The sequence below is a fragment of the Streptomyces tailanensis genome (assembly GCF_008386495.1).
GTDB lineage: Bacteria > Actinomycetota > Actinomycetes > Streptomycetales > Streptomycetaceae > Streptomyces > Streptomyces tailanensis.
Genome location: NZ_VTHJ01000039.1, coordinates 1 through 55,278, shown reverse-complemented (window position 1 = coordinate 55,278; position 55,278 = coordinate 1). Strand labels below are relative to the sequence as shown.

The 55,278-nt window shown below is 70.2% G+C and carries 56 protein-coding genes and 1 pseudogene; 17 read left to right on the top strand and 40 right to left on the bottom strand.

Annotation, left to right across the window (positions count from 1 at the left end; translation table 11 throughout):
* The first annotated feature begins 382 nt into the window (after positions 1–382).
* Genes F3T56_RS28175 through F3T56_RS28165 form a run of 3 tightly spaced genes read left to right on the top strand, consistent with a single transcriptional unit; the run spans position 383 to position 3,730 of the window.
* Entirely contained in the window at positions 383–652 is a 270-nt protein-coding gene (locus F3T56_RS28175) for a hypothetical protein (protein WP_149828173.1), read from the top strand.
* Complete coding sequence (locus F3T56_RS28170; protein WP_149828172.1) at positions 645–1,268, top strand: DUF6879 family protein; 624 nt, start codon at positions 645–647, stop codon at positions 1,266–1,268. Before F3T56_RS28175 ends, F3T56_RS28170 begins: the two co-directional genes overlap by 8 nt.
* A gap of 50 nt (positions 1,269–1,318) precedes the next feature.
* Positions 1,319–3,730, top strand: a complete 2,412-nt coding sequence (locus F3T56_RS28165) for an ATP-binding protein (RefSeq protein WP_342786990.1) — start codon at positions 1,319–1,321, stop codon at positions 3,728–3,730.
* 13 nt (positions 3,731–3,743) lie between these two features.
* Here the strand turns inward: F3T56_RS28165 and F3T56_RS28160 are convergent, their stop codons facing one another.
* The 17 genes from F3T56_RS28160 to F3T56_RS28080 all read right to left on the bottom strand — a co-directional run bounded on the left by F3T56_RS28160 (position 3,744) and on the right by F3T56_RS28080 (position 20,328).
* Positions 3,744–4,010 (bottom strand): hypothetical protein, encoded by a 267-nt coding sequence (locus F3T56_RS28160; protein ID WP_149828171.1) that lies wholly within the window; start codon positions 4,008–4,010, stop codon positions 3,744–3,746.
* On the bottom strand, positions 4,007–4,366 hold the full coding sequence (locus tag F3T56_RS28155; RefSeq protein WP_149828170.1) for a DUF6247 family protein: 360 nt from the start codon (positions 4,364–4,366) through the stop codon (positions 4,007–4,009). The genes F3T56_RS28160 and F3T56_RS28155 overlap by 4 nt, the downstream gene beginning before the upstream one ends.
* 196 nt (positions 4,367–4,562) lie before the next feature.
* Entirely contained in the window at positions 4,563–5,372 is an 810-nt protein-coding gene (locus F3T56_RS28150) for a YgjP family zinc-dependent metalloprotease (protein ID WP_246203942.1), read from the bottom strand.
* A 4-nt stretch (positions 5,373–5,376) separates the two neighbouring features.
* Positions 5,377–9,120: a type I restriction endonuclease subunit R gene (locus F3T56_RS28145; protein ID WP_149828169.1), complete on the bottom strand. Its 3,744-nt coding sequence runs from the start codon at positions 9,118–9,120 to the stop codon at positions 5,377–5,379.
* 183 nt (positions 9,121–9,303) lie between these two features.
* Complete coding sequence (locus F3T56_RS28140; RefSeq protein WP_149828168.1) at positions 9,304–9,612, bottom strand: helix-turn-helix domain-containing protein; 309 nt, start codon at positions 9,610–9,612, stop codon at positions 9,304–9,306.
* An 82-nt stretch (positions 9,613–9,694) separates the two neighbouring features.
* Positions 9,695–9,961: a hypothetical protein gene (locus F3T56_RS28135; protein WP_149828167.1), complete on the bottom strand. Its 267-nt coding sequence runs from the start codon at positions 9,959–9,961 to the stop codon at positions 9,695–9,697.
* A complete protein-coding gene (locus F3T56_RS28130) occupies positions 9,954–10,268 on the bottom strand; it encodes a DUF6247 family protein (protein ID WP_149828166.1) in 315 nt (104 codons plus the stop codon). Before F3T56_RS28130 ends, F3T56_RS28135 begins: the two co-directional genes overlap by 8 nt.
* A gap of 185 nt (positions 10,269–10,453) precedes the next feature.
* Positions 10,454–10,807 carry a hypothetical protein gene (locus tag F3T56_RS28125; RefSeq protein ID WP_149828165.1) on the bottom strand — a complete coding sequence of 118 codons (354 nt, stop codon included), beginning with the start codon at positions 10,805–10,807 and terminating at the stop codon, positions 10,454–10,456.
* Between the two features lie 144 nt (positions 10,808–10,951).
* Positions 10,952–11,227, bottom strand: coding sequence for a hypothetical protein (locus F3T56_RS28120; RefSeq protein ID WP_149828164.1), 276 nt, complete (start codon positions 11,225–11,227; stop codon positions 10,952–10,954).
* Positions 11,227–11,610 carry a hypothetical protein gene (locus F3T56_RS28115; protein ID WP_149828163.1) on the bottom strand — a complete coding sequence of 128 codons (384 nt, stop codon included), beginning with the start codon at positions 11,608–11,610 and terminating at the stop codon, positions 11,227–11,229. Before F3T56_RS28115 ends, F3T56_RS28120 begins: the two co-directional genes overlap by 1 nt.
* A 195-nt stretch (positions 11,611–11,805) precedes the next feature.
* Positions 11,806–11,994 (bottom strand): DUF397 domain-containing protein, encoded by a 189-nt coding sequence (locus F3T56_RS28110; RefSeq protein WP_149828162.1) that lies wholly within the window; start codon positions 11,992–11,994, stop codon positions 11,806–11,808.
* Positions 11,995–12,007: 13 nt separating this feature from the next.
* Positions 12,008–12,859 (bottom strand): helix-turn-helix domain-containing protein, encoded by an 852-nt coding sequence (locus F3T56_RS28105; protein ID WP_149828161.1) that lies wholly within the window; start codon positions 12,857–12,859, stop codon positions 12,008–12,010.
* A 34-nt stretch (positions 12,860–12,893) separates the two neighbouring features.
* Complete coding sequence (locus F3T56_RS28100; RefSeq protein ID WP_149828160.1) at positions 12,894–14,120, bottom strand: restriction endonuclease subunit S; 1,227 nt, start codon at positions 14,118–14,120, stop codon at positions 12,894–12,896.
* Entirely contained in the window at positions 14,110–16,839 is a 2,730-nt protein-coding gene (locus F3T56_RS28095) for a type I restriction-modification system subunit M (RefSeq protein WP_149828159.1), read from the bottom strand. The genes F3T56_RS28100 and F3T56_RS28095 overlap by 11 nt, the downstream gene beginning before the upstream one ends.
* Before the next feature lie 80 nt (positions 16,840–16,919).
* Entirely contained in the window at positions 16,920–17,663 is a 744-nt protein-coding gene (locus F3T56_RS28090) for an RloB family protein (RefSeq protein WP_149828158.1), read from the bottom strand.
* Positions 17,663–18,931, bottom strand: coding sequence for an AAA family ATPase (locus tag F3T56_RS28085; protein ID WP_149828157.1), 1,269 nt, complete (start codon positions 18,929–18,931; stop codon positions 17,663–17,665). Before F3T56_RS28085 ends, F3T56_RS28090 begins: the two co-directional genes overlap by 1 nt.
* 113 nt (positions 18,932–19,044) lie before the next feature.
* Positions 19,045–20,328 (bottom strand): adenylosuccinate synthase, encoded by a 1,284-nt coding sequence (locus F3T56_RS28080; protein ID WP_149828156.1) that lies wholly within the window; start codon positions 20,326–20,328, stop codon positions 19,045–19,047.
* Between the two features lie 238 nt (positions 20,329–20,566).
* Between F3T56_RS28080 and F3T56_RS28075 the strand changes: the two genes are divergently transcribed.
* Together F3T56_RS28075 and F3T56_RS28070 are read left to right on the top strand one after the other, a co-directional pair.
* Positions 20,567–21,541: a diacylglycerol kinase family protein gene (locus F3T56_RS28075; RefSeq protein WP_149828155.1), complete on the top strand. Its 975-nt coding sequence runs from the start codon at positions 20,567–20,569 to the stop codon at positions 21,539–21,541.
* Between the two features lie 501 nt (positions 21,542–22,042).
* Complete coding sequence (locus F3T56_RS28070) at positions 22,043–23,557, top strand: APC family permease (protein WP_149828154.1); 1,515 nt, start codon at positions 22,043–22,045, stop codon at positions 23,555–23,557.
* Between the two features lie 9 nt (positions 23,558–23,566).
* Here the strand turns inward: F3T56_RS28070 and hemC are convergent, their stop codons facing one another.
* The gene (gene hemC, locus F3T56_RS28065; protein WP_149828153.1) at positions 23,567–24,502 is read right to left on the bottom strand and encodes a hydroxymethylbilane synthase; all 936 of its coding nucleotides are present in this window, start codon (positions 24,500–24,502) and stop codon (positions 23,567–23,569) included.
* Positions 24,503–24,838: 336 nt separating this feature from the next.
* Between hemC and F3T56_RS28060 the strand changes: the two genes are divergently transcribed.
* The 4 genes and pseudogenes from F3T56_RS28060 to F3T56_RS28045 all read left to right on the top strand — a co-directional run bounded on the left by F3T56_RS28060 (position 24,839) and on the right by F3T56_RS28045 (position 27,530).
* Positions 24,839–25,405, top strand: coding sequence for a hypothetical protein (locus tag F3T56_RS28060; RefSeq protein ID WP_246203940.1), 567 nt, complete (start codon positions 24,839–24,841; stop codon positions 25,403–25,405).
* A 311-nt stretch (positions 25,406–25,716) separates the two neighbouring features.
* Positions 25,717–26,346 (top strand): TIGR04222 domain-containing membrane protein, encoded by a 630-nt coding sequence (locus tag F3T56_RS28055; protein WP_149828152.1) that lies wholly within the window; start codon positions 25,717–25,719, stop codon positions 26,344–26,346.
* A gap of 58 nt (positions 26,347–26,404) precedes the next feature.
* Positions 26,405–26,991, top strand: a pseudogene (locus F3T56_RS28050) (YciI family protein).
* Between the two features lie 68 nt (positions 26,992–27,059).
* A complete protein-coding gene (locus F3T56_RS28045) occupies positions 27,060–27,530 on the top strand; it encodes a DNA-binding protein (protein ID WP_149828151.1) in 471 nt (156 codons plus the stop codon).
* On the opposite strand, the gene F3T56_RS28040 is transcribed toward F3T56_RS28045, so the two are convergent.
* Positions 27,476–28,207 carry a hypothetical protein gene (locus F3T56_RS28040; protein WP_149828150.1) on the bottom strand — a complete coding sequence of 244 codons (732 nt, stop codon included), beginning with the start codon at positions 28,205–28,207 and terminating at the stop codon, positions 27,476–27,478. The two genes, F3T56_RS28045 and F3T56_RS28040, sit on opposite strands and share 55 nt — an antisense overlap.
* 160 nt (positions 28,208–28,367) lie before the next feature.
* On the opposite strand from F3T56_RS28040, the gene F3T56_RS28035 reads away from it, so the two are divergent.
* Entirely contained in the window at positions 28,368–29,156 is a 789-nt protein-coding gene (locus F3T56_RS28035) for an ArsR/SmtB family transcription factor (protein WP_149828211.1), read from the top strand.
* A gap of 44 nt (positions 29,157–29,200) precedes the next feature.
* Positions 29,201–29,707, top strand: a complete 507-nt coding sequence (locus F3T56_RS28030) for a hypothetical protein (protein WP_149828149.1) — start codon at positions 29,201–29,203, stop codon at positions 29,705–29,707.
* Positions 29,708–29,721: 14 nt separating this feature from the next.
* On the opposite strand, the gene F3T56_RS28025 is transcribed toward F3T56_RS28030, so the two are convergent.
* Complete coding sequence (locus F3T56_RS28025; RefSeq protein ID WP_149828212.1) at positions 29,722–30,369, bottom strand: LysE family translocator; 648 nt, start codon at positions 30,367–30,369, stop codon at positions 29,722–29,724.
* Between the two features lie 160 nt (positions 30,370–30,529).
* Complete coding sequence (locus F3T56_RS28020; protein ID WP_149828148.1) at positions 30,530–31,057, bottom strand: GbsR/MarR family transcriptional regulator; 528 nt, start codon at positions 31,055–31,057, stop codon at positions 30,530–30,532.
* 127 nt (positions 31,058–31,184) lie between these two features.
* Here F3T56_RS28020 and F3T56_RS28015 point away from each other — a divergent pair, with 127 nt between their 5' ends.
* The 3 genes from F3T56_RS28015 to F3T56_RS28005 all read left to right on the top strand — a co-directional run bounded on the left by F3T56_RS28015 (position 31,185) and on the right by F3T56_RS28005 (position 34,371).
* On the top strand, positions 31,185–32,126 hold the full coding sequence (locus F3T56_RS28015; RefSeq protein WP_149828147.1) for an ABC transporter ATP-binding protein: 942 nt from the start codon (positions 31,185–31,187) through the stop codon (positions 32,124–32,126).
* Complete coding sequence (locus F3T56_RS28010; RefSeq protein ID WP_149828146.1) at positions 32,123–33,751, top strand: ABC transporter permease; 1,629 nt, start codon at positions 32,123–32,125, stop codon at positions 33,749–33,751. The genes F3T56_RS28015 and F3T56_RS28010 overlap by 4 nt, the downstream gene beginning before the upstream one ends.
* A 269-nt stretch (positions 33,752–34,020) precedes the next feature.
* A complete protein-coding gene (locus tag F3T56_RS28005) occupies positions 34,021–34,371 on the top strand; it encodes a hypothetical protein (protein ID WP_246203939.1) in 351 nt (116 codons plus the stop codon).
* A 21-nt stretch (positions 34,372–34,392) separates the two neighbouring features.
* On the opposite strand, the gene F3T56_RS28000 is transcribed toward F3T56_RS28005, so the two are convergent.
* From F3T56_RS28000 to F3T56_RS27940, 13 genes are all read right to left on the bottom strand, one after another.
* Complete coding sequence (locus tag F3T56_RS28000) at positions 34,393–34,812, bottom strand: Uma2 family endonuclease (RefSeq protein ID WP_246203937.1); 420 nt, start codon at positions 34,810–34,812, stop codon at positions 34,393–34,395.
* Positions 34,813–34,899: 87 nt separating this feature from the next.
* Entirely contained in the window at positions 34,900–36,132 is a 1,233-nt protein-coding gene (locus tag F3T56_RS27995; RefSeq protein WP_149828145.1) for a cytochrome P450, read from the bottom strand.
* A 61-nt stretch (positions 36,133–36,193) separates the two neighbouring features.
* Positions 36,194–36,859 carry a response regulator gene (locus F3T56_RS27990; protein WP_149828144.1) on the bottom strand — a complete coding sequence of 222 codons (666 nt, stop codon included), beginning with the start codon at positions 36,857–36,859 and terminating at the stop codon, positions 36,194–36,196.
* The gene (locus F3T56_RS27985) at positions 36,856–38,205 is read right to left on the bottom strand and encodes a sensor histidine kinase (RefSeq protein ID WP_172639172.1); all 1,350 of its coding nucleotides are present in this window, start codon (positions 38,203–38,205) and stop codon (positions 36,856–36,858) included. Before F3T56_RS27985 ends, F3T56_RS27990 begins: the two co-directional genes overlap by 4 nt.
* A 121-nt stretch (positions 38,206–38,326) precedes the next feature.
* Complete coding sequence (locus F3T56_RS27980) at positions 38,327–39,001, bottom strand: response regulator (protein ID WP_149828208.1); 675 nt, start codon at positions 38,999–39,001, stop codon at positions 38,327–38,329.
* Positions 39,002–39,003: 2 nt separating this feature from the next.
* Positions 39,004–40,494 (bottom strand): sensor histidine kinase, encoded by a 1,491-nt coding sequence (locus F3T56_RS27975; protein WP_246203935.1) that lies wholly within the window; start codon positions 40,492–40,494, stop codon positions 39,004–39,006.
* Positions 40,495–40,504: 10 nt separating this feature from the next.
* Positions 40,505–41,887, bottom strand: a complete 1,383-nt coding sequence (locus F3T56_RS27970) for an acyltransferase family protein (protein WP_246203933.1) — start codon at positions 41,885–41,887, stop codon at positions 40,505–40,507.
* Positions 41,880–42,932: an alpha/beta hydrolase gene (locus tag F3T56_RS27965; RefSeq protein ID WP_149828142.1), complete on the bottom strand. Its 1,053-nt coding sequence runs from the start codon at positions 42,930–42,932 to the stop codon at positions 41,880–41,882. Before F3T56_RS27965 ends, F3T56_RS27970 begins: the two co-directional genes overlap by 8 nt.
* A 159-nt stretch (positions 42,933–43,091) precedes the next feature.
* Positions 43,092–43,991 carry an alpha/beta hydrolase family protein gene (locus tag F3T56_RS27960; protein ID WP_149828141.1) on the bottom strand — a complete coding sequence of 300 codons (900 nt, stop codon included), beginning with the start codon at positions 43,989–43,991 and terminating at the stop codon, positions 43,092–43,094.
* A gap of 385 nt (positions 43,992–44,376) precedes the next feature.
* Entirely contained in the window at positions 44,377–45,600 is a 1,224-nt protein-coding gene (gene kynU, locus F3T56_RS27955; protein ID WP_149828140.1) for a kynureninase, read from the bottom strand.
* On the bottom strand, positions 45,593–46,438 hold the full coding sequence (locus F3T56_RS27950; protein ID WP_149828139.1) for a tryptophan 2,3-dioxygenase family protein: 846 nt from the start codon (positions 46,436–46,438) through the stop codon (positions 45,593–45,595). Before F3T56_RS27950 ends, kynU begins: the two co-directional genes overlap by 8 nt.
* A gap of 174 nt (positions 46,439–46,612) precedes the next feature.
* Complete coding sequence (locus F3T56_RS27945) at positions 46,613–47,026, bottom strand: DUF3151 domain-containing protein (protein WP_149828138.1); 414 nt, start codon at positions 47,024–47,026, stop codon at positions 46,613–46,615.
* A gap of 55 nt (positions 47,027–47,081) precedes the next feature.
* Positions 47,082–47,378, bottom strand: coding sequence for a GntR family transcriptional regulator (locus F3T56_RS27940; protein WP_172639171.1), 297 nt, complete (start codon positions 47,376–47,378; stop codon positions 47,082–47,084).
* 176 nt (positions 47,379–47,554) lie between these two features.
* Here F3T56_RS27940 and F3T56_RS27935 point away from each other — a divergent pair, with 176 nt between their 5' ends.
* Complete coding sequence (locus F3T56_RS27935) at positions 47,555–47,782, top strand: hypothetical protein (RefSeq protein WP_149828137.1); 228 nt, start codon at positions 47,555–47,557, stop codon at positions 47,780–47,782.
* Complete coding sequence (locus F3T56_RS27930; RefSeq protein WP_246203932.1) at positions 47,779–48,081, top strand: hypothetical protein; 303 nt, start codon at positions 47,779–47,781, stop codon at positions 48,079–48,081. The genes F3T56_RS27935 and F3T56_RS27930 overlap by 4 nt, the downstream gene beginning before the upstream one ends.
* A 7-nt stretch (positions 48,082–48,088) precedes the next feature.
* Here the strand turns inward: F3T56_RS27930 and F3T56_RS27925 are convergent, their stop codons facing one another.
* The 4 genes from F3T56_RS27925 to F3T56_RS27910 all read right to left on the bottom strand — a co-directional run bounded on the left by F3T56_RS27925 (position 48,089) and on the right by F3T56_RS27910 (position 52,193).
* The gene (locus tag F3T56_RS27925) at positions 48,089–49,567 is read right to left on the bottom strand and encodes an MFS transporter (protein ID WP_149828136.1); all 1,479 of its coding nucleotides are present in this window, start codon (positions 49,565–49,567) and stop codon (positions 48,089–48,091) included.
* A gap of 62 nt (positions 49,568–49,629) precedes the next feature.
* Positions 49,630–50,652: a class II fructose-bisphosphate aldolase gene (gene fbaA / locus F3T56_RS27920; protein WP_149828135.1), complete on the bottom strand. Its 1,023-nt coding sequence runs from the start codon at positions 50,650–50,652 to the stop codon at positions 49,630–49,632.
* Positions 50,653–50,811: 159 nt separating this feature from the next.
* Positions 50,812–51,366: an orotate phosphoribosyltransferase gene (gene pyrE / locus F3T56_RS27915; RefSeq protein WP_149828134.1), complete on the bottom strand. Its 555-nt coding sequence runs from the start codon at positions 51,364–51,366 to the stop codon at positions 50,812–50,814.
* A gap of 32 nt (positions 51,367–51,398) precedes the next feature.
* Positions 51,399–52,193 carry an aldose epimerase family protein gene (locus F3T56_RS27910; RefSeq protein ID WP_149828133.1) on the bottom strand — a complete coding sequence of 265 codons (795 nt, stop codon included), beginning with the start codon at positions 52,191–52,193 and terminating at the stop codon, positions 51,399–51,401.
* Positions 52,194–52,313: 120 nt separating this feature from the next.
* Between F3T56_RS27910 and F3T56_RS27905 the strand changes: the two genes are divergently transcribed.
* Positions 52,314–52,550 (top strand): hypothetical protein, encoded by a 237-nt coding sequence (locus tag F3T56_RS27905; RefSeq protein ID WP_149828132.1) that lies wholly within the window; start codon positions 52,314–52,316, stop codon positions 52,548–52,550.
* A gap of 36 nt (positions 52,551–52,586) precedes the next feature.
* Here F3T56_RS27905 and F3T56_RS27900 read toward each other — a convergent pair whose 3' ends face one another.
* Together F3T56_RS27900 and F3T56_RS27895 are read right to left on the bottom strand one after the other, a co-directional pair.
* Entirely contained in the window at positions 52,587–53,417 is an 831-nt protein-coding gene (locus F3T56_RS27900; protein ID WP_149828131.1) for an SRPBCC family protein, read from the bottom strand.
* Positions 53,418–53,500: 83 nt separating this feature from the next.
* Positions 53,501–55,108 (bottom strand): polyamine aminopropyltransferase, encoded by a 1,608-nt coding sequence (locus F3T56_RS27895; protein WP_149828130.1) that lies wholly within the window; start codon positions 55,106–55,108, stop codon positions 53,501–53,503.
* Positions 55,109–55,278 lie beyond the last annotated feature (170 nt).

The window sequence follows — 55,278 nt, the reverse complement described above, 5'->3', positions numbered from 1 at the left end:
ACGCCCCCTCCGGCATCGGGGGCGGCCGTCGTCTTCTCCGCCGAAGCCGAGCTGCTCACGTCCCCCGCCCAACTCGACCCGTCCCGGTCGGATCCCGGCTGCGAAGCCCCCTCCGGCGCCCTCACCCTCGGCATCGTCAAGTAGCCACCGCACGCCCTTGCCCCTGCCCCCTGCCCCTCGGCAGTGAGACCTGCCCCGCCGGCGTGTGCCGTCGGCTGAATTCCAGGTCGAGCGAGGCCCCAGCCGCTTGAGCCGGGGCGCTCACGGCACCATTGCGGCCGGAACGAGCCCCGGGGTGGCCCAATGCCCGGTTGTTCTGCGTATCGAGACGGATACAATCTGTAGTAGCTGAACGTGCAACCAAATGGACTGGGGGCGGAAGATGACTCGCGCATGGGAGGCCGATCCCTCCGCGTTATTCGAGCGGCGGCTGGGCAAGTCGGCCAAGGAGCTGGGCAACTCGGACGGCCGGGACGACTGCCCTGACATCTGGCAGCTCGACAACGGCGACATCGCGGTCATCGGCAGGGACCTCACGGTCGCCTACGGCTCCCGCCTTCCCGACGGCGTGACTCTCGCGCCGGACGAGCGGCTGGTGGTCATCCCCGGAAGCATGCTCAGCGCGGCGAAGGCGGACATCCCCGATGCTTGACCTCCTTCCCCCGGTTCTCGTACCGGAGTACGGCGAACGGCTCACCCGCGACGCCTACAAGCGTGACTTCCAAGAACGTGACGCGGCGATCCGGGACGCGGACTCCTGGAAGCTGGAGCGACTTCAGCACTTCGAAGAGGAGGGCAGTCCCAGCCGTGACGCCCTACGCCGAGGGGAGTGGGCGACAGCGCTGCGGCTGCTCGAGAACCGGCGCGACGCCCTGCTCGCCACCGCCCGGGAGGACACCCGCAAGGGGCATCGCTTTCACCGTGTGCGGGTGGTCGAGAAGCCGTTGTCGCCGTACCTGCAGTGGGAGTTGCATTCCCATCGCCAGCGCGCCGAGTACGGAGAGCGGATTCGCGTGGTCGGCGCCGAGCAGGTGGCTTCGGTGGAGCGCACATGCCGACTGCCGGAAATCGTCGTCCTCGGCGGCGCCACCCTCTTCCAGGTCCTCTACACCGAGGCCGGCGCCACACTCGGCGCGCTCCGCTACACCGATCACGACCTGGTCGGCAGTTGGGAGAACTACATCAGGAGGCTCTACGAGGCAGGGGACGACGTGAGGTCCTACTTCGAGCGGGAGGTGGCGCACCTGCCGCCGCCCAGGACCCTGTAACCACCACAGCCCCGGAGCAGCCGCGGAGGAGGACGGAGCAAGCGATCACCGTGTCCAGCGCCGACGACGACAAGCGCCCAGGCAGCACGCACTCCGAAGTGTCGGGGACGTCCTCCCGCGACGTCGTACAGGCCAGGGACATCGCGGGAGGGATCCACTTCCACGAACAGGCGACGCGGGACGGCGGCTCCGCGGCCCCCACGCCACGGCAACTCCCCGCCGACGTACGCGGTTTCGTCAACCGGACCGAGGAACTCGACCAGCTGAACGCGGTACTGACCGGCGAGAGCGACGATCCTCTCGTCGTCTCGGTGTACGTGATCGCCGGCACCGCCGGCGCCGGCAAGACCTCGCTCGCGCTGCGCTGGGCCCACCAGGTCCGCGACCGCTTTCCCGACGGCCAGCTCTACGTCAATCTGCGTGGTTACGATCCTGGGCGACCGGTCACCGCCCAGGAAGCCCTGCACCGGTTCCTGCCCTCGCTGGGGGTCCGCGCCCAGTCCGTACCGCAGGACCTCGACGCGGCCGCCGCGCTCTACCGCTCGCTGCTGGCCGACCGCCGGATCCTGGTCGTCCTCGACAACGCGGCCACGGTGGCCCAGGTCCGTCCGCTGCTGCCCGGCGGCGCGAGCTCGCTGGTCGTGGTCACCAGCCGCAGCCGATTGTCCGGCCTCGCCGTCCGGGACGGAGCACGGCGGCTCACCCTGGGAACACTGCCGGAGCGCGAGGCCATCGCGCTGCTGCGGGCCGTGACCGCCGACTACCGGCCGCAGGACGACGAGCGGCAACTCGCCGAACTGGCCCAGCTCTGCGCACGGCTGCCCCTGGCCCTGCGCATAGCCGCCGAACGGGCCGCCAGCCACCCCCACATGCGGCTGCACGACCTGACGGCCGATCTGCGGGACGAATCCGTCCTGTGGGACGCCTTGAGTACGGGCGACGACGACGAAGCCGAGGCGGTCCGCACCGTCTTCGCCTGGTCCTACCGCGCGCTGCCCGACCAGGCGGCCTGGCTCTTCCGTCTGCTGGGCCTCCATCCCGGCCCCGAGTTCAGCCTGGCCGCCGCCGCGGCCCTCGCCGGAGTCACGACGATCCGGGCCCGCCAGCTGCTGGACTCGCTGGTCGGGGCCCACTTGCTGGAACAGACCGCCCCGGACCGCTACCAGTTCCACGATCTGCTCCGCGCCTACTCCGTCGACCAGGCCCAGCACGAGGAGCCCGAGGAGGGCCGGAGAGCCGCGCTGCGCCGCGTCCTGGAGTGGTATCTCCACACGGCCGACGCGGTCCAGAGCTGGATCAGCCCTGACGAGGACCGCCTGAGCCTCGCATCGCCTCCGAACGGAGTGCGCCCCCTGTCCTTCGCCGATTACGACGCCGCGGTGGACTGGGCCGAGCGTGAACACACCAACCTGCTGCAGGCGGTCCGTACAGCGGCCGCCGCCGAGGACGACCGGCTCGCCTGGCAGCTGTGCGCCGCTCTCTGGCACGCGCAGTTCCCCTCCGCCGCGGGCGCCGACTGGCTGGGCGTGGGCCGTGTCGGACTGGACGCGGCGGGCCGGTCCGGCGACCGTGCCGCGCGGGCCCTCCTGTTCACGGACCTCGGCATGGCCCACTCACGGGTCAACGAGCTGGCCGAGAGTCTCGAATGCCACCGGAACGCGCTGGAGATCTGGAACGAACTGGGCGACCGCCTCAACACGGCGCACTCGCTCAATCTGATCGGCCTGAACCACCTCCACCGCAGGCGACTCGACACCGCCGCCCGCCACTTCGAGCAGGCCATCACCCTGTTCGAGGAACAGGGCTCGGCCCTCTGGACCGCCACCGCGCTGTCCAACCTCGCGACCACCCACTACAGAGCCGGACGCCTTCCACAGGCCACGACAGCCATCGAGCAGGCGCTGGCAGCACACCGCGCCCTGGACAACAAGCGTGGCGAGGGCAACATCCTGCGCCTGCTGAGCGGACTACAGCGTGAACAAGGCGATACGGAAGAGGCCCTGGCCTCGGCCCAGACGGCAGTCGAGATCGCCCTCGGCCTCCGCAACCTCCGCCTGGAGGCCTACTGGCTGCTCGCCCTCGGCGACGCACAGCAGGCCGACGGCCGGTTCGCCGACGCCCTGACCTCCTACCAGCGCTCCGCCACGCTCGAACTCCACCTCGGCGACCGCAGCAAACAGGCCCTCGCGTGGCACCGTACGGGCGAGGTCTACCGCCGGCTCGACCGTCACGCGGAGGCAGCCGACTTCCACCGTCAGGCCACCACCACCCACCACGAACTCGGCGACACCTGGCACGAGGCCCTGGCCCTCGACGGCCTGGGCTCAGCCGTACACGGCGAGGACCCTCAGGCGGCCCGCAGTCACTGGGCAGAGGCACTGCGACTGCTGGCCGACTTCGAGGACCCACGCGCGGCGAGCACGCGCGCCGGCCTCGAACGCCGACTGGCGGAGGCCGGCTGAGTCGGCCGGGAGGTCAGACATGCGGGTCAGGATCGGGTGTGATCTGCCAGATGGAGACGAGTTCCGAGCGCGGCGTGATCATGTAGACGAAGAAGCCGCCGTTCAGGAACGCGTGCTTCGCCCCCTCGTCGGCTTCCTGGTACCCAGGCCCGTGCAGATACAGGGCTTCGGCGGCTCTGACGAGTTCGTCGGCCCTCTTCTCGACCTCGGCAAGGAACGTGGGTGGCGCACCGGCCGCCACCGTCTCCTCGTCCGGGACGTACTCCCACTCCCAGCTCACGCGCCGCGCACCGCCTCAGCCGCATCGCGGTAGATGCCGCTCGCGGTAGTGAGATGGTCGCGTGCTTCGCCCGGAGTGGTCGCGATCTGGGCGAGGTACTCGGCGCGGCGGTACGCCTTCGCGGTTTCGGGATGTCGCTCGATCTCGATCAGGGCGGCCCAATGTGCGAGGTAGGCATGGACGGGCTTCACGGAGTCATGCTCCAGTGCCGCGGCGAGGGCCTGGTCCTTGGCCTGGTCATAGGCGGGGAGGAGGTGAGGGGCGACGATGGCGCAAGCCGCACGCAAGGCCGCCGGAGTGCGCTCTGGGCGCGGAATCACGGGGGCGTCGCCGGGTTCGGCGTGCTGAGCGCTCACGTTGCCATCTCCTTGTGTCCGGTGGCTCGGATGACCTCGGTGGTGAGAGGTCGGCAAGGCGTAAGTGGACTGTAACGCGCTCAGGCCTCTGTCCTCTGCCCAAGCCGACGACGGTGACCAGGCGGGCGCCGGGGACCGCGGCGGCGGCCTCGCCGTGGGCCGGGGGAACACCGGGTCCTCGGCGCCGTGGACCCGGTCAGCGGTCGAGGTCCCCCATCCACACACGCCGTCCCAGTTCGTCCAGTTCGGCCTTCAGTCGACGGCATTCCGGAAGCGCCCGTCCCAGCAGTCGCCAGTAGTCGGTCCCGTGTCCGGACACTCGCGCATGTGCGAGTTCATGGGCGACGACATAGTCGACGAGATGGATAGGCAACTGAAACGTAGCCCAGTGTAGGGAAATCACCCCGTGGCCGGCCGCCCCAGAGCGAAAGCTTCCCCACCGATGGCCCAGGTCACGTACACGTACCGATGCTTCGGGTACGTCCATCCGCGCCGCCCACGGCTGGAGCCGTCCCCGCATCCAGCGCTCCCCGGCCCGGCAGTACCAGTCCGCCAGTGCCTTCCGTGCGAGCGTCTGATCGGCGGCGACAGCTCGGTCCAGGCGCAGCCGTCCTGCCACGAGTCTCACCGGTGCCGCCTGCGGCGCCGGTTCTTCGCCCTGCCTGTTGTCGACAACCAGGAGCCGGTAATCCCGCCCGAGGTAGCGGTGGATCTCGCCGTTTCGAAGAGAACGTGCGGGATGCAGTTGGCGGCGCTCGTCGCTGAGGCGGGTCTTGGCGGCGATCCAGACCTCACTGCCTCGTACGAACTCCTCTGCCCGCCCGACCGCGCATCCTTCGAAGGCGTGCAGAGTGAGGGACCTGTCCCGCTCGACCGTCAGGCCCAGGCGGCGCCGCCGCGGGCTGATCCGCACTCTCAGCTCACGTCCATCCACGACCAGCGTCCCGTCGTCGGTGAGTTCAGGCTCATCGAGACGGGCCATGGAACGGACGGGCTGTGCGCGCATGGGCCTATTCTCTCCGCGTCTCGGCCCGGAACTCCTCCAGGTGCTCCACCGCGTACCCGGCGAGGGCCGAGGAGAGCCGCTTGACCTCTTCCCGTCCCAGGCCCGAGCGCCGCAGTTCGGGCGCCCGGAGCCGTTCGTAGAGCACCGACTCCAGGAATGTCACATGGCGCTCCTGGCCACCGAAGGACGCCAGCCGCACCGTGCCGGTGATCTCGCCGTACGTCACATCGACCAGATGACGCAACCTCTCCGGAGGCGTGTGCTCCAGGCTCTCGCTCTCCGCCAGCTTCTCGCCGATCAGCATGTACAACCGCTGCCGCATCGGCGACAGATCGGCGACGGCAGGATCGGCCTGCTCGGCGCGCCGGGCTCTGTCGACAAGCGGCCCGAGCTCCCGGGAGATGTCCTCCCAGTTCCCGGCGAACTCCTCCAGCACCCGCTCCAGCTCGACGGAGAGCTGCCGGTACACCGGACGCTCCTCGACGGCCAGCCGTTCTTCCAGGTGGTAACGCAGGGCCTGTACCTGCTCGGCAGCGGCCTCGCGCACGGGGAGGGTGCCGACCACTTCGTCGAAGTCCGGAGCGAGGATGGAGACGGGTGGGATCCGCTGCTCGACCTCCTGCGCCTCAAGGTGGTCGGCGATCAGCGCGCGCACCTTGCGCCCGTATCCACGCATCACGAAGTCGCCACCAGTGTCGTCGCGGTAGTGGCGGCGCACACGCATCTGGAGCACGCTCCACGCCCGTACGTCATGCAAGTGGTCCAGCGCCTTCTCGTGCGGCAGCACCCGGTCCACGGCTCCCAGGAACTCGCCCAGACTGGTGTCGAAAGCGGCGCGTACCGTCGGGTCCGCGAGGGCGAGCACGGCGCTGCCGAGCCCGGCTCGGGTCGTGAGCCCGTCCGGGTCGATGCCCGCCCCCGCGAGGAACGCTCGCACCTCGTCGGCCGTCCGCTTCATCTCCGGAATCTCGTCCGCCATGCTGCGCAGCGAGTCCAGCGCGGGCGGGTTGCCCCGGTACGCGGCCAGGGTCACGCCGAGGTTGTTCAGGACTCCGTAGTAGTCCACGACCAGCCCCTCCCGTTTGCGGCGGGCAGGACGGTTGACGCGGGCGATCGCCTGGAGCAGTTCCGCGTCGCGGATGGGCCGGTCCAGATACAGCACCTGCTCGATGGGCGCGTCGAAGCCGGTCAGCAGCATCGACTTCACGATGAGGAAGGCGATGGGCGGCTGCTCGGTCTCCTCCCCGCGCCCCTCGCCACCGCGCGCACCGCCGCCGAAGACCAGATCGCTCCATGGGTTCATGCCGCCCACGGAACCGGCCGGGACCGGGTCGGGCTCGGTCGGCGGCTGGGTCGCCCAGGGGTTGTCGGGCGGCAGCTGCGGGAACGGCCGGAGGAAGCGCGCGATGTGCTCACCCTGCTTGTCGCTGTCGGTCCACTCGCGCCACACCCCCTCCTTCTGCTCGGCCCCCGCGGAGATCACCGGTACGAAGTCGATGCGCCGCAGCAGCTCCTGGAACTGCCAGGCGCGCAGCAGGAGCGATTCCTCAGCGGTGTACGTCTCAGGTGCCCTGCCCCGCAGGGCCTCGCGCCCACCGCTGCCGTCGAACTCCGCGACGCGCCGCAGCAGATCGGCTCGCGCATCGCGCAGAGCATCGCGGTACATGACCGCTGCCCGTCGGCTCACCGCGGCGACCTGGGCCTTGAACCCGCCGGTGAGCGGCCCGGTGACGTAGTGCTCCAGCATGTCGATCGCCTTGCGCCGGATCAGCGGCGCCGACGCGGCCACGGCCCGCGCGGAGGGAGCGCCGTACTTCTTGCGCACCCACTCCTGCTGGTCCTCGTCCAGCGGCTCGATCAGGTCCTCGAAACACTCGTCCATCCGCTCCTTGTCGCGCACCTCGGCGGTGGTGGCGCGGCCTTCGTAGCGGACGGGCACGACGACCTTGTCGCGTTCGGCCTCGGTCATTCGGTACGTGTCGAGGAACTCGGGGTTCCCGCCGGGCTCGGTACTCGGCTCCATGCCGAAGATGCGCCCGGTGTCCTTGAGCCGGCCCTGCATCAGCGGGGTGCCGGTGAAGCCGATCCGGGCCGCGTTGGGCAGGGCCTTGCGCAGGCAGGCGTGGAGGACGGAGGTGTGCGAGCGGTGCGCCTCGTCGACGAGCACCAGGACCCGGTCCGAGTCGCTGCACTCGGGGAAAATCCGCTCGGCGCGGCTCAGCGTGCGTTCGTCCGGCGCGGGGTCGGCCACCTCCTCGGCACTCTCGCCCGCCTCGACCCGCCGCCGCGCCTGCTCGAAGTCCTCGGCCAATGCGCGGTCCTGGCCGTCGGCTGTGTCGTCCCCCTCCCCCGTGCCGGGCACCAGATCGCCGAGGAACTTCTGGATCGTCGCAAAGATCACCGCCCGCCCGCCGGAGCGGCCCGCCCGCTGGAGCAGACTCTCCAGGTCCGTACGTGAGGTGGCCTGCCGGATCTCGGAATCGCTGAGCTTCACAGCCCGCTGCAACTGCCGCTGAAGGTCGGTCCGGTCCGTGACCGCGACCAGGGTGATCCCGTTCAGCTCGGGGTCCCGGCTCATGTGCAGCCGCCGGGCCAGGAACTGCATGGTGAAGCTCTTGCCCGCGCCCTGCGTGTGCCAGATGACGCCGCCCCGCTCGTCCCGCTCCCCGCCGGTGACGCGGCGACTCGGGCGGGTGCGCAGCCGCGCCACGATCTTCTCGGTGGCACGGTACTGCTGGTGGCGGCAGACCACCTTGGCCGTCTTCGGCTCGGTGGCACGGGCACGACGCCCCGTGTCGTCGCCGCTCTCCCCGTCGACGGGCTTCTCGAAGACGTAGTGCCGGACGATGTTGAGCAGGTTGCCGGGCCTGAGGACGATCGCGGTCAGCTTCTGCTGAAGGGTGGGCGCCTCCTCGGGACCGAGCAGCCCCCAGCCGCGCAGCTCACGGCGCAGCTCCTCCACACCGTCGTCGCCCGGCCGCGCCGGGTCGCCGTAGTCTGGGCTGACGCTGCGCCACAGCGCGTAGTGCTGTTCGGCCGAGGAGTACGTGCCGAGCGCGGCATGCGTTCCGTCGGCGGCGACCAGCAGCTGCGCCGGGGCGAACAGATGCGGTATGCCGCGCGGAGCGCCGGCGCCGTGCCGCGTGTCGTCGTCCAACGGCCTCCCGGTGTAGGCGCGCAGGTCACGGATGGCCTTGCCGAGCGGGTCACGTATGTCCGGCGACTTGCACTCAACGACGACCAACGGAACGCCGTTCACGAAGAGGACAAGGTCCAGCACGGACGGCCGCCCGTCCGCGTCACACACCCGCAACTGGTCGACGACGAGGTAGTCGTTGCGGGCCAGGATCTCCTCGCGTCTCCCCTCCAGCGCCTCACGCGACCAGTCGAAGAACGGCGTCTTCACGTCCCGCTCGTCCGGCCCCGGCTGCAGGACACCGTGCAGCAGGAGGGTGGTGGCGTCCCGGTTGGCCCCCGGCAGGGACTGGGCGGACACATGGCGGGCGACGGCGCGCAGTTGGGAGACGGCAGGATCAGTGTGCGCGTCGCTCGTCATCCAGGCCGAGGTACGCCGCAGGGCGGCCCGCAGGCGCCGCTCCAACAGCACCTCCCGATAATCACCGCGCTCCCCCGACTCCATCAGCCGGGCGCCCTCGATGTGCTGCCACCCCATCGCCTTGAGATGCTCCAGCAGCGGCCGCTCCGCCTCGCCCTGCTCGCCGGTCTCCCTGACTACTCCGGCAGCCATGCGCCTGAGCCCTCCCCTGCGTCACGGTGAACGTGTGAGGGTCCATTGTGGTCCACGACGGAGGGCGCGCGGGCGGTTCGCGCGCCCCTGGGCGGACGGGAACCGCTGTCGCACCTCTGGGCCTCCTGACGGAACTGCTCAGCGACGCGTTCGACGGGTCGGTTACGTGATGCCGAGGTGCGGTTACGCGGCGCGGCTCTCGAAGCGGAACTCCGGCGTCGCGCGAGGATCGATCAGCGCGCCGGAGTGCAGTGCCTCGGCCAGGCTCTCGATCAGTTCGAGGGTCGGGTCGACGCCGCTCTCCTCGATGCGCTCGATCTCCTCCACGGTCAGCCCGGCCCGTTCAGCGAGTTCCGCACTGCTCAGCCCCAGCGCCGAGCGCCGTTCGTAGACCGAGAGAGCGAAGTCCATACGCCGCCCGGCGGCCCTGCACGCGGGATCCTCCCGGTGCTCGGGGCGGACGCTCCAGCCGGTGTGGTAGCCCCTGCTCATGATGCCTCCTCGCCCCTACTCCGATCACCGGCCTTGATCCGCTACGCCACGAGGGCGGCCGCCGCCGAAGGAGGCGTGCCGGTCATTCGGCGTCGAGGCACTGGGCGCGGAGAATGAGGACGGTGTCGTCCCGGTAGTCCTCCTGATACCAGAGCATGACGTTCGCCTCGGCATAAGTACGGACGCCCGAGGCGGACTCCTGAATGTCGAAGGGATGACCGATGCGACGCACTCCGACGGCTTCCGCGATCCTCCGGGCGATGTCCTCCACCACGGCCCGCTGCTTGTCCGTGAGTCCCCCGACGACCTCTTCGGCGTTGGGGCAGTACTCCCACGTCCAGTCACTCACCGGCGTTCTCCTGCGCTGTGGCCAGGATGCGGCTGATTTCGGCAGCGGCGGCGCGGCGTTCGGCTCGGTCGTCGGAGGTGGCGACGATCCGCTCACACTCGGCCAGACGGGCCGCCACAGAGGGGAGGCGATGGACGGCGACCCACCCAAACCAGTGTTCGAGGAAGGCGCGGCACGGAGTCAGGGTGAACGTGTCGCGGGCCTCCTGCGTGGCTTCGTCCCAGTGCTTGTCGAACTGCGGGAGGGCGTTGGCGGGATCGAGGCGGGTCACGGCGACGCGGAGGGCTGCCGGAGTCTTGTCAGGCATGGGAATCAGCGGATCGCCGCCATGCGGCGCTACAGGTTGGGCAGTCACGTGCGGGTCTCCTGGAAGGGGAGTAGGTTCCTCTGGTTCGACGGTATCGGGAGCGGGCCCGGCCCGCGCCCACATCGCCTTTGTGAGCCGAGCCAAGACAGATCTATGCGTTGTGTTGTAGTCCCGCTTTCAGTCGATCACAGCCCGGCCTCGGCCTCGGCATCCGCGTGGATCTTCCTGATCTCGGCGACGGCGGCCGTGGGGTCGGCCTCCCCGGCGCTCACCACATCTTCCAGATGGCCCAAGCGGGCAGCACGTGAGGGATACCTCTGGATCGCTACCATCACACCCCAGGCATGGACGAACGTACGGAGCGGCACGAACGACTGGAGTTGCTGGGCTCTGGTGGTCGCATCGACAAGATCGCTTATGAACGTCGGTGTCCGGCTCGGCGTCAGGCTTTCGACGGCGGTGCGCAGCGCTCCAGGGGTGAGCGCGGGCATCGGGATGAGCGGCTCGTCGGCCTGCGGATCTTCGGGCGGGGCGGTCACGGTGCGCTCCCGGTCGGTGGACGTTCGCTGTGTTCTCGACGGTGCCCGCAGACGCCGACCATACGAAGGGGACGAGTCGACTACGGCCCGTGGGGGCGACACGGTGATGTGCGTGCGTGCCGCCCCCACGCGGAGAATTTGTCCCTACGGCCAGTGGACTCCCGGGCTGCCCACGGAGGGCTTGCGGCAGTCGGGCAGCTTGGACACCGGCGTGATCACCGAGGCCGTCGCGTCGTCGAGCGCGTAGCAGAGTTGGGCGTGCAGGACCTCCGCCTCGGCGGGCGTAAGGCGCAGAGCGAGGTCGGTCTCGAATCCGCCGTCCCTGGTCAGCCAGAGGTCGATCGTGAGTGCGCCGTCCTCTCCTCGTCGTACGGGCTTGCTGGGCACGCGGTTGATCTGCATCCGGGGTGTGCTGCTCATCAGGCCGCCACCCCCATCGTGGGCGCCGCGACCGGTCGGCCGATGCGGTGGCCGTGGATCACCCATGGCCCGACATCGATCCCGTCGAGCGCGAGCACCAACGCTCGCCGCCGCATGCGCTGTTCGTGCGCGACGAGGTAGGGGCGGATGCGGGGCGCGGGGCGGGGCGTGGGCGGGGCGGTCCTCCTACGGAACCGCAGGAGGTACGGCGGCAGTGCGGGAATCTCGGCACCGGCGACGAGAACCCGGTAACCGGGCGGTCGCCGGACCACGTCCGGCAAGGGTCCGGGGACGGGGACGATCACACGCAAGAGGCACGCGAGGACAAGGACGGCCGCATGCACGAGTGTTCGTGCGAGACCGGGCCGGATACGGTGGGACATGCTGACGCTCCTACGAGGCGTTGGCCATGCCCCGGGGTGGTCGCACACCGCCGGGGCGCTTTGCGTGACGGCGCACCACTCTCACTCAGTGCCGCTTCGCCGCTACACACAGTACGACTCACAGGATGCGCGAGACAACATGTTGTCTCACCTCGCGGAGATTGGCATATGCCACCAACAGCCACTTGAGGGCGCCTACGTGAAGTCGTCGAACTCCCCCGCCCTGACCCCTTCGAGGAAAGCGCGCAGCTTCCGGTGTGTGGTGCGGACGATCACGTCAGGATCGTCACCCTCTCGGAGAAGAACGAAGCCGTCGTCCTCCGCAACCTCGACGCAGGCCCCGGTATCCGCCGAGAAGGACGACTTACGCCAGCGAAGTTCCACCGGTCCCCAACCCTCAAATCTCTCTGGCCGCCTGCCGAATGAAGTCGAGCGACACCTCCGGTTCCAGCGCACGCTCACGCATACGGTCAAGAACCGCGCGGTAGTTCACAAGGTAGGTCTCGGCATGGAGGAAGGTGACACCGGTCGGTACGTCGATCTGGACCGTGTCCAGTTGCGGCACCGGCCCGCACGCGTAGAGCGTCGAACTGCCGGCGTTGGCGAAGCCACCGGCACTGAACGGCACGACCCGGGTTGTGATGTCGGGCCGCTCAGCCTGCTTCAGCAGATGGTCAATCTGCCTGCGCAGAACCTTCCGATCGCCGAACCTCATGCGCAACGCCGTCTCATGGATCAGGAACTCGCATGAGGGCGGTTGGGGCCGGTCGAGCAGCGCCGCGCGCCTGAGCCGGAACTCGACGTGCCGCTCCAGATCCACCGGGTCCATGGTCGGCACCGCCTCAGCGAAGATGCCTCGCATGTAGTCGGGGAGCTGGAGAATGCCAGGCATATGCATGATCTGAGCCGACCGTAGCCGGGCCGCGTAGTGCTCCATCTCCGCGATATCCAGCAGGCCAGTGGGAAGCGACTCCCGATACTCGTCCCACCAGTACGGCCCACGCTCCCTGGCCATGTCGGCCAGGGCGTCGACGTACTGCGCATCAGGGCAACGGTAGTTGGCGGCCCAGACCCTCACCCGGTCACTGCTAACCCCAGAGCGGGCGGATTCGGTATTACTCACCGTCGTCCGGTCCGTGCGGTGCAGCGTGGCTGCCTCGTTGATCGTCATACCGATGTGCTCGCGCATCCTGCGCAACTCGGCGCCGAGACGGCGCTGGCGCTCGGTGGACGGCTTTCTGACGGGCACCAAGGGCCTCCCGGTAGTTCGCGCCGACACCCTTCTACGCGGCTGCGGGGGTGAGTTTTCCACTGAGCAACTTGGCAGCCAGGCCCTGCTTCATCGTGCGAATCTTCTCAAGGTTGTCGATCTCCGCAGCGATTTGCTGATCGCATGTGTCCAGGGCGGAAACCAGCTTGGCCTGATCCGACAAGTCGACCGGCAGGTCGATTTCCAACTCGCGGAGCCGTGATGGGTTCACGTTAACCTGCTGAACTGCGACTGTCGCAATCGAACGCACTCGTTGTCGGATCACAGGATGCTGGAGCCATTCCACCAGGTAGCGCGGGTCGAGTCGCCTGGTATCGGGGTTCAGGCGAACCAAATAGGAGGCGAAAGTGGCCTTTTCGAGCTCCCCTCCCCAAATGCCAGCGCGACCGACGTGCTCGATGCTATTGGTCCTGTTGAACAACACGTCGCCTGCTCGCAGGAGATGCCGAGAGTCCACCTCTTGCGGCGAGTAGCGCAACTCCCTGAGATCAGGTCGACCATCACGCAGATTATTCATACGCAGCGTAGGGGTACCGCTGGCGTCACTATTCAGAGCGACAGAGATCCCGTAGTCGGCCGATGGAACGACTTCCTTCAGCGGAACGCGCTCCCAGCCCCGTGGAGTAGCGTCGCCCTCGATTGCCGCCATGCCGTTCAGTACGAGACCACGCCGGACTGAGCGCAGCTTGGCTACCGCCACCTTCGAGGCCCGCTCCGATTCGGTGGCTCCCTCCAAGACTTCAACGATTCGATGCTGTCCCTCCAGCGGAATGAGCGGAAAAGGCATCTTTGCGAACCGACTTCCCCCTAGATGGGAGATGCTGGTCTTTTCTGCAACGCTGGCAAACCGCCCCAAGCGGCGCCACTGCACGAAAATTTCCTGCGCATAATCAGGCAAAACGCCACTATGCGGCCTGAAGCGAATGAGCGTGTTCTGAAAGCAAAATGACTCGCTGTCGCCCGTATAGATTGCGCTCCTCCCAACATTGAACAGGCTTTCCTGCCCCTCGTTAAGGAGAATGTCCCCGGGGTGAAGTTCGTAGATGCGCTTCTCGACGTCGGTGAATCCCATGGTCTTCACATCGCCGTAGTCGATATGCCCTTCAAACACGTTGGCGACCCGGAGATAAGGCATCTGCCCCGCAGCATCCTTACTGGCCGGCGAAAGCTGTTTCCCCATCCGCACCTCGCCGACCTCGCCCACAGGCACCCACCGGACGTCATCCAGTTCAGCCGACATAGCCCAGCTCCTTCAGGAAGCCGTTCAGCCGCTCGGCCGCAGCTTCGCGCCGAGCCTCGATGTCTCGCAGCGACACCAGATACTTGCGCTCCCAGCCCACGTACGTGTCGATCAACTCACGCCGTCTGCGTACGACATGACCCTCCAGCTTCGACGCCAGGTCGTCGCAAAGGATGCCGAGGACGACACCTCGCGCGCCCTCCTCGTCCAGGGCGTCGCGGGCCCCGTGCAGGCCCGGCGTCGGGCGGTCGGGCTCGGCGGGGAGGGTCATGTCGAGGGTCGTCTGGCCGGCCGCGTCGTCGGAGGCTGCGGCGGACTCAGCGGCCTTGGACGACTTGGCGGTCTTCGCCGCAGCCCCCGCGCCCAGGCCGTCCAGCGGGTAGAACTCCTCCTCCAGCGCCTTCACCGCCTTGCCCGCCGCCGTGCGGTCCCGCTTCGCCTTCTTCAAGTCGGCCTCGCTGAGCAGCGCTTCCGCCACCGCCGGGTCGAGGGTGGGAGTGCCCTCGGCGGAGTCCGAGGACTCGCCGTCCTCCGAGACACCCGCCGCCGCAGCCGCCCGCGCCGCCTCCGCCTCCTCGGCGGCCTTCACCTTCGCGTCCAGCCGTGCCTTCTCCGCGTCCGCTTCCGCCAGGTCCTTCAGGAACTTGGGCGCGATGCGGGCGACGACCTTGTGGCCGTACGCCTGCCGCCGCTCGGCGGCAGTCCGCTTGCGCGCGCCGCCCGTCCACGGGTTCGGCTCCGGCTCCAGCAGGGTCTCGACCGTGTCGACCCAGCCCTCGACGACGCCCTTGAAGCCGTTCTCCGCCAGCGCCTTGAGTTCATTGCGGGCCTCCTGCCACCACCCGGCGACCGCGCCCGCGAGGGCGTACCGGTCCAGCAGGCCGACGCTCAGCAACTGTTCACGGAAGGAGTCGATCAACTCGGCCCGTAGTCGGGCGAGTTGAGCGCGCTTCTCGGACTCCGTGCGGTCGTCGCCCTCGTACGGCGCCAGCTTGGCGATGTTCTCCGTCTCCGTGGCCCACCACTTGTCGAAGGTCTCCCGGAGTTCCCGTTCCCGGTCCTCCGTCAGTGCGGACAGCCGGTCGGCGTCGGGGCGCCGGTCCTTCGGCAGGAAGTCGACATACGGGGATGAGTCACCGTCGCCATCCGCCGGGCGCTCGGCGAACAGGTCCGTGAGCTTGACCTCGTACGCCGCCAGCACCGCCGCCTTCTCCGGCGCCTCGATCTCCGCCCTCGGCACACCACCCACTAGGTGGGCCCGCACATCCTGCGGCTCGGGCGGCGGGGTGTTGTCGACGTAGCGGCGGATGTTGAGGTTGTACTTGTTCTTCCGGATCTCGCCCCGCTCCACCCACCGCGCGAAGCGCGGCACGTCCGTGCCGACCGGCGCGTGGAAGGTGGAGACGATCTTCTCCACGTGCTCGGGCAGGAGGACGTTCTGCGCGCGCTCGGCGTGGAACTCGCGGTCCGCGTTGATGAAGAGGACCTGGTCGTCCCTGCCGTCCCGCTTCCGGCCGCGCGAGCGCAGCACCAGCACGCAGGCGGGGATGCCGGTGCCGTAGAAGACGTTGGAGGGCAGGCCGATCACGGCCTCCAGCAGGTCGTCCTCGATGAGCTTCGCCCGGATCTTCTCCTCCGTGCCGCCGCGGAACAGCACGCCGTGCGGCATGACGGTGAAGACCGAGCCGCCTCGCCCCTTCACCATGTGCAGCATGTGCTGGAGGAACATCAGGTCGGCCTTGCCCTTCTCGGACGTCTGGCCGTGCGGCATACGGTCGTCGATGTCGTCGATGTCCGCGGCCCGGTAGTCCATGGAGAAGGGCGGGTTGCTGAGCACCACGTCGAACGACCGGTCCAGGTGGAGCGGCTGCGTCAGGGTGTCACCGGTCTTCAGGTCGAAGTCGTGGGCGCCGTGGAACAGCATGTTCATGGTGGCCATGACCCAGGAGCCGTTGTTGGCGTCCTGCCCGGCGAGGGCCAGGTCCTCGGTGTTGCCGCCGTGCTCCTCGATGTACTCCTTGGCGTGGATGAGCATGCCGCCCGAGCCGACGCACGGGTCGTACACGCTGTGGCCTGGGCGGGGCCGGGCCAGTTCGACCATCATCCGCACCACCGCGCGCGGGGTGTAGAACTCGCCGCCCTTGGTGCCCGCCGAGTCGGCGAAGTCCTTCAGCAGGTACTCGTACGCGGCACCGATGACATCGGGGAACTCGAAGTCGTCGCCGCGCAACCGGAGGGCGCCGAAGTGGCCGATGAGCGCCGACAGCCGCTTGTCGGCCAGCTTGGCCGCCGCCGCCCCGGTGCCGCCGCCCCCGCCGATGCGGTTGAAGTTGATGTGGTTGAACAGGCCGCGCAGCCGCTCGTTGCCCTTCTGGCCCTCCATCGCGTCGAGCGCGGGCTGGAGGTACCGCGTGGCCACGTCGTCCACGGCTTCGGCCAGCCGCTCCCAACGGGCCTCCGGCGGGACGTACATGATCCGCCGGGCCGTGTAGTTGGCCGGTTCGGCGGCCTCCTCCTTCGCTTCCTCGTGCGAGGCCCCGGCAGCCATCTCCTTTTCGATGATCTCCTCGTGGGCGGCCTCGAACTCGTCGTTGGCGCGCTTGAGGAACAGCAGGACGAGAAGGAAGTCGCGGTACTCGGCGGCGTCCATCGTGCCGCGCAGGATGTCCGCCGCCGCGAAGAGGTGGCGCTCCAGTTGGTCGAGCGTGAGCTTGGCCACGTACGGGCTCCCAAAGGTATGAGCAGGCGGGCGGGCAGAGCGGCGTACCGCTCCGCCGCGGAGTAGTACGACCCCTCAGCCTAGTAGCCGCCGAGGAGCAGTCCTTCCTCCACGAAGCGCCAGACGTCGGTGTAGGGGTCCCAGTCGTTCGGGTTCGGCGAATCGCACCGCTTGTTGATCGCCTGTGCGTACCTCTTGGCGTCGCGGTAGCGGCTGCCGTCCTCGCTCAGCACCTGTTCCTCGCGCACGTGCTTGGACTGTGTCTCGCTGACGCTGCGCACACTGCGCCCGTACGTCGCCGCGAAACCGGGACGCGACCGCAGGCGGCCGTTGGCGTCGCCGCAGACGCCGCCGAAGCTGCTGGTGTAGTTCGTGTAATGGAGCAACCGCCACAGTTCGAAGCAGGGGTGCGAGTACGCGACCTTGACCCCCTCCTTCTCCGCCAGGCGTCGGGCCTCCGGGATGGACAGGTGGTCGTCGCGGTCGAAGAGCACCCAGACCTGCGGCCAGTTCCAGTCCCTGTCCTGTTTCAGCCCGGCCTCCTTCGCCTCCCGCTCCACCTTGCGCAGGGTGCGGACGGCCTCCTGGACCAGACGTAAGGGTTTGCGCAGCTTGCTCTCGGCGTTGGGGTTGCCGATGTGGTGCTGGACGGTCTCCCCTGCCTTGGCCGGGGTGCCGTTCTTCATGATGATGTCGATGTACTCGGGCTCGGTGACCTCGCCCTCGGTGAAGACGTAGACCTGGCGGGGTCTGCCGGTGCGGCCCTTCGTACCCCCTCCGCCCTTCCTCCGGTTGATGCCGTCCCCGCCCCTTGTCCTCGCCATCAGTCCTCTTCCGCCTCCATCCGCGCCAACTCGTCCGCCCGAAGGAGCCGCCGTCCGATCTGCCCCTCCGACACCTTCGGCACCGCTCCGAACGAACCCGCGAGGTAGGAGGTCATCAGGTCCTCGTCCTCCGTCGGCTCCCAGTCGGCAACCGACGACAGAGCGGTGGCGCCACGCTCGTCCTTCTCCGTGAGCCAGATCTGGCCCGGTTGCAGCAGCCGACCGCCGCCCGGCGCACGCAGCAGGGAAGGATCATGGCCGGTGAAGACGAGCTGCGCGCCCTTGGGGTTCACCCGGGACGACTGGAAGAGACGTACGACCTCGGCCGCGAAGCGCGGATGCAGGCTGGAGTCGAGTTCGTCGACGAGGAGCACCGCGCCGGTGTCGAGGGCCAGCAGCAAGGGGCCGATCAGGGCGAACCACGAGCGGGTGCCCCAGGACTCCGCCTCCCAGTCCATGAGCGTCTTCCCGCCGCCTCCCGCGTGCTCCAACCGGACCAGCGGCCGACCGGACGAGGTCTGTTCGACCTCCACCCCGGCGATACCGAGATCGGCCACGCGCAGCAGTTCCTCCGCCCGTCTGCGGAAGTCCTCGCTGTGCAGCAGACGCTGGGCGGTGTAGGCCTCACGCTGCGGGCGCTCCGTCTCAGGGGTGACGTCCCAGAGGTTCTCCCTGAACCAGTCGAAGACAGGCGCGAGCTGTTCGTGGCCGGCGTTTCCCGCGCGGGTGAGCAGCAGGGAGTCCACGGTCATGGTGCGGGCCAGCCGCGCGCGGTCGTGGAGCCGGTCACCGGGGAAGTCGAAGGGGTTCTCGCGGGTCGCGTCCCGCTCGTACCAGACCTGACGGCGGCCCTTGGGATAGGCGTAGAGCCACTCCGCCTCGACCCTGCGCGAGCCCAGTTCGAAGCCGTAGGTCCAGCGGACGCCGTCTTCGAGGAGGATGTCCGCCTCGTAGAGGGAGGTTTCCGACGCGGCTTTCGGGTCGAGGGCGAACTCGTCGCGCGGAATGCCGTCGTAGGAGGTCCAGTCGGCGTACGAGCGCAACACCGCACGGCGCATGTTCTTCAGGGCCGCGACGACATTGGACTTGCCGGACGCGTTGGCGCCGAAGACACCGAGCACGGTATGGACGGGGAGCCTGCGGCCATCGGAGAACACCGTCTCGCGGGCGGCGGCACGCTCCGCCTCGGCTTCCTCAGGGGCAACGAACGACAGTTCCTGCTCGTCGCGCAGGGATCTGACATTCGCCACCCTGAATCTCAGCAGCATCCCGTCTCCTTCATGGCGCACAGACTAGTCAGACCATCTGGCCGCCGTAGCGGATACGCGACGGCGGCCGACTCCATCACCGGGTCGACCGCCTCGCGGAGGGGACCGGCGGACTAGATGAACGAGTTGATCTCGATCGTCTCGTCACGGCCCGGGCCGACGCCGATCGCGGAGATCGGGGCGCCGGACATGTCCTCCAGGGCCTTGACGTAGGACTGGGCGTTCTTCGGGAGGTCGGAGAAGGACTTCGCCTTGGTGATGTCCTCGGACCAGCCGGGGAGGGTTTCGTAGACGGGCTTCGCGTGGTGGAAGTCCGACTGGGAGTACGGGAGCTCCTCGACGCGCTTGCCGTCGATCTCGTAGGCGACGCACACCGGGATCTGCTCCCAGCCGGTGAGGACGTCGAGCTTGGTGAGGAAGAAGTCCGTCAGGCCGTTGACCCGGGTCGCGTAGCGGGCGATGACCGCGTCGAACCAGCCGCAGCGGCGGTCGCGGCCCGTCGTCACGCCCCGCTCGCCGCCGATGCGGCGCAGGGCCTGGCCGTCCTCGTCGAAGAGCTCCGTGGGGAACGGGCCGGCGCCGACGCGGGTCGTGTAGGCCTTGAGGATGCCGATGACGCGGCTGATCTTCGTGGGGCCGACGCCCGCGCCCGTGCAGGCGCCGCCCGCGGTCGGGTTCGAGGAGGTCACGAAGGGGTACGTGCCGTGGTCGATGTCCAGCAGGGTGCCCTGGCCGCCCTCGAAGAGGACGACCTTGTTCTCCTCCAGGGCCTGGTTGAGGACGAGGACCGTGTCGGTGACGTACGGGGCGAGCTTGTCCGCGTAGCCCAGCAGCTCCTCGACGACCTGGTCGACCGCGATGGCGCGGCGGTTGTAGAGCTTGGTGAGGAGCTGGTTCTTGACGTCGAGGGCCGCCTCGACCTTCTGCGTCAGGATCGACTCGTCGTACAGGTCCTGGACGCGGATGCCGACGCGGTTGATCTTGTCGGCATAGGTCGGGCCGATGCCGCGGCCCGTCGTGCCGATCTTCCGCTTGCCGAGGAAGCGCTCGGTGACCTTGTCCACCGTCACGTTGTACGGCGTGATGATGTGAGCGTTGCCGCTGATCAGGAGCTTGGACGTGTCGACGCCGCGCTCGTTCAGACCGCTCAGCTCGGAGAGCAGGACCGACGGGTCGACGACGACTCCGTTGCCGATGACCGGAGTGCACTCCGGAGTGAGGATCCCGGAAGGGAGAAGGTGCAGGGCGTACTTCTGGTCGCCCACGACCACCGTGTGGCCGGCGTTGTTACCGCCCTGGTAACGCACCACGTAGTCGACGGATCCGCCTAGCAGGTCCGTCGCCTTTCCCTTGCCTTCGTCACCCCACTGAGCACCGAGCAGCACAAGTGCGGGCACGCGCGTACACCCCTTCCGGGCGGGGCATGTCCATGGTCGGGGGCGCATGCGGTGGCTCATACTCGCCGCGTGCACCGCAACCGTCGTCGACCGTAGTTGACCATCATTGGTCGTCGTTGGTCGTCGTCGGTCGCTGACCGTCGGACCCGGATGCCCCGGAATAGACGAAGCCCCTGGCGCAATAGCGCAAGGGGCTCTTGCACAAAGATGCTACCCGAGGAAGCGAGGCAGGACCGAGGTGGCGACTCCCGACCAGCTCCTCGTGGTCATCGACCCCCTTGCCCGTCGCACGGACGGTGAGGCGGTGCGGATCGCGAAAGACGTGCTCAGCGCGGGTGCGGCGCACACGAAAGTGTGCCTTCCCGAGGGGCCCGAGGAATTCGCGCGAGCGCTCTCGCGACGGGGTTCGCGGCGGCCCGTGGTCGTCGGCGACGACCACGCGCTGCTGCGGACCGTGGCCCTTCTGCACCGGCAGCGGGAGCTGGCCGCGTGCGCGCTCTCGCTGGTCCCGGTGGGCTCGGCGCTGGGGCTCGCCCGGTCGCTCGGCGTACCGACCGACGCGGTGGCCGCGGCCCGCGCCGCCCTCGACGGGGTCGAGCGACGGCTCGATCTGCTCGTGGACGACAGCGACGGGGTGGTGCTGGGGCGGCTGCGGATCCCGGCGGTGCCGGGGGGCCCGGGGAGCCCGGAAGCGGAGGATGAGGACGGGGAGGGCGACGGAGAAGGAGGGGGAGCCGGGGACGGTGGAAGGGCCGGGCACGGCAGGGCGGCCGATGGCTCCGCCGCCCATCACTCGTGGCTGCGCACCTGGCCGCAGTCCCTGGTCCGCACGCTGTCCACCCTTCCCTCGCGGCCTTCGCGAGCTTCTCGTCCTTCGCGGTCTTCGCGTCCGTCCCGCATACGGGTCGCCTCCCCCGCCGGGGTCGGGCCCTCGCGGCTGCGGGTGGAGGTGGACGGGACGATGCTCGTCGACCTCGACCAGCCCGTGGAGGCCGTGTCCATCTCCCCCGACGCGGACGGCGGCGCCGAGGTCGAGGTCCGGCCGGCGTCGGTGGGCGCCGAGGCCGCGGCGTTGCACGCGGTCGGGCAGCGCGTGACCGTGTCCGGGGCGGACTTCCGCTACCGGGCGGACTGGCTGGTCGCGGGGCCGGTACGGACGCGGACGTGGACGGTACGGGAGGGGGCGTGGGGGTTGACGTTGCCGCCCGGGTGAGGGCGGGGTTTTCTCGCCCCCGCCGCCCCTGCCCGTTCCCATCCCCCAGGGGCTGCGCCCCTTCGACCCCCGCGAAAGAGCTTCGGTTCAGTCGGTGTGTTGGCGGGTGCGGGTGGGTGGGGGCTCGTCGCGCCCACGCGGCGGAGCCGCACATCGACACAGCCCCGCGCCCCTGAAAAAGCGGGGGCTGCGCCCCCGGCATTTTCATCGGCCCGCAGGGCCGTTCTTTCAGGGGCGCGGGGAACTGCGCGAGCAACCCAACACAACCCGCACCCGCCATACAAACCGCACCCCCCGAGCTCTCACGCGAAGCGGGGTCGAAGGGGCGGCAGCCCCTGGGGACGGGACGGGTAGGGGCGGCGGGGGCGAGAAACTTCTAAAGGTCTGGTTGACAAACATTTAACGCCCCGAGACTCTTGGCCGACTCATTCGGGCTAGAGAGTTCCGGTCCAGCGGCAGTGCGGCGCGCGGCGATCACGGCAACCAGGAAGGGGCCACCCGATGGCAGTTCAGGAGGGCGTAGCCCCGAAGGCGAGGACGGACGACGGCCAAGGAGCCGTCCACCGGCTCAAGCCCAACGCGATCGGGCTGCTCGGTGTGGTCTTCATGGCCGTCGCCACGGCCGCCCCGATCACCGCGATGACCGGCAACGTGCCCTTCATGGTCTCGTCCGGCAACGGCATCGGCGCCCCCGCGAGCTACCTCGTCGCAATGGTCGTACTGGCAATCTTTTCCGTCGGCTTCACCTCGATGGCGAAGCACATCACCTCGACCGGCGCCTTCTACGGCTTCATCTCCTACGGCCTCGGCCGCACCGTCGGCCTCGCCTCCGGACTGCTCGCGACCTTCGCGTACGTCGTCTTCGAACCGGCCCTCATCGGCATCTTCTCCGTCTTCGCGACGACGACCCTGGAGGACCAGACAGGCGTCGCCGTCCCGTGGTGGGCTTTCGCGATCCTGATGCTGGCCGTCAACACCATGGGGACCTGGTTCGGGGTGTCGGTGGCGGAGAAGCTGCTGGTCGTCCTGCTGGCCACGGAGGTGACGATCCTGGCCGCGATGGCGATCTCGGTCGCCCTGCACGGCGGCGGCCCGCACGGCTTCACCTTCGGCCCGGTCAACCCCGTGAACGCCTTCCAGGGCACGTCCGCCGGTCTCGGCCTCTTCTTCGCCTTCTGGTCGTGGGTCGGCTTCGAGTCGACGGCCATGTACGGCGAGGAGTCCCGCGACCCGAAGAAGATCATCCCCAAGGCGACGATGATCTCGGTCCTCGGCGTCGGCATCTTCTACGTCTTCGTCTCCTGGATGGCCATCATCGGCAACGGCGAGCAGGAGGCGGTCGCCGCGGCCTCCTCCGCGAACCCGCTCGCGATGTTCTTCAACCCCACCGAGCAGTACGTCGGCCACTGGGCGGTCGTCGTCATGCAGTGGCTGATGATCACCGGCTCGCTGGCCTGCGGCATGGCCTTCCACAACTGCGCGGCGCGCTACCTGTACGCGCTGGGCCGCGAGGGCGTCCTCCCCTCCCTCCAGCGCACCGTCGGCCGCACGCACCCCCGCCACGGCTCCCCGCACATCGCGGGCCTGGTCCAGACGGCGGTGACCGGCGTCCTCCTCGCCGCGTTCGCCCTCGCCGACAAGGACCCGTACACCGGTACGTACGTCCTGCTGGCCATCCTCGGCACGATGGCCATCCTCGTCGTCCAGGCGGTCTGCTCCTTCGCCGTCCTGGCCTACTTCCGCTCCCACCACCCCGAGAGCCGCCACTGGTTCAGGACGCTGGCCGCTCCGCTGGTGGGCGGCGTGGCGATGCTCGCGGTGGTCGTGCTGCTGGTGTCCAACATGGGTGTCGCGGCGGGCCCGGAGTCGGGGTCCATCGTCCTGCGGGCGACGCCGTGGATCGTCGCGCTGATCGCGGTCGGCGGCATCGCGTACGCGCAGTACCTCAAGCGCCGGGCACCGGAGCGGTACGCGCTGCTAGGGCGGACGGTGCTGGAGGAGACGAAGGAGCGGTAGCGCCGAGGTTCAGTGCGGGATGGTGTCGATGAGGTCGCGGGCGCCCTGACGCAACAGGGCAACGGCGACCGAGGTCCCGAGGGTGGCCGGGTCGAGGCGCCCGGCCCATTCGTGGGCGTTGAGCACGGTCTTGCCGTCCGGCGTGAACACGCTTGCGCGCAGCGACAGTTCACCGCCCCGCTCGGTACGGGCGTAGCCGGCGATGGGGCTGTTGCAGTGGCCCTGGAGAACGTGCAGGAACATGCGTTCGGCGGTGGCTTCGCGGTGCGTGTCGGGGTCGCCGAGGTCACTGACGGTCTCGATGAGGTCGGTGTCGCCCTCGCGGCACTGGAGCGCGAGGATGCCGGCGCCGATCGGCGGCATCATCGTCTCCGGGTCCAGGACCTCGCTGATCACATCCCGCCGCCCGATCCGTTCGAGCCCGGAGACGGCGAGGAGCAACGCGTCCGCCTCACCGTCGGCGAGCTTCCGCAGCCGCCGACCCGCGTTGCCGCGGAACGGTACGCAGTCCAGGTGCGGGTGGGAGGCGGCGAGCTGGGCGACGCGGCGCACCGAGGAGGTGCCGATCCGGGTGCCGGCCGGCAGCTCGTCGAGCGTGAGCCCGCCGGGGTGCACGAGCGCGTCACGGATGTCATCCCGCTTCAGGAACGCGGCGAACATGGTCCCGGCCGGCAACGGCCGGTCGGCGGGGATGTCCTTCACGCAGTGCACCGCGAGGTCCGCCTCCCCCGCGACCAGCGCCGCGTCGACCTCCTTGGTGAACGCCCCCTTCCCCTCGACCTTCGCCAGGTCGCCCAGCCACTTGTCCCCGGTCGTCTTCACCGGCACGACGGTCGTCCGTATCCCCGGACGCAGCACAGCCAGTTCGGCCCGCACCCGCTCCACCTGGGCGAGGGCCATGGGGGAGTCACGGGAGACGATGCGGATGAGCTCGGGAGTGGCCATGCCCTCCACGATAGGCCGTCAGATGCGTCAGCCGCCCACCGGACTGACGGGAAATCAGGCCCTGACTATCGCCAACGGCACATCCGATGGGGTGACGGCATGTCAGCTCGGCATGGTTAGCGGCTCGCGATCGCCGAATTATCCAGCCATTAAGGGACTTTGACGGCCCACCAGGCCACCTGGTTCGTCATCCGCCAGGGTGACCATCGATAGGGCCATTCAGTCCTATTTTCATACCGCCCCCGGACTTCTCCGAGATGACAGCGGAAATCCACGGATTTACGTTCGTGATCGTCGGCGGCTCCAGCCGACGTCACGGAGAGAAGGAGAAGTGCATTGCGCACTCGTACGATCACAGTGATCGCCGCTTCGGTCGGCGTGGCGGTAGCGACCGCCACAGGTGTCACCTACGCCAGCTCCGCCCTGGAATCGACCCCCAAGTCGACCCCAAAGTCGGCCCCGGTCGTCGTCGAGAAGCCCGCCCCCGCCGCCGGCGCCCCCGCGGCAGCGCCGCTCGGTGGTACGGGAGCGCACGAGGAACACGACGAGAGGAGGAAGGAGCACGACAACAACGACAACAACGGCAACAACGACCACCACCACCACGGCCGGATTCTCATCAACGAGCGTCCATACGCTGCCGTGCCGGGCTCCTGTATCGCCGTCGTCAACGTGGCCACCAGCACGGTCGGCGCCACCAACTTCAACATCCGAAACGAAAGCGAGAAGACGGTCGAATTCTTCAACGGCATCACCTGCGACAACGGTCCCGCCGTTGCCACGGTCGGCCCTCACAGCTCCACCAGCACAGGCCCCGGGCAAATTGCGGGCGACTTGATTGTGGGCAGTTTCCGCGTCATCCACCACGACCACCACAACAAGCACCACAACGACCACCGCTGACGCCGACCGCGTCCTGAAACGGGGAGGAAATCCTCTCCTCGCAGCATTGGAACCCCGGCTCGCCGCAATCGGGCCGGGGTCCCGGCACAGGGTACTCCTCGGGGAGATTCCCAGCTGCGGGACGGAAGAAATCCCCGCCAGGTGCGCGCGCTGAATACCTCCATATTTACCAGTGGGGGCGATGGGGCGGGCGGGGGCGCTGTCGGCCGGGAAGCTCAAGTGTTGCTCTGAAGTGGGCGGGAGAGGGTTATGGGCTGTTCCGCTCGGTGACACTGCGGGCAAGCGGGGTGTTCGAAGGGGGTGGGTCCGAGATGAGGATGGCCTTTCGGCGAAGTGTGGCGGCCGGTGCGGGGACCCGGGCGCTGGACACGTACGACATCGCGTTCCTGGCGGGCGGGGCACACCGGGTGGCCGACAGCGCGGTGATCGCGCTGGCCGAGCGTGGGCTGCTCAAGGTACGCGCCTCGCGCATACGTGCGACCGAGGGTGCTGTGAGCTCCATGGGCGGGGATCGGCCCCGGCATCCGGTCGAACGTGCGGTGATCGCGTCGTGCCTGCACAGCAGGAGTGTCGTGGCCGTACACACGGCCCTGCAGCGTTCCCCGGTGGTGGAGGAGATCGGCCGCCGACTCGCGGCGGAGGGCCTGGTGACGGGGTCACGCCGCCGGTTGACCCGCGCGGGCAGGCGGCGACTGCGGGCGGCGGAACGGGACGGGAACGTCCCGGCGTACGTCCTCGACGGCCCCGCCGTCCTCCCGAGCGGACCGGTCCGACGTGGCGTGGTCGGCGTCCAGCCGATTCCGTCGGGCCTGGGCCGTGCGCTGATCCGCATGGGCAAGGCCCTGGACCACGACAACGACGACTTCTCCTCGGGTTCGGACACCGGCTCGGGCGGCGGTTTCGGTTGCGGCGGGGGCGGCGGGGGCGGCGGGGGCGACTGAGGCGCGCCGGAGGGCCAGGCGGGGGCCCGCTCGGGCGGTAATTGGCAGATCCGTCCCAGTGGGATGCCTCATCTACGGCAATCCGGTGGGACTGATCTGCCAATTGGTGCAGCACTGGTCCTACATGGATCGGTACGAGGCGGAGCTGATCGCTCGGGGGCCGACGTTCGGCGAGGACGGGAAGACGCCCACCGGGAGTGTGCACATCGTCGAGTTGCCGGATCCGGCCGCCGCCCGCGCGTTCGCGTTCGACGAGCCGAACCATCAGGCCGGCGTGTACCGGGACGTACCGCTACGGCGATGGCGCAACCTGCTGGGCCGCACGATGTGGGAGTCCCCGGCGGACGGGACGGCGGCAACCGGTACCTCGTCCTCGGGCTGGGGTCAGGATCCGGGCCGGGCGCCGACCTCGTCGTACCGGCCGCCCGGCGCGATGAGTTGATCGCGTACGGGCCGCTGCTGTCAGACGACGGGGACACCTGGTTGGGTACGGCGGCGCTGGTCCGGGCTCCGGAGCCGGATGCGGCGCGGGCCGTGCTGACGTCGGACGGGTACGACGTGTACGACATGTACGACGTGTACGACGTGTACGACGTGTACGACGTCATCGAGGTGCATGAGTGGGAGTTCGGCGGGCGGCGGTGACAGCGACAGCGGAGCCAGGATGGAAATAGTCCGTTGACAACAAGTTGTTTGCATCGGATGCTGGACGTATGTCGTCCTCCTCCTCTTCGCAGCCGCACGCCGCCGACTCCGACGCCCCCTTCACCCCGCCGAGCGCGGACGAGGCGCGGGCGCAGCGCACGTACACGTCCCTCTTCCGGATCGCCGAGCGGCACGCGGCGACGGACGGGCAGCGGCGGCGGCAGGTCCATCCGCATGTGCTCGGCCCGCACGAGGCCATCCGGCTGGTGTCGTTCCTGCTCAGCGGCGCGGCGTTGCTCGAAGACGGTGAACCGGAGGTGGATCGCGCGGACATCACCGCCGCGTTGAGCCTCGTTCCGCTCGCTCGCGGCGAGATGGACGAACTGGAGGCCGGGCTGCTGGAGATGGCCCGGGGCCGCGGCATGACCTGGCCGGAGATCGCCTTCGGCCTCGGCCTCCAGTCCCCCCAGGCGGCCCGGCAGCGTTACGAGCGCCTGGCCAGCCGGACCGACGCCGGGACCGAGAAGGGCGGCGAGTAACCCCCGCGTCGGGATTCGGCGGTGGTGATGTCACCGATGGGGATGCAGCTGGCCCCCGAGACCTCCGCCTCGCACAGGGTGGCGCCCTCCAGATTCGCCTTCTCCGAGACGATCTGCCAGGCCCAGTGGTAGTACACGGTGTTCGGTTGGAGGGTGCCGAACACCGAGTCGATGCCTTTCGCTCCCTCGCCGCCGTAGAGCATCTGATCCTCGGTCAAGTACGGCGTCCCGTAGTCGAGTACGGTCCCGATGTCCGAATTCAGGTCGCCCTTGCGGCTCGGATAGTCGATCGACAGCGCCGCGTAGGGCGCGTGGATGCTGCGGTCGCGGGGCTCGGCCTCCACGCGCAGAAGCAGGGCGAGCACCATCGTGCCGACCGGTGGAGGGTTGCCGGGGACGTCCACCGTGGTCTTGGCGTCGAGGATCCGCACGGTGTACGTGTACGCGCCGTCCACGTGCAGCACCGGCGTGCGCGCCGGGGGCAGCTTGTCGGGTTCGGGCTGGTCGGTCGCGTTCTTGCCCGGCGACAGGCTCTCGGACGTTCCCGGCGACTCGCCTCCTCCCGCATCGGCCCTGTCTGCCGTGTCGCCGCCACCGCAACCCGCCAGTGTGCTGACCACCACGGCTACGGCCCATGCCCATCGCCTGGACGCGCCGACTCGTCCCTTACCACTCATCGCGCCGCTCCCCCGGTTCTCATGCATCAGCAGTCGATCAGGCGATCGGCTTAGGGGGTGCCCATGACAATCGTGGGTCCCTCACTGGTGGCCCACCGTCGGTTGACATTACGCAGGCAGATACCTGCATAATGATGGGGTGAGTGATGAGGTAGTCGCGATGGACGCCGTCTTCAAGGCATTGGCCGATCCCACCCGGCGGCTGCTGCTCGACCGGCTGCGCGAGCGGAACGGGCAGACGCTTCGGGAGCTGTGCGAGCAGTTGGACATGGCTCGGCAGTCGGCGACACAGCATTTGGACGTGCTGGTCGGGGCCAACCTCGTCACCGTCGTACGGCGTGGCCGGGAGCGGCTGCACTACCTGAATCCGACGCCGATCCATGAGATCGAGGAGCGTTGGATCTCGGGGTTCGACAGGCCCCGGCTGCAAGCGATCAGCGCCATCAAGCAGAAGGCAGAGGAACTCGCCATGACCGAAGCAACCACCTCCGTGCCGACCTATGTCTACGTCACCTACATCCACGCCAGTGCGGAGCAGGTGTGGCAGGCCCTGACGGACGCCGACCTGACCGCGCGCTACTGGGGACACGCCAACATCTCCGACTGGCAGCCGGGCTCGACCTGGGAGCACCGGCGTGTGGACGGATCAGGCAAGGTCGACGTCGTCGGCAAGGTGATCGCGACCGAACCCCCGACCCGCCTGGTCATCACCTTCGACGACATCCCCGACCCCGAGTCGCCGCGCGAGCCGTCGGTCGTCACCTTCCTCGTCGAACCGCACCAGGACATCGTCCGCCTCACCGTGACCCACGAGAACCTCCCCAACGAGGAGATGTTCAACGGGATCTCGCAGGGCTGGCCCGCCGTACTGGCGAACCTCAAGTCCCTGCTGGAGACCGGCGACGTCCTCCCGCAGGCGCCTTGGGAGATGCACGACGCGCACGCCTGAGAGACGGCCGGACAGAGAACAGACGAGGGAAAGGACACCACACCATGGACACCACCGCGCTGCGCGACGCCTACCGCGCGCTGCTGGACGCGGCCGCCACCGTGGCCGACTCCGGCGGCCACGGTCCGGGCCCCGGCGCCGACCCCGGCCTCGCCCCACCGCCCGGCGAGTGGAACGCCGACCAGATCCTGGCCCACGTCACCCTCGTCAACGCCGCCACCCTCGCCGCCGTGTCCCGCGTCGCCGCGGGAGCCGACACGACGTACGACAACCGCCTGGCCCTCGACACCTGGACCATCGAACGGGCCATCGCGCTCGCCGGCGGCAACGCGGGCCTCCGGGACCGTATCCGCGTCCAGGGGGACGCCCTCTGCGTACTCGCCGGTCCCGGGGCCCTGAGCGAGGCCGAGCTGGACACACCGGTACCCACCCGGCTCCTGTCCAACGGTGCGGCCCTGGTCGAACAGCCCATGCCCTTGCGGGACATCGTCACGGGCCTCGCGGAGGTGGAGCTGCCGGGCCACACCAAGCAGCTCCTCGCCCTGCTGTGACGACCGGCCCTGCTTCAGTCCTTGCGGCCGGTCGCGGCGACGGTGACGCCCAGGCCGATCATGGTGAGCCCGCCGACGCCGCCGACCAGGGAGAGCCGCTGCGGTGAGCGGGCGAACCAGTCCCGCGCGGTGGCCGCGAGCAGGCCCCATGCCGCGTCGGAGGCGAGGGCGATGACGTTGAAGACGAGGCCGAGCAGCAGCATCTGAGCCGCGACATGCCCCTGGGCCCGGTCGACGAACTGCGGCAGTACGGCGGCGAAGAACACGAGGGTCTTGGGGTTGGTCACACCGACGGCGAACCCCTCCCAGAACGTCCGGCGACCACCAACCCCATGGGCGCCCGCCCCGCCACCGGTGACCGCCGCGTGCAACGAACCGCGCTCCCGCCAGGCCTTGACGCCGAGATACACCAGGTAGGCGGCGCCGGCCAGCTTGAGCACCGTGAAGACGAGGACCGAGCGCTCGACGACCGCCCCGATCCCGAACGCCACGGCCACGATGAGGACGTACGCGCCGAGCGTGTTCCCCACGACCGTGGTCAGCGCGGCGCGCCGCCCCTGCGCCAGCGCCCGCCCGACCACGAACAGCACACTGGGGCCGGGGATCACGATCAGCACGAACGACATGGCCGCGAAGGCCAGCAACCGGTCGGTGGACACCATGCGGCTCATGCAAGCACGGGGAAGTCCCGCCGCTCCAACGATATTTCCCGGGAGGCCCGGCCCGGACGGTCCGGCCGTCGGTCGTTCAGCCCTCGGTCGTCCAGCCCTCAGCCGTCCAGCCCTCGGTCGTCCAGCCCTCGGTCGTCCAGCCCTCGGTCGTTCAGCCCTCGGTCGTCCAGCCCTCGGTCGTCCAGCCCTGGCCGAACGTCTTGTCCCGGTGGACGCGCCAGCGCCCCATCATCGCCTCCAGCTCTCCCTCCATGAACTCGAAGAAGGCGAGCGTCTCGGCGAGCCGGCGCCCGGCCGGAGTGTCGGCGCCCAGGCTGCTGACGCCGTCGCGCAGGGCCTCCTCCCAGCGCTTGATGATGGCCTCGCGGTTGGTGAGGGCCTCGTACCACTGGTCGCTGTGGACGCGGTAGCGCTCGCGGCGGGACCCGGGCTCGCGTTCGCGTGACACCAGGTGCACCTGGGCGAGGTAGCGGACCGCGCCCGACACGGCGGCAGGGCTGATCTGCAGCTGTTCGCCCAGTTCGACGGAGGTCAGCGCACCGGTGTCGGAGGCGAGGAGCGCGGCGAAGACACGGGCCGGCATCCGGGGCACGCCCGCCTCGACGAGCTGCGCGGCGAAGTGCTCCACGAACCGCGAGACGCCCTCCGCGTCCCGTCCCGATCCGGCTGCTGTCGTCATGCTCCGATCATCTCCCTTGCCGATCTCCGCTGCTCATCCCCCCTGCTCAGCGACGCCCCCAGCCTAACGGCCATTTTGACGGTTCCTTAACTTCACAAATTTCTGAAGTAAGCGTACGTTCTGAAGCATGACGAAGGCCAACCCCGCCATTGAGGTATCCGGACTCCACAAGTCCTTCGGACGGACCCACGCGCTCGCCGGACTCGACCTGAACGTCGAGGCCGGCGAGGTCCACGGCTTCCTCGGCCCCAACGGCGCCGGAAAATCCACCACCATCCGCGTCCTCCTCGGTCTGCTGCGCGCCGACGCGGGCGCCGCGCGGATCCTCGGCCGCGCCCCCTGGGCGGACGCGGTCGAGGTGCACCGCCGGATCGCGTACGTGCCGGGGGACGTGACCCTGTGGCGCAACCTGTCCGGCGGCGAGGTCATCGACCTGCTCGGCCGCTTGCGGGGCGGCAGCCTGGACGCACGCCGCCGGGCCGAGCTGATCGAACGGTTCGAACTGGACCCGACGAAGAAGGGCCGGACGTACTCGAAGGGCAACCGTCAGAAGGTCGCCCTCGTCGCCGCCTTCGCCTCGGACGTCGACCTGCTGATCCTCGACGAACCGACCTCCGGCCTGGACCCCCTGATGGAGGAGGTCTTCCAGCGGTGCATACGGGAGGCGCGCGACCGGGGCAGGACGGTCCTGCTGTCGTCGCACATCCTCAGCGAGGTCGAGGAACTCTGCGACCGGGTCAGCATCATCCGCAAGGGCGTCACCGTCGAGAGCGGCTCCCTCGCCGACCTGCGCCACCTGACCCGTACGAGCGTCACCGCCGAACTCGCCGGCCCGCCAGGCGGCCTCGCCCGCCTCCCCGGCGTCCACGACCTCGACATCCAGGGCCACCGGGTCCGCCTCCAGGTCGACACCGACAAACTCGACGCCGTACTACGCTCGTTGAGCGAGTCGGGCGTGCGGTCGCTGACCTCGACGCCGCCGACCCTGGAGGAGCTCTTCCTCCGCCACTACCAGGAGGACCTGGCCGACGCGGACGCCGACGCGCGGGAGGGGGCGGTCGCGCGATGACCACCAGCACGGACACGGGCGGCGCCAGGACCGCCTTCGCCGCCCGCTCCGGCGGCTCGCGTCAACTGGACGGTACGGGAACCCTGTTGAGGTTCGCCCTGCGCCGCGACCGCGTGATGCTCCCGATCTGGGTCGCGGTGACGGGCCTGATGGTCCTCTCCATGCCGAACAGTCTGAAGAGCCTGTACGGCACCGCCGCCGAACGCGCCGACCTGATGACCCAGATGACCACGAACTCCTCCCTGCGCGCCCTGATCGGCCCCGTCTTCGACGACTCGCTCGGCGCCCTGACGGCATGGCGCGTCGGTGTCTACGCCGGTGCGCTGGCCGCCGTCATGAGCCTCCTCGTCGTCATCCGGCACACGAGGGACGAGGAGGAGAGCGGCCGACAGGAGCTCGTCGCGTCCGGGATGGTGGGCCGCCGGGCCTCGCTCACCTCCGCCCTCCTCACGGCGGCCGTCGCGAATGCCGTACTGGCGCTGCTGGTCGCCGCCGGGCTCGCCGGGCAGGGGGCGGCGGGTGCGCTGGCCTTCGGGCTGGGGATCGCGGGCGTGGGCATGGTGTTCGCGACGATGGCGGCGGTGGTCGCGCAGCTGACGGAGAGCGCGCGGCTGGCGCGGGGGCTGACGGCGGGGGTGCTGGGGGCTGCGTTCGTACTGCGGGCTGCGGGCGACGCTTCCGAGAACGAAGGTTCGTCTTTTTTGACGTGGGTGTCGCCGCTGGGGTGGCTGGAAAACGAGCGCTCGTTCGCTGATGAGCGGTGGTGGGTGCTGCTGCTGTTCGTGGGGGCGGCGCTGGTCCAGGGCGCGGTGGCGTACGAACTCGCCGGGCGCCGCGATGTCGGCATGAGCTTCCTGCCGACCCGTCCGGGCCCGGCCTCCGGGCGGCTGCGGACGGCGGGCGCGCTGGCCTGGCGACTCCAGCGGGGCAGCGTGCTCGGCTGGAGCATCGGCTTCTTCCTCGCCGGGGTCGTCTACGGCGGACTGGCCGACGGCGTGGCCGACTTCGTCGGCGACAACGAGGGCGCCCGCGAGATCTTCGAGCGCATGGGCGGCAGTTCCGCCCTGACGAACGCGTTCCTCGCCTCGATGATCGGCATGCTCGGCCTGATCGCCGCGCTGTACATCGTGAGCGCCGTGCTCCGGCTGCATGGCGAGGAGACGTCAGGCCGGGCGGAGCCCGTCCTCGCAGGCGCGGTGGGCCGACTGCGCTGGGCCGCCGGCCATCTGGCCGTCGCCTTCGGCGGCTCCGCCTGGATCATGCTGCTCGCCGGCCTCGGCTTCGCCGCCGGCCACGGCAAGGACATCGGCCCGATCCTGGGCGCCTGCCTCGTCCAGGTGGCCGGGGTGTGGGTGATCGGCGGGGCCGCCGTCCTCCTGTACGGCGTCGCACCCCGGGCGGCGATCGCGGCCTGGGGCCTCGCCGGTGCCGTACTCCTGATCGGCTGGATCGGCCCCGCCCTCAAGGCCCCGCAGGCCGTCCTGAACCTCTCCCCCTTCGGCCACCTCCCGAAGCTGCCGGGCGGGGGGATGGAGTGGGCGCCGGTGCTGTCCTTGCTCGGGGTGGCGGTGGTGCTGGTGGCCGGGGGGTTGGTGGGGGTGCGGAGGCGAGACGTGACCAGCTGAGGGAGCTGGGGCGCGGGGTGGCCGGGCCTCCGGGAAGGCGGGCCTGGAGGGTCGCGGGGGTCGCCGGGAGTGCGGGCCGGCGCCACCGGGAAGGCAGGCCGTCGGCCCGCCCCGGCCGCCAGGAAGGCAGCGGTTGGCAGTTCCGTCTCGGTATTACGCCGGGTTATGTCGGCCTGGCCGGGACGGAGCTGCCGATTGGTGCCCGTCCCCGTTCCCGTCCCCTATTCCGTAGGGAGAACCGGGGCGGGCCTGGGCGCGTCCCTGCGGGCATGGGTCAGGCGGAGCCGGAGCGGTGGGGGCAGCGGGGGCGGCCGGAGTGGCGGGACCGGCGGGAGCGGCCGGATCGGCCGGAGCGGCGGCTCGATCGGCAGAGTGCGCTGGGGTGCGGGGGGTGTGCGCTGTCGGCGGTGGGGGCGACGGCCGCGACCCTGGTCTGGTCCTCCACGCCCCGTACCCGCCGCCATCTTCGCGGCGGCTTCGAGGGCGAGGGCATGGACTACACCGTCCTCGTCACCGAACTCCCCCTGGTAGCCGCCGCCGGAGCCGCCGTCCCGGCCCTCGTGTGCCTGCTGCTCGCATGGGTGCTGGGTCGGCGCCGGGGTTCTGAGCGCCAAGGGTGACTCTGGCTCCCTCGGCGCCGGTCAGTCGACGTACTGCTTGAGCTCCTCGGTGTCGAGCTCGATACCGAGGGGGTCGGGCAGCGAGAGCTTCGCGCCGAATGCCTTCCTGACCGCGCTGCGGTACCCGCCACCGGGTGCCGGATCGCTGAAGAGAGTGACCGAGCAGTCGTCCCGGTCGATCAGCAAGTAGTACGGAATCCCCGAGTCGGCGTAGCCGGCGGGCTTCTCCTCTCGATCACGACGGTGGGTATCGGCGTCGTACGAGGTGACCTCGACCGTCATCACCACCCCGGCGGTGTCGGCCCAGTCCCCCTTTCCCGCGAACGTGCCCCAGGGCGCCAGCACGGCTTCGGGAAGCGCCCGCCCCTTGCGGTACTTCTCGATCCGCAACCCCAGCTCCCCGCCCCCATACAGCCACAGCCCCGTGCCGGCCATGAGCATGGTGCCCTCCTTCACAGGCGTGCACCAGCATCACAAGCCGTCGGCGCACTCGGACCGGATCACCTGCACGTTCATCCGAACGTGTGATCACCCCACCTCCACACTCAGCCCCTCCAGCCCCCGGATCACGAAATTCGGCTTGCGGGTCGGCTCCGCCGCCAGGGTCAGGGTGGGGGCCTTCTCCAGGAGGGCTCTCATGGACGCGGCCAGTTCGATACGGGTGAGGGGGGCGCCGATGCAGTAGTGGATGCCGGCGCTGAAGGAGATGTGCGGGTTCTCCTTGCGGGTCAGGTCCAGCTTGTCGGGGGCGGTGAAGACGGCCGGGTCATGGTTCGCGGAGCCGAAGAGCATCGCGATCTCCGCGCCCCTCGGCACCGTCGTACCGTCGATCTCGATGTCGTCCAGCACCCAGCGCTCGAAGAGCTGGAGCGGGGTGTCGTAGCGCATCAGCTCCTCGACGGCGGCCGGTACGAGCGAGTGGTCCGCGCGGAGGGCGGCGAGCTGGTCGGGGTTGCGGAACAGCGCCCACCAGCCGTTCACGGTGGCGTTCACCGTCGCCTCGTGGCCCGCGTTGAGCAGCAGGACGCAGGTCGAGATCATCTCCTGCTCGGTGAGGCGGTCGCCCTCGTCGTGGGCCGCGATCAGGCCCGAGATCAGGTCCTCGCCCGGCTGCTCCCTGCGGTGCGCGATCAGCTCCCGGAGGTACTCCGAGAACTCCACCGACGCCCGCACCGCCCGCTTCGCCGTCTCCTCCGACGGGCTCAGCTCGTACATCCCGCAGATGTCCGCCGACCAGGGCCGCAGCTGCGCCCGGTCCGACTCGGGGATGCCCAGCATCTCGGCGATCACCGCCACCGGAAGCGGCTCCGCCACATCCGTCAGCAGGTCACCCCCGCCGGCCTCCACCAACCCGGTCACCAGCTCGCCCGCCGACTCCTCCACGTACGGCTTCAGCTGCTCCACCGTGCGCGGCGTGAACGCCTTCGACACCAGCCGCCGGATCCGCGTGTGGTCCGGGGGCTCCAGGTCGAGCATCCCGTGGTCGTTCAACGTGTGGAACGGCTCGTGCTCCGCCGCAGGTGCCGTACGCCCGAAGTCCTCGTGCGTGAACCTGTGCTGGTACGTCCGCCCCAGACGCCGGTCCCGCAGCAGCGCCGAGACATCCGCGTGGTGCGGCACGAGCCACTGGTTCGTCGGCTCGAAGTACCGCACCCGGCCCCGCGCCCGCAGCTCGGCGTACGCCGGGTACGGGTCGGCCACGAAGTCGGCGTCCCACGGATCGAAAGCGTGGTCGAAAGCGAGGTCGGAAGCAGCTGCCATGGACGGACGCTAACCCGCGAGCAGGGCGGCTGACCAGGGGGGCTCGGCTCGTGCCGGGGCCTCACGCCGGCGTGACCAGCCTCGCCTCGTAGGCGAAGACCGCCGCCTGGGTGCGGTCACGCAGGCCCAGTTTGACCAGGATGCGGCTCACATGGGTCTTGATCGTGGACTCGGCGACCACCAGGCGTTCGGCTATCTCAGAGTTGGACAGGCCCTGGGCGATGAGGACCAGGACCTCCGTCTCGCGTTCGGTGAGCTCTCCGTACGCCAGCTGTGCCGCCGCCGAGGGGCGGGGTGCCTCGGCCAGCTTGGAGAACTCGGTGATCAGGCGCTTGGTGACGGAGGGGGCGAGCAGTGCCTCGCCGGCGGCCACCACGCGGACCCCGTCGGCCAGTTGGCGGGCCGAGGCGTCCTTGAGGAGGAAGCCGGAGGCTCCCGCCCGCAGCGCCTGGTACACGTACTCGTCGAGGTCGAAGGTGGTGAGGACCAGAACCCTGGCCCCGCCGTCCGCGGCCACGATCTCCCTCGTCGCCTCGATGCCGTTCAGCTCGGGCATGCGGATGTCCATCAGGACGACGTCCGGGGAGAGCTCCCGGACCCGGTCGACCGCGTCCCGGCCGTTCACCGCCTCGCCGACCACCTCGATGTCCGGCATCGCGCCGAGCAGCACCGAGAAGCCCTCGCGGACCATCATCTGGTCGTCGACGATCAGCACGCGGATGGTCATGCGTCGCCCTCGCTCGCGGTGGCCACCGGCAGGAACACTGTCACCTCGTAGCCCCCATCCTCCGTCTCTCCCGCCGTCATCTCGCCGTTCAGCATCGTGACGCGCTCGCGCATGCCGGTGATGCCGTGGCCGGCGCCATGGGCGGACTTCATCAGGTTCACCTCCGGGGGCGGGCCGTTGACTATGCGCAGGCCGAGCCCGCCCAGTACGTACCCGATCTCCACGCGGGCCGTCGCGCCGGGCGCGTGCCGCAGGGTGTTACTGAGGGCCTCCTGGACTATGCGGTACGCCGACAGCTCCACACCCTGCGGGAGTTCGCGCACCGCTCCGGTGACCGCCTTTTCGACGGTCAGGCCGGTCTCCCGCACATTGGCGAGCAGGCGGTCCAGGTCGGCGAGGGTGGGCTGCGGGGCGTCCGGGGCCTCGTAGTCCTCGGCGCGGACGACCCCGAGGACGCGGCGCAGCTCGGTCAGTGCCGCCACCGCGTTCTCCCGGATGGTGGCGAAGGCCTGCTCCAGCTCGGGCGGCGGGTTCTCCACGCGGTAGGGCGCGGCCTCGGCCTGGATGGCGACCACCGACATGTGGTGGGCGACCACGTCGTGCAGCTCGCGGGCGATCGTCGTGCGCTCTTCGAGGAGGGTGCGCTTGGAACGCTCATGGGCGGTCACCGTCTGCTGGGCGGTCACCTCGCGCTGGGCCGTGCGGCGTATGTTCAGGGCGGCCGCCGCCAGCAGGGCCATCGCGGAGACGACGAGGAACGAGCCCGTGTTCGACGAGTAGTGCCCCGCCCCGAGGAGACTGTCCAGAAACAGTCCGTACGCCGCGGTCAACCCCCACATCCAGGCGGCGATGCGGGGCCGGGTGCGCAGTGCCACGACCGTCACGACCACGAGGTGGGCCGCGAAGTTGCCGGGCGCCCACGGCCAGTCGCTCCACATGTCGCCGAACGCCGCGGTGAGCGGGGTCGCCGCCATGGACACCCAGAAGGCTCCCACGGGCCGGACCAGCGTCAGAAGGACCGGGCCGAGGGCCAGGAGGGCGCACAGCATCACGCCGAACTCACTGCCGCGCTCGCTCGCGGAGGCCCCGATGGCCAGCGCCAGCAGGCCGGCCACCGCGACGGTCGCGTGCGGGGTCCAGGCCACGTACTCGCGGAGGCGGCCGGACAGCCGGCCGGTGAGCGGGCCGCCCATCCTCAACGGGGGCAGCGGTCGGTAGGCGAACGCGTCATGGAACAGGTCCTGCCGCAGCCTGCGCCACGCGTCCATCGCGAGCCGGAACTCGGGGCTGCTCGCCTTGGCCCCGCCCCGCGGGGGCATCGTCTGCGTCTGGGTCGTCTCGGTCACGTTGAAAACGGTAGGCGGAGGGCGGGGTTGCCGTCGTCACCAGTGAGGGGGGTCTGTCGGGATCCGTCTCAGGTACTACAGGTAGGCCCTGTCCTACGGGGAGGCCGTGGCCGGCGGCCGGTCAGTAGCCCGTGGGGCGGACCAGGCCCGATTCGTAGGCGTACACCGCTGCCTGGGTGCGGTCGCGCAGGCCCAGTTTGACCAGGATGCGGCCCACGTGGGTCTTCACGGTCTGTTCGGCGACGACGAGATGCTGGGCGATCTCGGCGTTGGACAGGCCCTGGGCGATCAGGGCGAGCACTTCCGTCTCCCGCTCGGTCAGGTCGCCGACGCGGTCCTTCAGCGGGGTGCGGGGTGCGGTGCCGAGGCGGGAGAACTCGGCGATGAGGCGGCGGGTGATACCGGGCGCGAGCAGGGCGTCGCCGGACGCCACCACCCGTACCGCTTCGGCGAGTTGGTCGGCGGAGGCGTCCTTGAGGAGGAAGCCGGACGCGCCGGCGCGCAGGGCCTCGTACACGTACTCGTCGAGGTCGAAGGTGGTGAGGACGAGGACTCTGATGTGCGGGTTCTCGGTGGTGATGCGGCGGGTGGCCTCGATGCCGCCGAGCTCGGGCATGCGGATGTCCATCAGGACGACGTCCGGGGCGAGTTCGGCGACCTTGTCGATCGCGTCGAGGCCGTGCACCGCCTGGCCGACGACGTCGATGTCGGGCTGGGTGTTCAGCAGCACCGAGAAGCCCTGCCGGACCATCTGCTGGTCGTCGGCGATCACTACGCGGATGGTGCTGCTCGACATCGTCATGGGGAGGGCTCTTCTCCTGTCGTCTCCGGTGAGGTTCCGGAGGCACGGGGCACCGTTGTACCCGATGGTGTGCCGATCGTGTCGGCAGGGGTGTCGGTGGGGGCATCCGTGGGAGCGGGGGTCTCGCTCCCGGGGGCGCCGTTCCGGGGGAGGAAGGCCACCACCGCGAACCCGCCGTGGGAGGTCCCGGTCGCCATGAGGGTGCCACCGAGCATCGTGGCACGCTCGCGCATGCCGAGCAGTCCGTGGCCCGCACCGGGGGACGGCGGGGCGGGGCGGTGCGGCCGGGAGTTGATGATCCTCAGTTGCAGGCCGCGCGGGAAGTGGGTCACTTCCACCCGGACGGTCGACCCGGGTGCGTGGCGCAACGCGTTGCTGAGGGCCTCCTGGATGATCCGGTATGCCGACAGCTCCACGCCGGGCGACAGCGGGCGTACGTCGCCGTCGATCTCGGCGGTGACCGCGAGGCCCGCGGCGCGGGTGTTCTCCATCAGGGCGTCGAGACGGTCCAGGGTGGGCTGCGGGGCGTGCGGGGCGGTGCCTTCGGCGACGGCCGCCATGTCGTGCGGGTCGCGCGGGTCGTCGGGGTCCGACGGGTGCTCGGCGCGCAGGACGCCGAGGACGCGGCGGAGTTCGGTGAGCGCCTCCAGCGCGTTCTGCCGGATGCCGTGGAGGTTCTCCTTCAGTTCGTCGGACGGGTTCTCCACCAGGTGGGGGGCGACCTGGGCCTGGATGGAGATCACCGACATGTGGTGGGCGACCACGTCGTGCAGCTCGCGCGCGATACGGCTGCGCTCCTCCAGGAGGGTCCGGCGGGCACGTTCCTCGGCGGTGAGGCCGGCCTGTTCGACGAGTTGGGTACGGGCCTCGCGGCGGCCGCGCATGGTGCTGCCGAGGAGGACGACGCCGATGAAGAGGGCCATCGCGAGGGGGCTCGTCGACGAGTAGGCCGGGGCGCCGATGACTCCCTGGACGACATAGGTGGCCAGGGCGGTCAACGCCAGCACCTCGACCGCGACGCGGGTGGGCAGTCGTAGCGCGAGCAGGAAGAGGATCACGGCGTGCGCGATCAGTCCGGGTGGACTCCACGGCCATGGAACGTCGCCCCGCGGCAGGCCGGTCGGGACCGTGACGTCGAACTGGGCTGCCCCGGTGAGCAGTTGGAACTGTTGGACCCGGACGCCCATGGCCACCACCACGGTGACGACCAGGGAGGCCCACCACGCCGGAACCGGCCACCACAGCGCCAGCGCCACCGCCGCGCCCTGGGCCAGCGAGCACAGCACGGTGTACTCCGCGCCCAGGTGGTAGCGGTCGTCCATCTGGTCGATGTTGCCCAGCGTGAGGGCGAACGCGGCCAGGCAGACCAGGCCGTGTGGCAGCCAGCGCAGCCACACCGACGCCGGCAGCGGATGGGACTCGCTGCTCAACAGGTCTTCGCGCAGCGTGCGCAGACCCCTCGTCAGCCGCTTCTCCACCGTGCTCATTCGGACCACCCTAGGCATGGGGCACCGTCCTGGACTGCGGGATTTTGGGGCGACGTGCCGTTTCCGAGTGCCGGTTCTCGCCCCGGTTCCCTTTCCCGTTTTCCTTCCGGCCGTGGGTCTCGTAGCCGTGGAACGCCGCCCAGCAGAGCAGGAGGGCGACGGCGAACACCGGGAGCCAGGCGAGGCGGGCCGCTATCCAGGTCGGGTCGTCGGGGAGGGTGTGCAGGCCGGGGAGGTGGCCCGCGGCCAGGCCTGTGCCGGTGGTCGCCATCAGTGCCGTCTGGTGCCAGAGGAACACCGTCATCGCGGAGAGGTTGACGAGGGCCACCGCCGCCCAGGCCATCGGTCGGCGCCGGAGGGTGCGGCGGAGGGGGCCGCGCAGCAGGAGCGCCAGGCCGCACTGGGCCAGGCCGAAGGTCACCGCGGCGAGGGTCGGCGGGTTCAGGTTGGAGACGGATGCGCCGGGGACGCCGACCATCGACGCCGGGTAGCCGGCCCAGAGGATCAGGGCCGCCGTCGCCGTCGTACCGGTCGCGAGCAGGAGCCAGCCCGCGCGACGGCGGTTCAACTCGCCTCGCGTCCAGGCCGCGCCCAGGGTGTACGGCACCAGCCAGCCTGCGGCCAGGTTCACCCAGCCGAGTGCGTCGGGGCCGTGGAGGCCGAAGCGGATGAGGTCGACGTGCAGGACGACCGCCAAGGGCCACAGGGGGTTGAGGCGGATCACCAGGGGAGTTGCCGCTGTCAGGGCGGCGAACACCAGGAGGAACCACAGAGGGGACAGGGCCAGTTTGAGGAGGGTGTGGACCGTCGCTAGGTCGGTGCCAGTGAGGAGGAGGGCTGTCGCCACGGCCGTCCAGAGCAGCAGTACCGCGACGACGGGCGCGAACAGGCGGGTCAGGCGGGTGCGGAGCCATTGGGGGTACGTGGTGCCGCGGGCCTGTGCCGAGGTGTAGCTCTTCGTCGCTACGTGGCCGCCCACCAGGAAGAAGACGGACAGAGTCTGGAAGAGCCAGGAGATGGGGGCCAGCCAGGGCATGTGTTGGAGGGGGCTGGCGTTATGGAGGGTGCCACCGTCCGCGACCAGGGCGGTTACCAGCCAGTGGCCCAGGATTATGCCGAGTATGGCGAGGGCGCGGAGGGCGTCCACTGCGCGGTCGCGGGTGGCGGGGGTGGCGTTGTCGATGCGGTGGACTGCGTGGTGGAGGGTGGGGCGGGTGCGTGCGGAACGTGGGCTTCGTGCGGGTGCGTTGTGGGGCACCCGGCCTTCGGCCGGGTTTGGGTTCCCACTCGCACCACCCGTGCGGGAATCGTCGTCGGGTGCGGGTGGCCCCAGTGGGGGCTGCGCACCGTCGGCGACTGCGGCTTCGCCTTCCGCTTCTGCGAGCTCACGCATGGGTTCGCTCCTTGGCAATACCGAGGGTTATTCGGGCGAGGTGCTCCAGGGAGAGGGAGCCCGGGGTGAAGTAGTCGCTGTGGCCTGCGTTGTCTGCGGGGAAGACGCGGGCGCCGAAGGTCGGGGAGATGGGGTCGGTGCCGAAGCCGACCGTGGTGCCGAAGAGGTCGGCCCGGGTGTGCGGGACCATCCCGACCCAGTCGTCGGTGCCTCGGGCCGCCCATATGCGCGCGGATGTGTGCAACGTGGCCGCGCTGTCCGCGCCCGTACCGGGGCTGCCGATCAGGGCGATGTCCGTCACGCCGTTCAGGCCCGCTGCGGCTCGGCCGCACACCACCGAGCCGTATGAGTGGCAGACCAGGGTGACGTGGGCGGTGCTTGGCAGCAGTCCGCGCAGGTCGCGTATGAACGTGCGGAGCTTCGGGGCCGCCTGCTCGGCCCGGGTGGGGGTCAAGACCGTCGTGCTGATCGTCTTCGGCGTCTCGTAGCCGAGCCAGGCGATCACCGCGGTGCCGGTGCCCATCCGGTCGTACAGGGCTCGGGCGGCCTTGTGGAAGCGGTCGTACGTGTCCAGGCTGGTGTCCGAGCCCGGGACCAGTACCGCCACGCGATCCGCCTTCAGCAGGTCGCCGAAGACCTCGACCGCCTGGCCGGGGCCCCGGCCGTCGAACTTCAGGAACTGCCGGGTGGGCGCCGCCATCGCGCGGTCCGTCGCCGCCCGGCTCCGGTCGCCGTGGGCCTCCGCCATATGGGACGCCCGCTCGGCGTTCGTACGGTTCGCCGCGTACGTCGACTCCAGCGTCTTTGGTGTCGGCGCGGCGAGGGTGGCGGGGGCCGGGGCCGGGATCTGTGGGCCGGCCGCCGCGGCGGAGACCGGCATGATGACGGCGGTGGCGATGAGCAGGGCGAGGAGGGTGCGGAGCAGGCGGGTACAGGTACGGGTGCCATGCGGGTGAGTGCGGGTGCGACGCAGGCGGGTGCGGGGCTCCGGCGTTGGCTCCGTGAGCGCATCGAGTTCTGCCGTATGCCGCGTCGCGGTTCCCATGGTGCCCGCCCCTTCCAGTTCAGCCCGGCCGCTGGTCGGGCCGCTCTGGAAGGGAAATTACGAATCGGGAGGCGTCGTCGGCGTCACGCCAGGGAGCTCATCTGGGAGGTAGCTCTCAGGTATTACGGGTATCCCCGTGGGGTCAAGGCGGCCCCCCGTTCACCACGCCAGCTGTGCGATCTCCTCCGCCACCACCGCGCACGCGTCCGCCGCCGGGTCGATCAGGGGGAAGTGGCCCACGTCCTCCAGCAGCGTCAGGCCCACGACCTCGCCCGCCTTCGCCGCCGCGTCCGCGTAGGACTCGGCCACGGCCTGCGGTACGACGATGTCGGTGCGGCCCTGTACAAGGGTTGTGGCGATGCCGGTGGGGAGGAGGAGGGACGGGTCGGCGTAGGCGCGGCGTTCGGCGAAATGGTCCTGGCCGCCGAGGAGTTGGGTGGCCGCGCCGCCGCAGACGTCGAGTTTCCCGGCTACGGCGAAGTCCGCGATCGGGGCCAGGGCCACGACGCCGCGCAGCGCGGGCGGGCGGGGGGTGTGCCACGGAGTGTCGGCCGGGAGTACGTGGCGGGCGGCGGCCCACAGGGCGAGCTGGCCGCCGGCGGAGTGGCCGGTGAGGACCGTGCGGCGCGGGTCCGCCTGCGGCAGGGCCTCTCGTACGAGGTCGGGCAGGGCGTCCAGGGCGGCGGCGACGTCGTCGAACGTCTCCGGCCAGCGGCCCGCGATCGGGCCCCCCGCGCTGCCGGCCGCGCCGGTCTGGGCCGGGAGTGAACTGCCCCTTCTGTACTCGACGTTGGCCACGGCGAAGCCTCGGCGGGCCAGGTAGTCGGCGAACGGGGTGATGTGGCGGCGGTCGTACGGGGCGCGCCAGGCACCGCCGTGCAGGACGACGACCAAGGGCACCGCCGTGTCGGTGGCGGGGGTGCGCGGGGCGTAGAAGTCGATCACCTGGTCGGGGTGGTCGGTGCCGTACGCGGTGGTGGTGTCGGGGTCGACCGGGGGGTGTGAGAAGGCGGACGCCTCTTCGGCGGCATCGCGGGCTGCGGCGTCGTCGTGCGGCATGCTCCAACCTCTCAAGGGTGAAACGGGTTTGGAAGGGTTTGGGGGTGGGCGGGCCGGGGGGTGAGGATGCCTGCCGTTGTGCGGGGACGGTATCAGGCCGGTGACGTGCGTCGACACCGGGATGTGACGCTGGGTGAGGTTGACGGTTCTGGCGGTTTTTGTACGTCGAGCTGGTGGGGGCGTGCGGAGGGGTGTGTGGGTGCGCCGGGGTGCGTTGTGACCCGGCATCGGTGCTGGGCGGGGGTGGGGGGCGCTTGCCGGCGCTGACAGGGTGCCGCCTGCGCCCACCCTCCCCCACTCTCGGCTTCGCTCGAGCGGGAGGTACCCCCATCGCCCCAGCGGCACGACTGCGCGCAGCTGGGGGGACGTGTGGGCCAGGACGCCGCTAGTCGAGTGACTCCAACGTCTGTGCCAGTACCAGGGCCGCCCTCTCCACATCCCCGAAGCCGACGTAGAGGGGGGTGAAGCCGAAGCGGAGGACGTCCGGGTGGCGGAAGTCGCCTATGACGCCCTCGGTGATGAGGTGCTTCATGACCTCGCCGGCATTGTCGCAGCGGAGGGCCACCTGGCTGCCGCGTTCCGTGTGGGGTGTCGGGGTGAGGGACTCGACGCACCCTTCGGGGACGTACGACGTCACGCACTGCAGGAAGAAGTCGGTCAGGGCCAGGGACTTGGCGCGGACCGACTCGATCGAGACGCCATCCCAGACCTCAAGTGCCGCCTCCAGAGCAAGCATTGACAGAATGTCAGGTGTGCCGACGCGGCCGCGTCGCGCGCCCGCGACGGGCTCGTACGCGGGGCTCATGCCGAACGGCTCCACGTGGGAGTTCCAGCCGGGCAGGGGCGAGTCGAAACGGGGCTGGAGGTCGCGTCGTACGTAGAGGTACGCGGGCGAACCCGGGCCCCCGTTCAGGTACTTGTACGTGCAGCCGACCGCCAGGTCGACCCCGTGCGCGTCGAGGCCGACCGGCAGGGCGCCCGCGCTGTGGCACAGGTCCCAGACGGCGTACGCCCCCGCCTCGTGGATCGCGGCCGTCAGGCCGGGCAGGTCGTGGAGGCGGCCCGTGCGGTAGTCGACGTGGTTGAGGAGTACGGCCGCCGTACGGGAGCTCAGGGCGTCCGGCACCTCCGCCGGGGTCACCGGGCGGAGGGTGCGGCCGGTCATGCGGGCCGCCGACTCGGCGATGTAGCCGTCCGTGGGGAACGTCGTCGCGTCGACCAGGATCTCGTCCCGGCCCTCACCACCTTCCCCGTCTTCCTCCGCCAGACGAACCGCCGCCACCACCGCCTTGAACACGTTGACGCTCGTGGAGTCCCCCACCACGATCTGGCCCGGCGCCGCGCCCACCAGCGGAGCGATACGGTCGCCGATCCGCTCCGGCGCCGTCCACCAGCCGCTCTCGTCCCAGGACCGGATGCGCAACTCGCCCCACTGGCGGTGCACGACGTCGGCGACCGCGCCGGGGACGTTCGCGGGGAGGGCGCCGAGGGAGTTGCCGTCGAGGTACACCGCGTCGTCGAGGACGAAGCGTTCGCGCAGCTTCGACAGTTCGTCGGCCGCGTCCAACTCGCCGGCTTGCAAAGTGAGTTCAGAGGTCGATTCAGACATGGGAGCGCGCCGTCCACAGCTCGGGGAACACGTTCTTGCGGGCGCGCTTCTCCAGCCAGGCCACGCCGGCGGAGCCGCCCGTGCCGGCCTTGGCGCCCATCGCGCGGCGGGTGGCGACCAGGTGGTCGTTGCGCCAGCGCCAGACGAGTTCGGCGACATCCGTCAACGCCTCGCCGAGGCGGGCGAGTTCGTGGTCCGGGTCGCCGGAGTACAGCTCGGTCCACACCCCCTCGACCTCGGGTGAGGGCTCGTAGCGCTGGGAGACGTCACGGTTCACGACGGACTCGGGGATCGCGTGGCCGCGGCGGGCCAGAAGGCGCAGGACCTCGTCGTAGAGGCTCGGCTCGTGCAGCGCCTTCTCGAGTTCGGCGTGGACGCGCGGGGCGCCCCGGTGCGGGACGAGCATGGAGGAGGACTTCTCGCCGAGCAGGAACTCCATACGGCGGTACATCGCCGACTGGAAGCCGGAGCCCTCGCCGAGGGCGGCGCGGTAGGAGTTGAACTGGGCGGGGGTGAGCTGGCCGAGGGGCTTCCAGGAGGCGTTCAGGGCCTCCAGCTCCCGTACGGAACGCTTCAGCGCGTCCCTGGCCCTCGCTACGTCGTCGTTCCGGATCGCGGTGGTCGCGGTCTCCCACTCGTGGACGATGACGGTGAACCACAGCTCCATGACCTGGGTGGTCACCAGGAAGACCATCTCTCCGGGGTCGTCGGAGAGGGGGTGCTGGAGATGGGTGAGGACGTCGGCCTGGACGTAGTCCTCGTACGGGGTCGTTCCCTGGAAGTCGAGATGCGGGGTCTCGGGCTCCGAAGCCTCGACGGGCTGAGCCGGCTGGGACATCGCTGTCTCCTGTTGTGTACTCCGGGTAGCGGTCCGCCCCTGCCGTTACCGACACGGGGGCCCCGGTCCCCACCGGCATGGTCGGGGATACGCCCCCGAACCGCAAGGTCCGCCTGGTCACACCGGGCGGACCTGCGGGAATGGGCCCGAATGAGCCCGAATGGGCTCGATGGGTCAGCTCAGGGTCTGGGCCGCCGTGGGCGAGGAGTCCTTCAGGAACTGGGAGCAACGCTCGTACTCCTCCTGCTCACCGATCGCCTGCGCGGCGCGGGCGAGGGCGTGCAGGGCGCGCAGGAAGCCGCGGTTCGGCTCGTGCTCCCAAGGGACGGGGCCATGCCCCTTCCAGCCGCTGCGGCGCAGGGCGTCGAGGCCGCGGTGGTAGCCCGTACGGGCGTAGGCGTACGACTCCACGACGCTGCCGCGCTCGTACGCGTCGTCGGCGAGCTGCGCCCAGGCGAGGGAGGAGGTGGGGTACTTGGCGGCGACGTCGGCCGGGGCCGTGCCGTTCGCGAGGAGTGCGCGGGGCTCCGGGTCGTCGGGGAGGTGCGTCGGGGGCGGGCCCCCGAGGAGGTTCTCGTGAATCGTCATGGGTTCCAGTCTGGCCCATGGGGGTGCCGGGGAGCGGTACGGGTGGGGCTCACCGTCAGTCGGCGGCTGGGCCCTCTTCGGGACTGTCGTCCGTGGGCGGCTGCTCGGCTCGAACGAAGGTGCCCTTTACGGGGACAGTGATGACGAGGCCTTGATCGCGGAGGTCGCGGACAGCCCGGCGGATGGTGTTGACGGCCACGCCGTACTGCTCGGCGAGGTCGCGCTCGGCCGGAAGCCGGGCCCCTGCGGGCAGCCGCCCGGTACGGATCTGCTCGGCGATGTGATGCACGACCTGGAGATACACGTAGACGTGACTCGTCAGGTCGGGGCTCCAGTCACGGTCGTCAGACATACCTGCACGCTAAGGCGGCTCGACGCGCCGCACTACGTACGGCAACAACTAGGTGCATCCATGTGCTTCCTATTGCTACCCGACGCTCCCTAATGCACTGTAGTCTTGAGGAACGAAAGTCCCCGGCGGTCTGCCAGGACCCCGGGGCGTGGCCGACGCTGAAGTGGAGCATCGACATGCGCAACCTTATCCGCCGTACCGCCCGCCTACTGGGCCTTCTGCTCGCCCCGGGCACGGGTACGCACCGCGCGAGCACCCGCCCCGCCCTGCAACGGCCCGCGCCCCTGCCCCACCCCGCCGAACATCTACCGCCCCACCGCTCCCCCTACAGCCTCGACCTCGCCCCCTTCGACGGCGGTACCAGCCCCCTCGTCCGCCCCTACCTCGCAGAGGTCGCCGCGTGATCGACCCGGCCGTCACTCCCCGCCTCCTCCCCTGGATCTCCCCGGAGGGCAAGCCGTGCTACCTCGTCCCCAGTGACGAGGGCGGCTACGTGTCCCGCCTGGCCGACGAGATGGAGGCCGTGCAACTGACCATGGGCACCGACGTACTCGGCCACGCCCGCAAGGTGCTGGACGACCCCGCGTCCCCGCCCACCGAAGTGTGGTACGCCGGGCTCCGGCTGGCCGAGTGCCTCGGCGACGCACTGAGAGTCGCCGAATCACGCGGACTGCGCCTGCCCACGCCGGACGACGACAGCTGAGCTCCCCTCACTTCGCCCGGCCGCCAGGCTCATCCACCTCCCCCGCCTCCAGCGGCGGAGCCGTCACCCCGCAATGCGTCCGGCATTCGGGGTGGCGGCAGTCCGGGGCCGGCCGGCGGATCGTGGCGTAGGCCAGGGCCGCGCCGGCGACCAGCGTGGCGGCGCAGACGATCATCGCCGTGCCGAACGCGTCGTCGAACTGGGGCGCCGAGCGGTACGCCTCCGGGCCCATCCCCGCGATCAGCGGCAACGCGGCCACGGCGACGAGGCTGGCCGCTCGGGCCGCCGCGTTGTTGATGCCGCTCGCCAGACCCGCGTGCTCGGTGTCGACCGAGGCCAGGACCGTCGCGGTCAGGGGTGCGACCAGGGTGACCATGCCGAGGCCGAGCACCACCAGCGCGGGCAGGACATCGGCGACGTACGACGCCTCCGGCCCCACCCGCAGCGCCAGCACCATGCCCGCCGCGCACAGCAGTGGGCCGACGGTGAGGGGGATGCGAGGGCCGATCCGTTCGCCGAGCGCGCCCGCGCGGGAGGAGAGCAGGAGCATCAGGACCGTGATGGGGAGCAGGGCCGTGCCCGCGCCCAGCGCCGAGTAGCCCGACACCACCTGGAGTTGGAGCGCGACGAGGAAGAAGAAGCCGCCGAAGGCCGCGTACACGCACAGGGTGACGAGGTTGACCACCGTGAACTGGCGGGAGGCGAAGATCTTCGGCGGCATCATCGGATCGGGGCGCCGGCGTTCGACGTAGACGAAGGCCGCGCCCGCCACGACTCCCGTGACGGCCGACACGGTCACCGCCAGTGAGCCCTCCCCGGCCTCGATCAGGGCGTACGTCACCAACGCCAACGACAACGCGCCCAGGGTCGCGCCAAGAACGTCGAAGCGGCCGTGGTGTGCCTGGCCGTCGCCCGACTCGGGTACGTGGCGGGTGGCGATCGGGACGCAGATGAGCGCCAGGGGCACGTTCAGCAGGAAGACCCAGCGCCAGCCGGGGCCGTCCACCAGCCAGCCGCCCAGGAACGGGCCGACGGCGGCGCCGATGCCGCCGAAGCCGGACCACAGGCCGACGGCCCGCGCCCGGTCGTCGGGGTGGAACGAGGCCTGGATGAGCGCCAGCGAGCCGGGGGTGAGCAGGGCCCCGCCCACGCCCTGCAGCGCACGGGCCGCGATCAGTACGCCGACGTTCGGCGCGAGGCCGCACAGCAGGGACGCCAGGGCGAACCACACCACGCCGATCACGAACACCCTGCGTCGGCCGAACCGGTCACCGAGGGCGCCGCCGAGCAGGATCAGCCCGGCCAGGGTGAGCATGTACGCGTTGACGGTCCACTGGAGGGCGGCGAGATCCGCGTCCAGGTCGCGCCCCATCCGGGGCAGGGCGACGTTGACGACGGTGGAGTCCAGCAGGGCCATGCTGGAGCCGAGGATGGTGGTGAGCAGTACCCATCTGCCCTGGGACGAGGCCAGCCGGATGTCGGGCATGCGTCAGGTATACAGCGAGCCCGGCGCCAGGGCACCGGGCTCGCTGTCGCAGTAGACGCGGCTTACTTGATCTTCGTGCCCGCGGACCGCAGGTTGCCGCAGGCCTCGACCACGCGGGCGGCCATGGAGGCCTCGGCGAGCTTGCCCCAGGTGCGGGGGTCGTAGGTCTTCTTGTTGCCGACCTCGCCGTCGACCTTCAGGACGCCGTCGTAGTTCTGGAACATGTGGGCCGCGACGGGACGCGTGAAGGCGTACTGGGTGTCGGTGTCGATGTTCATCTTGACGACGCCGTTCTCCAGGGCCGTGCGGATCTCGTCCTCCGTGGAGCCGGAGCCGCCGTGGAAGACGAAGTCGAAGGGGGACTCCTTGCCGAAGCGGGCGGCGACGCCCTCGTTGAGCTCCTTCAGGAGGTCGGGGCGCAGAACGACGTTGCCCGGCTTGTAGACGCCGTGGACGTTGCCGAAGGACGCGGCCAGCAGGTAGCGGCCCTTCTCGCCCAGGCCGAGGGCCTCGGCGGTGCGGATCGCGTCGTCGACCGTCGTGTACAGGGAGTCGTTGATCTCGTGGGAGACACCGTCCTCCTCGCCGCCGGTCGGGGTGATCTCGACCTCCAGGATGATCTTCGCGGCGGCGGCGCGGGCGAGGAGCTCCTGGGCGATGGAGAGGTTGTCGGCGAGGGTCTCCGCCGAGCCGTCCCACATGTGGGACTGGAAGAGGGGGTTCTGGCCGCGCGCGACCCGCTCCTCCGACACCGCCAGCAGCGGACGTACGTAACCGTCCAGCTTGTCCTTCGGGCAGTGGTCCGTGTGCAGGGCGACCGTGACGGGGTACTTCTCGGCGACGATGTGCGCGAACTCGGCCAGGGCGACCGCACCGGTCACCATGTCCTTGCTGTACTGACCGCCCAGGAACTCGGCCCCGCCGGTCGAGATCTGCACGATGCCGTCGCTCTCCGCCTCCGCGAAGCCGCGCAGCGCGGCGTGCAGCGTCTGGGTCGAGGTCACGTTGATGGCCGGGTAGGCGAACTTGCCTGCCTTCGCCCGGTCGAGCATCTCGTTGTAGACCTCGGGGGTTGCGATGGGCATGGTCCGCTCCTTGTATGTGCGGGTGGCGTTGTGCTTACGAGCCCTGACCTAGGGTTGCGACGTCATCGTCGGCCCCATCCTTCCAGACGTGACCGGCTGCTCCGGCCAGGGCGTCCGAAACTCTTCGGTAACCCTGACCTGGCATTTCGCAATCGCCCGTCAGTCCAGGCCCAACTCGTCCTTGGAGAAGGCGAAGAGATACGGCACTCCGGCGCCCTTCTCGATCTTCTCGGCGGCGCCGGTCGCCCGGTCGACGATGGTCGCGACGGCGACGACCTCGGCGCCCGCCTCGCGCACGGCCTCGACGGCGGCGAGCGGCGAGCCACCGGTGGTGGAGGTGTCCTCGACGACGAGGACGCGACGCCCCGCGATGTCCGGCCCCTCCACCCGCCGCTGCAGGCCGTGCGCCTTCGCCGCCTTGCGTACGACGAAGGCGTCGAGCCGCCGTCCCCGCGCGGCGGCGGCGTGCAGCATGGCGCCGGCCACCGGGTCGGCGCCCATCGTGAGACCGCCGACCGCGTCGAAGCCGAGATCGGCGGTCAGGTCGAGCAGCACCTGTCCGACCAGCGGGGCGGCCTCACCGTCGAGAGTGACGCGGCGCAGGTCGACGTAGTAGTCCGCCTCCAGACCCGACGACAGGGTCACCTTGCCGTGCACCACGGCCTTGTCCTTGATCTGCTGCAGCAGCGATCCGCGTACGTCCACGTCAGTCATGGCAGCCAGCTTAAAGGGGTCCTTATGTCCGCTTACAGGCGCCGCCAGCTCCATGTCGTCGCCGCTTCGAGGGGCTCGATCGGGGTGACCAGGCGGGGGTGGGTGTTGAGGCCGTTGGGCGGGCCGGTCTGCGGCTCCACGCACACGGCCTCGGCCTGCTCGTCGTAGACCACGACCCACTCCTCCCGCGAAGCCACCTTCAGCTCCAGGCGCCCGGGCCAGGTGAGGGTGACGTCGACGCCGTCGGGCATGCCGAAGCAGTCGTCCCAGGGGCCGGGCTTCGGGTCGAGACGGTTGCCGGTGGGGAGGTGGTCGGCGCCGCGCTCCTCCTGCCAGGCGGGGGCGAAGTCGAGCCGTACGCCCTCCCCGCCGCCGCCCAGGGTGCGGTTGAACCAGGGGTGCCAGCCGATCTGCGCCGGGAAGGAGGAGTCGTACGCCTCCACGGACATCGTCAGGGTGAGGGCGTCCGGGGTGAGCGTGGCGACCTGGGTGACCCGGCCGGGGTAGGGCCAGGGGTCGACAAAGTCGTACGTGAGGACGGCCTCGGTGTCGGTGTGGCTCGCGACCCGCCAGGCACCGTCCCGGGTGGTGCCGTGGATGGCGTTGGGCGGGGCGTTGAGGGGCATCTGCTGTACGGCGCCGCCGCTGAGGAAACGGCCGTCGCGGATCCGTCCGCACCACGGGACCATCGGGAAGCACCCGAACCGCTCGCCCTGGCGCAGCAGTTCGACCCCGCCGATCCGCAGGCTCGCCACCCGTCCGCCGTTGCCCGGCGCCAGTACCGCCTCCGCGTCAGCCGCGGTGAGCGTGATCTCTTCGCTACTCACGTGTCGACCCTACTGGGAACTTTTTTCCTCGCGCCGCAGTCCTTCGTGTCGAGGCTTGTTGTTCTGAGGCTTGTTGTTCTGAGGCTTGTTGTTCATGGTGTGCGACGGAAGTGGGTTGCCATGCAGGAGAACGACCGGGGGAACGACCGGGAGAACGACCCGACCAAGCTGGAGAGCACGCTTGCCGACGGGCGGCGCATGACGCTGTCGCTGCCGGCGACGGACGCCAAGTGGGCGGCCGACGGCATCACGGGCCTGCGTGCCGTCCGCCCCACGCACACCGGTCGTGGCGAGGAGCCCCCGGCCCTCCCCGAGGAGCCGGCGCTTCCCCTTCACATAGCGCTTCTCGGCCTGTAGAGCCGGCCTGGATCCAGCTCTCTTCCGGCGCCGCCGTCAGCGGCGTTTGCGCAACGCCCGGCCCACGATGATGGCGGAGGCCACGACGAGCGCCGCCGCGGGCGCCGCCCAGCGGAGGGCCGCGCCGGCGGAGACGGTCTCGGGGGCCGGGACGGGGGCATAGCGGCCGCGCGGCGGGGCGTGGTCCACCTCCTCCGCGCTGCGCCCGATCATCGTCCGGCGCGCATGCGCGGCCTCGGCCGGCGGTTCACCCCCGGCGACGAAGTCGCCCTCGGTGAACGGGTCCAGGGGCGACGGCGGAACCTCGGCGTCGTGGACGGAGGCCGGGGGTTCGCCGTCCTCACCGTCCTGGCCGTCGGTATGTTCGGGGCCTTCGGCAACGGGCTCGGCCTCGGCCGCCATATCGGCCTTCTCCTGTTCCTCCTGTGCCTCCCGCTCCTCCTCGGCGACCCCATCCCCCAGGTTCTCCGCGAACTTCCCCAGCAGTCTCGCTCCCGCCGCTGCGACCGTGTCGGTGTCGAGTTCGGTGATGCGGCCGTCGGCGGTGGTGGTGCCCTCGAAGGCGATGGTCGTGCCCTCGGTCCCCGGGATCAGGCGGAGGGTCAGGGTGAGCTTCACGGATCCGGTTCCCCGGGCCTCGGTGGCGTCGCCCTCGACGGCGTAGGTGCCGTCGTCCTGGGCGGTGACGCCGAGGGTGCCGCGGTAGGTGATGGTGTGGCCGGCGACGCGTACCTTCAGGCGGCCGGCCACGGGTGGGGTGCCCGCGTCCTGCTGGAGCCCGGGGACCGCTCGGGCCACCCGCTCGGGGTCGGACAGCGCCTCCCGGAGGCGGCCTGCGGGAACCGGAACGAACACCTCATGCTCCATGGCAGTCGAGCCTACCCAGGCGGCCCCGCCCCGCGCCCATACATACGCGCATTGCTCGGCTTCCGCGCCGCGTGGCCGCGTGTTCAGTCGGCGTACCTCGGGTTCACCAACGTTGACGGCGGCAGGCCCCGTACGCGGTCGGCGTCCCCGAGGAGTGTGGCCCCGCCCCGGAGGTCCGTCACCGGCGGGCGGGCGTCGGGCGGGGTCGCCAGGACGAAGCCGTGGCCGGGGGCGGCGGGGACGCGGTAGGCCGTGGTGCGCAGGCCGGCGGCGCGGAGGGTGGCGTCGACCGTCCAGAAGTCGTGGGCGCGGGACGACACGGGGCCCGCGTGCACGACCAGTCGGCCGTCGTCGGCGAGGACCTCGCGGGCCAGGCCGTAGAACTCCTGCGAGTAGAACTTGGTGCTCGCGGTGATGCCGGGGTCGGGAAGGTCGGAGATCACGACGTCGTAGTCGTACGTCGTCGTCGGGCTCGCGTCGCGCAGCCAGGTGAAGGGGTCCTCGGTGAAGACACGGACGCGGGCGTCGTCGTAGGCGTGGCCGTTCAGGGACGACAGGGCCGGGTCGCGGCGTGCGAGGCGTACGACGCCGGGGTCGAGTTCGACGACGTCGACGCGGCGTACGCCGTCGTGGCGGAGCACCTCGCGGGCGGCGAGGCCGTCGCCGCCGCCGAGGACGAGGACGCGGGCGTGCGGGCCGGCGTTCATGGCGGTGTGGACGAGGGCGTGGTGGTAGCGGTGTCCGTCGCGGGCGCTGACGCGCAGGCGGCCGTCGAGGAAGAGGGAGAGGGGGCGGCCGTGGGTACCGCCGGTGAGGACGACTTCCTGGATGTCGGTGTGCAGCGCCACGCGTACGTCTTGGCCGTAGACCGCGCGTCTGGCGGCGCGTTCGAAGTCGTCGACGTGTACGGCGGCGGTGGCGAGCAGGCCGAGGACGGCGAGGTTCGTGATCAGCAGGAGCCAGCGGGCGCGGTGGCTGAGGTCGTGGCGGAAGAGGCCGAGGACGAGGGCGCCGCCGATCAGGGCGTTGACCGTGCCGGTGAGCAGGGCGCTGGTCAACTGGCCGAGCCAGGGCAGGAGAAGGAAGGGGAAGGCGAGGCCGCCGACGAGGGCGCCCACGTAGTCGGCGGCGAACAGGTCGGCCACGGCGCAGCCCGCGTCCTGGCGGCGGATGCGTTGGATCAGCTCCATCAGCAGGGGGACTTCGGCGCCGATGAGCAGGCCGATGGCCAGGGAGAAGGCGACGAGGAGGTATCGGGAGCCGCCGGCCCACAGCCCGCCCCAGTCGCCGGTCCAGGCGAAGGCGGCGTACATCGCGAGGGCGCTGCTGCCGCCGACGAGGGCGAGGGCCGCTTCGATGGCGCCGAAGCCGAGGGCCGCGTGGGGGCGGAGGCGTTTGGCGGCGAGGGAGCCGAGGCCCATGGCGAAGACCATGACGGAGAGGACGACCGAGGCCTGGGTGACCGAGTCGCCGATCAGGTACGAGGCGAGGGCGACGAGTTCGAGTTCGTACACGAGTCCGCAGGCCGCGCAGACGAATACGCCGGCGAGGACGAGGAAGCGGCCTACGCCGGGGCGGACGGGGAGCCGTAGGGGGCCGCCGGTGCCGCCGGCTGGGGCGCCGCCGTGACCGCTCTGGCTGCGCCAGGGGGGTGAGGCGCCGGGGGGTGCGGGGACGTGCGGCTCGATCACTTATGGCACGCTACCGTCGCGGTTGCGTAGTTCTGGGTCACCCACACGAGTGGTCTGCGACGCTTGGCCGGGCGCCTAGGGCCTGTTCTGAGTTGAGATCATGGGAGGGCTGGCAGGCTGCGTAGCCAGAGGATGGAGCCGCGCAGGTGGAGCCCAGCGGCATAGCTCTC

What these genes read in the sequence shown, in the direction of transcription:
- F3T56_RS27925 (WP_149828136.1), bottom strand. Translation starts at nt 49,567, where the DNA reads ATGCCCGACATCCGGCTGGCCTCGTCCCAGGGCAGATGGGTACTGCTC.
- F3T56_RS27945 (WP_149828138.1), bottom strand. Translation starts at nt 47,026, where the DNA reads ATGACGATTCACGAGAACCTCCTCGGGGGCCCGCCCCCGACGCACCTC.
- F3T56_RS28020 (WP_149828148.1), bottom strand. Translation starts at nt 31,057, where the DNA reads ATGACGACAGCAGCCGGATCGGGACGGGACGCGGAGGGCGTCTCGCGG.
- kynU (WP_149828140.1), bottom strand. Translation starts at nt 45,600, where the DNA reads ATGTCTGAATCGACCTCTGAACTCACTTTGCAAGCCGGCGAGTTGGAC.
- F3T56_RS28045 (WP_149828151.1), top strand. Translation starts at nt 27,060, where the DNA reads ATGTCGTCCTCCTCCTCTTCGCAGCCGCACGCCGCCGACTCCGACGCC.
- F3T56_RS27935 (WP_149828137.1), top strand. Translation starts at nt 47,555, where the DNA reads ATGCGCAACCTTATCCGCCGTACCGCCCGCCTACTGGGCCTTCTGCTC.
- F3T56_RS27905 (WP_149828132.1), top strand. Translation starts at nt 52,314, where the DNA reads ATGCAGGAGAACGACCGGGGGAACGACCGGGAGAACGACCCGACCAAG.
- F3T56_RS28170 (WP_149828172.1), top strand. Translation starts at nt 645, where the DNA reads ATGCTTGACCTCCTTCCCCCGGTTCTCGTACCGGAGTACGGCGAACGG.
- F3T56_RS27950 (WP_149828139.1), bottom strand. Translation starts at nt 46,438, where the DNA reads ATGTCCCAGCCGGCTCAGCCCGTCGAGGCTTCGGAGCCCGAGACCCCG.
- F3T56_RS27995 (WP_149828145.1), bottom strand. Translation starts at nt 36,132, where the DNA reads ATGGCAGCTGCTTCCGACCTCGCTTTCGACCACGCTTTCGATCCGTGG.
- F3T56_RS28000 (WP_246203937.1), bottom strand. Translation starts at nt 34,812, where the DNA reads ATGCTCATGGCCGGCACGGGGCTGTGGCTGTATGGGGGCGGGGAGCTG.
- F3T56_RS28035 (WP_149828211.1), top strand. Translation starts at nt 28,368, where the DNA reads ATGGACGCCGTCTTCAAGGCATTGGCCGATCCCACCCGGCGGCTGCTG.
- F3T56_RS27975 (WP_246203935.1), bottom strand. Translation starts at nt 40,494, where the DNA reads ATGAGCACGGTGGAGAAGCGGCTGACGAGGGGTCTGCGCACGCTGCGC.
- F3T56_RS27980 (WP_149828208.1), bottom strand. Translation starts at nt 39,001, where the DNA reads ATGTCGAGCAGCACCATCCGCGTAGTGATCGCCGACGACCAGCAGATG.
- F3T56_RS28090 (WP_149828158.1), bottom strand. Translation starts at nt 17,663, where the DNA reads ATGGCGAGGACAAGGGGCGGGGACGGCATCAACCGGAGGAAGGGCGGA.
- F3T56_RS28130 (WP_149828166.1), bottom strand. Translation starts at nt 10,268, where the DNA reads ATGCCTGACAAGACTCCGGCAGCCCTCCGCGTCGCCGTGACCCGCCTC.
- F3T56_RS27900 (WP_149828131.1), bottom strand. Translation starts at nt 53,417, where the DNA reads ATGGAGCATGAGGTGTTCGTTCCGGTTCCCGCAGGCCGCCTCCGGGAG.
- F3T56_RS28030 (WP_149828149.1), top strand. Translation starts at nt 29,201, where the DNA reads ATGGACACCACCGCGCTGCGCGACGCCTACCGCGCGCTGCTGGACGCG.
- F3T56_RS28070 (WP_149828154.1), top strand. Translation starts at nt 22,043, where the DNA reads ATGGCAGTTCAGGAGGGCGTAGCCCCGAAGGCGAGGACGGACGACGGC.
- F3T56_RS28150 (WP_246203942.1), bottom strand. Translation starts at nt 5,372, where the DNA reads ATGCGCGCACAGCCCGTCCGTTCCATGGCCCGTCTCGATGAGCCTGAA.
- F3T56_RS27990 (WP_149828144.1), bottom strand. Translation starts at nt 36,859, where the DNA reads ATGACCATCCGCGTGCTGATCGTCGACGACCAGATGATGGTCCGCGAG.
- F3T56_RS28120 (WP_149828164.1), bottom strand. Translation starts at nt 11,227, where the DNA reads ATGAGCAGCACACCCCGGATGCAGATCAACCGCGTGCCCAGCAAGCCC.
- fbaA (WP_149828135.1), bottom strand. Translation starts at nt 50,652, where the DNA reads ATGCCCATCGCAACCCCCGAGGTCTACAACGAGATGCTCGACCGGGCG.
- hemC (WP_149828153.1), bottom strand. Translation starts at nt 24,502, where the DNA reads ATGGCCACTCCCGAGCTCATCCGCATCGTCTCCCGTGACTCCCCCATG.
- F3T56_RS27970 (WP_246203933.1), bottom strand. Translation starts at nt 41,887, where the DNA reads ATGCGTGAGCTCGCAGAAGCGGAAGGCGAAGCCGCAGTCGCCGACGGT.
- F3T56_RS28085 (WP_149828157.1), bottom strand. Translation starts at nt 18,931, where the DNA reads ATGCTGCTGAGATTCAGGGTGGCGAATGTCAGATCCCTGCGCGACGAG.
- F3T56_RS28040 (WP_149828150.1), bottom strand. Translation starts at nt 28,207, where the DNA reads ATGAGTGGTAAGGGACGAGTCGGCGCGTCCAGGCGATGGGCATGGGCC.
- F3T56_RS27960 (WP_149828141.1), bottom strand. Translation starts at nt 43,991, where the DNA reads ATGCCGCACGACGACGCCGCAGCCCGCGATGCCGCCGAAGAGGCGTCC.
- F3T56_RS28100 (WP_149828160.1), bottom strand. Translation starts at nt 14,120, where the DNA reads ATGTCGGCTGAACTGGATGACGTCCGGTGGGTGCCTGTGGGCGAGGTC.
- pyrE (WP_149828134.1), bottom strand. Translation starts at nt 51,366, where the DNA reads ATGACTGACGTGGACGTACGCGGATCGCTGCTGCAGCAGATCAAGGAC.
- F3T56_RS28145 (WP_149828169.1), bottom strand. Translation starts at nt 9,120, where the DNA reads ATGGCTGCCGGAGTAGTCAGGGAGACCGGCGAGCAGGGCGAGGCGGAG.
- F3T56_RS28115 (WP_149828163.1), bottom strand. Translation starts at nt 11,610, where the DNA reads ATGTCCCACCGTATCCGGCCCGGTCTCGCACGAACACTCGTGCATGCG.
- F3T56_RS27940 (WP_172639171.1), bottom strand. Translation starts at nt 47,378, where the DNA reads ATGTCTGACGACCGTGACTGGAGCCCCGACCTGACGAGTCACGTCTAC.
- F3T56_RS28015 (WP_149828147.1), top strand. Translation starts at nt 31,185, where the DNA reads ATGACGAAGGCCAACCCCGCCATTGAGGTATCCGGACTCCACAAGTCC.
- F3T56_RS28055 (WP_149828152.1), top strand. Translation starts at nt 25,717, where the DNA reads ATGAGGATGGCCTTTCGGCGAAGTGTGGCGGCCGGTGCGGGGACCCGG.
- F3T56_RS28175 (WP_149828173.1), top strand. Translation starts at nt 383, where the DNA reads ATGACTCGCGCATGGGAGGCCGATCCCTCCGCGTTATTCGAGCGGCGG.
- F3T56_RS28005 (WP_246203939.1), top strand. Translation starts at nt 34,021, where the DNA reads ATGGGTCAGGCGGAGCCGGAGCGGTGGGGGCAGCGGGGGCGGCCGGAG.
- F3T56_RS28140 (WP_149828168.1), bottom strand. Translation starts at nt 9,612, where the DNA reads ATGAGCAGGGGCTACCACACCGGCTGGAGCGTCCGCCCCGAGCACCGG.
- F3T56_RS28025 (WP_149828212.1), bottom strand. Translation starts at nt 30,369, where the DNA reads ATGGTGTCCACCGACCGGTTGCTGGCCTTCGCGGCCATGTCGTTCGTG.
- F3T56_RS27965 (WP_149828142.1), bottom strand. Translation starts at nt 42,932, where the DNA reads ATGGGAACCGCGACGCGGCATACGGCAGAACTCGATGCGCTCACGGAG.
- F3T56_RS28010 (WP_149828146.1), top strand. Translation starts at nt 32,123, where the DNA reads ATGACCACCAGCACGGACACGGGCGGCGCCAGGACCGCCTTCGCCGCC.